Source organism: Faecalispora jeddahensis, from assembly GCF_000577335.1.
Taxonomy (GTDB): Bacteria; Bacillota; Clostridia; order Oscillospirales; family Acutalibacteraceae; genus Faecalispora; species Faecalispora jeddahensis.
The window spans coordinates 1-57,671 of sequence record NZ_CBYL010000009.1; the positions used below are offsets into that span (position 1 = coordinate 1).

Sequence of the window (57,671 nt, forward strand, 5' to 3'; positions counted from 1 at the left end):
GGGGAGTGCGATTTGTGCCGACGGATTTGCACCGGAAGGGTTCCACCGGCTGAGTTCTACTTCAAAGATTTTTCCTTTATCCAAGTGTCATTCCTCCCATCTTCACGCCTGACTCATCTGGATTGGATAATTCGGATGCGAGAGTGATTTTGTGCTCATCACAGAAGTCTGCGAGAGTCAGGGACTCACCGAGGAAATTGATGTTGTCCCGCAGCCTGCGGAAACCCTCCTTGGAGATAGTGACCGGCTCCGGTGTCAAAACGGCTCCGGCGTGGTTAACGGTAACCTTATTTTCTATGCTCACCGGCCTGCCTGGATCATAGTCGGAGCCGCGCAAATCGTAGCAGTAAAAGCCCACCGGCACCGTGGTTCGGTCGATGCGGGAATTGGTGAAAAGTGCTGGCTTTCCAAACAATTCTATGTGTTCATATTCTTCTTTTCTGGCGTTAACGCTCATTTGAATACCTCCCTGTAAATATTGGTTTGTGATTACACAAAAACAGCTCCGTCGCACCACTTTTTCATGGCGTTATACAGCAGCAGTACCTTGATTTGATCGGATACCTCTTTGTTAAATCAGTTTCCATGTTTCATCTTGCACCTTCCTTGCGTTTTGCAGTTTTTTGCATATCCGTTCTAAGGCAATCTCCCTCAGCGCTGTAGCAGATGAAGCCGTGGGACGGGTATGGGCAGCCGCCACAGCTTTGAAATGGACCGCATGGCCGTTCAGCCGGGGGTATTCTACCTACAGTGGAGAGATTGTTTGAATCGTAGCAGGCGGTTTGTTTATTTCTTTTATAGTGTACCAGCATGACCTTTCCTTTCCAGAAAACAAAAAAGCCGGAGAATAAAAGTGCATTCCTGCACTCCGATTCTCCGGCCTTCTAATGCTTTCAAATTTAATGTGATTTTGGTGTATATATAAAAAAAGGGCGCTAACTTTATCGGCTTTCATTCAGCCTTAAAAATCGGAGCCCTTTTTGATTTCAGCTTGTTCATCTGATTGTATTTTGAGTGGCGCCCTTTTTCATTTCGCTCTGTACTAAAAAGGGCGCTGCTCATGAATGTTTTTACTTGTAGGTTTGAGTCCTGTCAGAGTGAAGCTTTTACCCCAATAAATCTACGAAAAAAGAGCTTCCACTTTTCATCGTGGAAGCTCTTGAAAGGCTTGGATTTACTGGCTTTGTAAGCAATAAATCTTTTTTACCTTTTGTTTTTGGTGCGGGCGAAGGGACTTGAACCCTTACACCAAAGGTACTGGCTCCTAAGACCAGCGCGTCTGCCATTCCGCCACGCCCGCATATCTCATTGAAATTGATTTGACTGTAATTTGTCACTCCGTATTCGAATGAACTTATATATTATAACGAAAGCGTGAATTCTTTGCAAGAGAAACTTTCATACGCGCCTGAAAATATTCCAAACGCGTATAAAATTTGCTTTCTCTCTCAAATCACAGGGGCAGAATCCCCTGTTCCAGCATAGACTGCGCTGCCAGCATGGCGCCCAGCTTGCCGCTGTGGAAGTTCAGACCACCCTGCATCCAGACTGCAAACGGCTCGCGCAGGGGCGCATCCGCTGAAAGCTCGATGGAAGCGCCGAGCGTAAACGCGCCGGCCGCCATAATAACCTCACAGTCATAGCCGGGCATATCCCAGGGTTCGGGCGTCACAAAGGAATCGACAGGGGCGCCCTTCTGAATCCCGCGGCAGAACGCGATGAGCGCTTCCTTCTCCCGTAGCAGCACCGCCTGAATAATATCCGCTCTCGGCTCGTCCCATCTCGGCGTCACATCATACCCCAGGCTGGAAAAAAGCGCCGACGCGAAAGCCGCAGTTTTCAGCGCCTCCCCCGTTACATTCGGCGCGTGGAACGCGCCGAGGAACAGCTCGCGGTTACTGCCGAGGGTACAGCCAATCTCACGCCCGGTGCCGGGGGTGGTTAAACGGTAGGAGCAGCTTTCCACCAAATCTCGCCGGCCCGCGATATAACCGCCGGTGGGCGCGATACCGCCGCCGGGGTTTTTGATCAGGGAACCTGCCATCAGATCCGCGCCGTGCTGGGTGGGCTCTTCGGTCTGGACAAACTCACCGTAGCAGTTGTCCACCATCACGATGCAGCCGGGTGCGCGGCGCCTGGCGATTTCCGCAATGCGCTCAATATCCTCCACAAACAGCGACGGGCGCAGGTTATACCCGCGCGAACGCTGAATGTACACCATCTTGAGACCGGGATGAATCCGGTGCTCCATTTCTTCATAGTCCGGCGTGCCGTCCTCTTTCAGGTCAAGCTGCTCGTACTTCACGCCGAATTCCTTTAGCGAACCGTTGCCGTTCCCGGTGATTCCCAGCACGCCGCGCAGAGTATCATAGGGAATTCCCGTCACGCTCAGCATCGTGTCGCCGGGGCGCAGAACGCCGAACAGCGCAACCGTAAGCGCATGCGTACCGCTGACGAAGTTGGCGCGCACCAGAGCATCCTCTGCCCCGAGTGCATAGGCGTATACCTCATCGAGCGCGTCGCGACCGCGGTCACCGTAGCCGTAGCCGGTCGTGCCGACAAAATGGCTTTCACTCACCCGCGCGCGGTTAAACGCCGCCAGCATTTTCTGCTGGTTGTAGCCGGTGACTTGATCGATCTGACGAAATACCGGCTCAAGCCGCTGCATTGCCTGCTCGGACGCGGAAAGGATTCTATCATCCAACTGAAAAAACGGATAGTTCATCATACTGTTTGCTCCCTTATGTTTCTGATCTGATGGGATACCCCGTGGACGATCCCACGATTGGCCGGTTCTCTCATCCGGCCCGGTATCCGCTTGCCCCAATCGACAGCGGTTACCAAAAATCCAGCTCGGCCCACCGGCCCGCCGAAGAAAAGGCCAGCGACCGATAAAACAGGCCGGCCTGCTCATTTTCACACAGTACATACACTGCTCTGGGCAACAGGCGCAAAAGCAGGGCACGGACGACTACACCGCCAAGACCCCTGCGGCGAAAATCGGGATGTGCTGCCACCGCCGACAAAACGGCATCTGTTCCTGTGATGCTGCCGGCCATGGCACAGGCAGCCAGCCTGTCCGAAAAAATCACGCTCTGCGTCAGGCATGCTCCATGGCGCACGCGATGGGAAACATCGAGATAAAACGGTTCAAACTGCTCGGCTTTTTGTTCCCCGCACTCGCACAGCAGGGAAAACAGCTCGCGAACCGGTACTTCATCCAGCAGCTTTACACCGTTCTTTGTTACGGATTGCTCTATGGCCGGGGAGCAGACAAACATTTCTCCCGCTCTGTTTGACGCTCCATACAGAGCATGTGCCGCGCTCTCCTCACAGAGAAGAGTGCGGCACCCGGCAGCGGACAGGAATTCTTTCAGCTCGTCCCTGTCCGCCGTGCTTTTCAAATGCAGAACCACGGCGCCATCCAGCGAGGATACGGCGGCGGTTATTTCTCTCCGCTCGTTCGTCTGCAACCAGAAGCAGGCAAACGGCAGCGAAAGGCCGTAAGCCCGCTGCAAGCCAGCAATTTTGCACCCGAACGGACTGCCCTCACAAAAACGCTCCAGCGAGGGAATCTCTTCTTCCGTGACCAGACGAATCACTGCGCGTTCTCTCCTGCCGCGATGCGCACAGCCAGTTCACGCACCAGACGCTCGGTGTCGTGGTAATCCTGCTCTGCGATCAGGCTCGCAGGGCCGTGCAGATAGCGGCACGCGATGGAAACCGCGATGGTTCTCACGCCGCTACGCGTCGTGTGAATCGCACCCGCGTCGTTGCCGCCCGCTACCGCCTGCTTTGTCTGGCAGGGAATCTTTTGTTCTTCGGCAAGCTTCATAGCCAGGTCGAAATAAGGCTTGTCATAAATCGTACGGCGGTCCATAAAGGAGAGGACCGGCCCCTGCCCCACATGGCACACCTGCCGCTCCGGCTCCACGCCGGCAATATCTCCCGCGGTGGTGGTCTCCACCACAATTGCCGCCTGCGGATCGACCGTATAGGCCGCGACCGCCGAGCCGCGCAGGCCGACCTCTTCCTGCACGCAGAACACGAAGGTCATATCATACGGCAGCTCTTCCTTGATCATGTCGATCAAAATGGCACAGCCCGCGCGGTCATCCAGCGCGCGGGAAATGATCGTGCCGCGCTCGCGATGGAATCCCGCGTCGAAAGCAATGAAATCCCCGGGCGAGACATAGCATTCCGCGTCGGCCTTGTCCTTGGCGCCGATATCGATGTACAGATCTGAAACAGGCACCGATTTGCCTTTCTCTTCCCCTTCGAGCAGATGAATGGGCTTTGCGCCGATGACACCCGAAACCGTTCCGCCCACCAGAACCGGCTTTGCGCACAGAACCCGGCGGTCGATCCCGCCGACCTCTGCAAATTTGAGCAGGCCGTTTTCGCCGATGTGCGTCACGATCAGGCCTACCTCATCCATATGGGCACTGAGCATCAGCCGAACGGACGGCTCCTTTGCACCCTTTTTAAATGCGATGATATTTCCCAGGGCATCCTTCTGCACTGTAGTCGCAAATGGGGAGATCTCTTCTAAAATAACGTCAGCTACCTGCCGTTCACGACCCGATATGCCATGAAGCTCGCAAAGCCGCTGCAAAAGCGTTATATCTGCCATACTTTCCCCTCCCTGATATACGCGGCCAAAAGCTTCGCCGTATTTTCAATGTCCACGATATCGATCACCTCTACCGGCGTGTGCATATAGCGCAGCGGAACCGAGGCCAGCGCGCACCGCACGCCGGAACGCGCCGTTCCGATGGAATCCGCGTTCGTGCCGGTCGTACCACCCATGACTTCGTACTGGAACGGTATTTCACGCTCCTTTGCCAGACGAACCAGCTCATCGGTCATTTCCTGATCGAGCGTGGGGGCAATGCCGACCATCGGCCCCGCGGACATTTTTCCGCTTTTCTGCTCCGGCACGCCGGGCTGCCCGGCGAAGCTGACATCCACGGTGATCGCCTCGGTGGGGTCGTGCGCAAACGCGCCCGTTTTGGCCCCCTGACCGCCCACTTCCTCGCGTGTACTGAGCAGGGTGGTCACGGAGCAGCTCAGCTCTTCTTTTGCCAGCAGCTCTGCACAGCGGATCATCGTGCAGACGCCTGCGCGGTTGTCGAGCCCGGCGGCGGTAAACCTGCCGTTCAGAAGAGTGCGGGGCGTGATCTCCCACAAAATCCGGTCGCCCGGAGTGACCAAACGTTCCGCTTCTTCTCTGCTCAGGCCGACGTCGACATACATTTTGTCAACCGGCTCTACCTTTTCCTCGCTGCCCTCCACCAGATGCGGCGGCAGGCAGCACACCACACCGCGCAGAAGCTCGCGGCCAAACACCGTTACCGTGGTGCCGGGCAGAGCGCGGCGGTCCACACCGCCGCAGGCGGCCAGGCGCAGAAAGCCCCTCTCTGTAATGCCGGCCACCAGAAGGCCGATCTGATCGATGTGCGCGTCCAGCAGAATCCGCCGCTTTGCCCCCGAATCGCCCATCTGGCAGACGAGATTCCCCAGCGGATCGTAAGAAATTGCCCCGTATTGTTTCAGCTCCTGTTCCGCCGCTTTGACCGCGGCCTCCTCCGCACCGGACATCCCGGGCGCGGAGCAAAGGCGAAACAGGAGCTCCTGCAAATGTTCCATGCTTATTCCTCTTTCTTTTTTGTTCCCGGCAGCGCGTTCACCAGCTGCTTAAAGTGGTAGCCGCGCACCTCAAAGCTTGTATATTGATCAAAGCTCGCGCAGGCCGGTGAGAGCGACACGATATCGCCGCTCTTTGCCGCCTCATAGGCGGCCAGCACAGCCTCCTCCATCCCGCTGACCCGCAGGATCTCCGGGTGGCCAGGCTGGTACTCAGGCGCCGCTTTGACGCTTTCTTCAATCTTATCCGCCGTCTGACCCATCAGGATCAGCAGCTTCACTTTTTCCACGATCGCTTTGCCCAGCTCTTCAAACGGAAGATGCTTGTCGTAACCGCCCGCGAGCAGGATGATCTTATCTGGATAGACGGACAAGGTTCCGCTGATGGTGCGGGTAGGGCTGGTGCCGATGGAATCGTTGTAATATTTGACTTCGCCGAGCTCGCGCACCAGCTCCATGCGGTGCTGAACGCCGGAAAATTCCTTCGCAACCTTGCGGATGGACTCGGCGTCGACCTCTCCCCACACGGCGGAAATCGCCGCTAAGTAATTTTCTACATTGTGCATCCCGGGGAGCCGGATGTCGGAGGCGGGCATGATTTCGGTATCGCCCACTAAAATCATCCCATCCTCGCGCAGCCATGCGCCATAGGTACTGGCCCGGCGGCGGCTGAACAGGCGAACCTGCCCGCGCACGGATTCCGCAAAGCTGGCGGCAGTGGCGTTATCCGCATTGATGACCGCGCGGCTGAACGCATTCTGGTGCCGCACGATATTCTTTTTGGCCTCTACGTATTCCGTCATGTCCTTATGGATGTCCAGATGGTTTGGCGAAACGTTCGTCACCACCGCCACATCGGGGCTTTTGCGCATCGAAATCAGCTGAAAGCTGGAAAGCTCGACCACCGCCACGTCGCCCGGCCCGATGGACGCGATTTCGGGCAGCAGAGGCTTGCCGATGTTCCCGCCAAGATGTACTGTTTTCCCCGTAGACTCAAGCAGCTTTGAAATAATGGTGGTTGTGGTTGTTTTGCCGTCGCTGCCGGTCACCGCATAGATTTTGCAGGGGCAAAGATCGAAGAACACTTCCATCTCCGACGTGACGGCACGCCCCTCTTTTCTGGCCTGATCCAGTTCCGGCAGAAAAAACTTCATCCCCGGCGTGCGGAAAATCATGTCCGCATCCAGGTTCTTTAAATAATCCTCGCCCAGGCAAAGCTCTGCGCCCAGCTCCTCGAGCTGTCTTGCTGTATCGCCCAGCTGTTCTCTTTGGCGGCGGTCGCGCGCCTGCACCTTTGCGCCATGCTCCAAGAAAATCCGGATCAGCGGCAGATTGCTCCCGCCGATCCCGCAGAAGGCCACTTTTTTTCCCTGTAATCCCTCAAAAAAGGTCTGTACCCTGCTGTCCATACCCATCGCCCCCGCTTCTCTCACTCGGTTTCTTCTTCTGCCACACTTTTATTTGAAACGATATTTCTGTTTCTTTTCTCACCTTCGACGGGGAAAGAAACAACACTTTTTATTTTAGGAAACTGCTTCTACCTTATTATACTTACCAGATTTTTAAATATCAACCGAAATCCAATCTTTCAGCATGTCCGCGTAAGATTTAAAGGCGGAAGGCAGCGTGTATTGCTCCAAAAGCTCCCGATACGTCGCCCAGACAAACTCCCCGAACGGGCGCGGGACCCGGGCGGCATACGCCGTCATATGCCATTCTCGGTGCGTAAAGATGTGCTTTGCCTTTGGCAGAGGCTGCACAGCGAACTCCGAAAAGCCCCATTCGCGCAGTTGATCTTCAGCCCCCTCAGGGGTAAACACCTCGGGCACACCGGGTAGCTCCCACAGCCCGGCCAAAAGCCCTTTCGCTGGCCGACGGCGCAGCGCCACCCGATCCTCTGTACACAGGAGGAATACCGTGCGCTCTTCTATCACCCGGGGGCGCTTCGCCGTCTTTACCGGCAGCTCGGCGGCAATCCCTTCCCGGTAAGCGATGCACAGGCTGTTTAAGGGACACAGCAGGCACAGCGGCGCGCCATTCGGCAGGCAGACGGTAGCCCCCAGCTCCATCAGCGACTGATTGAAATCCCCCGCCCGTTCCGGCAGGATTTCGCGCACCGTTTCGGTGATCTGCCGTTTTACCGCGGCGTCCTTCATGTCTCGGCGGTCTGCCGTCAGGCGCGAGATCACGCGAAGCACATTGCCGTCCACCGCGGGGACACGAATCCCGAACGCGATGGAGGCCACCGCACCCGCCGTATACTCGCCGAAGCCCGGCAGGGCCAGAAGCGCGTCGAACGATGCGGGAACCTGCCCGCCGTACTGCTCTTTCATTACGAGCGCGGCGCGCTGCAGATTGCGGACGCGGTTGTAATACCCAAGGCCCTCCCAGAGCTTGAGCAGCAGCTCCTCCGGCGCGTCGGCCAGTGTTTCCACCGTGGGCAGGGCCGATAAAAAGCGCTCGTAATAGGGCTTTACCGCTTCCACCCGCGTTTGCTGCAGCATGATTTCAGACACCCACACGCGGTATGGCTGCGGATTTTCCCGCCACGGCAGCACGCGGGCCGCCTGATCGTACCAGGAAAGAAGCGGCTGAACAATTTTGTTTAAATCGAGCGATGCACTCAAAGAGGTTCCCCTTTCTGCCAAAACAGCCGGCAGAAACTGTGTTCCGCCGGCTGATGATCTCCGTTTTATGTTTTCCGCAGAAAAACAACTTATCCCTTGCGGAAATACGGTTTGTCGGACAAAAATTGGTCCGCAGGCTTTTTCGATGTGTGTTCTCTGGTCAGCAGGGGACGCGGCGGCTCACCCTTTTTGCGCGGGCCGAGAGAAGTGAGGTAATCCTCTTTCTTCTCAGCAGCCGGTGCGCTTCGGCGCTCCGGCTCCGGCTGACGCTCCAAACGTTCTCTGGGGGTACGGCGGGCCGCGTCTTTTCCTGCGGCTTCGCGCGTTTCAGCGGGTTTGGCGGCATTTTGCTCTCTGGCCGCGTGTGTTTCCGTTTTTACAACAGTTGGCTCCTGCTGCACGCGTCTGTCCGCGGGTTTGGGAGTATGCGGCCCTTTGACCGCCTGTCTTTTCGGCTCGGCGGCTTTCTTTTCCGCAGGTTTTGCGGAAGTGGATTCTGCTCGTCCCGCCTGCGACGGACGGACCGCGGTATCCTTACGCCCCTTTCGCTGCTTTGTTTTTGCCGAGGATTTCGGCTGTGCCTGCTTCTTCTGCGCATCGGGCGAAGATGCTTTCTCCGCCTGGCGCGGATGCTCCTGCCGCTGCGCGCCTTCGCCCCGCTGTTTCTCGCGGTGCTGCGGCTGCTGCGCACGCTGCGGGCGCGGCGTCGGCTGCTTGGGCGGCGTCAGCGTGAACACCTGCATCGGGTAGGGATGATCCTCCACAACCGGAACCGGCTTGCCGATCAGCGCTTCAATGTCTTTCAGATACGGCTTTTCATCGATATTGCAGAACGAGATCGCCGTCCCGTCGAGCCCCGCACGGCCGGTACGGCCAATGCGGTGCACATATGTTTCGGGCACGTTCGGCAGATCGTAGTTGATGACATGGGAAAGCTCGTCGATGTCGATGCCGCGGGCAGCGATATCGGTCGCCACCAGAACGCGGATCTGACGGGCTTTAAAACTGGAAAGCGCCTGCTGGCGCGCCGTCTGCGATTTGTTGCCGTGAATGGCCTGCGCCTGAATCTTCGCACGGGCAAGCTCGCGGGCCACACGGTCTGCTCCGTGCTTGGTGCGCGTAAACACCAGGGCAGACTCGATTTCGGAGTGTTTGAGCAGATCGATGAGGAGCTTCGGCTTATTGCCCTTGTCCACAAAATACACGGACTGCTCGATCGCATCCGCCGTGGAGGAAACCGGCGCGACCGCCACCTTAATGGGGTCGACAAGCAGGGAATCCACCAGCTCCGTAATTTCGGGCGGCATCGTCGCTGAGAAAAACAGCGTCTGCTTTTGTTTCGGCAGACGGGTGATCACACGCTTTACGTCGTGAATAAAGCCCATGTCGAGCATTCTGTCGGCTTCGTCCAGAACAAAAATCTGAACCGCGCCTAAATCGATAAAGCCCTGCTGAATCAAATCATTCAGGCGGCCGGGCGTCGCGACAAGGATGTCTACTCCCCTGTTCAGACTGTTTACCTGCGGCACCTGCGAAACGCCGCCGAAAATCACCTCGCTGCGCAAAGGCAGGTACCGCCCGTAGGCGCGCAGGCTTTCGCCGATTTGAATGGCGAGCTCACGCGTCGGGGTGAGAATCAACGACCGAATGGCACGCTTCTGCCCCTTCGGCACAGGCGGCTGCGCGTTCAGCGTTTGCAGAATCGGCACGGCAAACGCAGCCGTTTTACCGGTTCCCGTTTGCGCACAGCCCAATACATCACGGCCCAAAAGGGCAGGCGGAATCGCTTTTTCCTGAATGGGAGACGGCGCCTCGTACTGCTCCTCCTGCAGCGCTTTCAAAATAGGCGCAATCAAATTGAGTTCCTGAAAATTCATATACTGTTTAATTCCTTCCTAAAAAGCCGCCGGCCCGCCCAAGAGGCGCTGGCCCGGCCCTTAATCTTCTGAAATCTATCACGGGAATCAGATGTTCCATCTTTTACGGTCGGTGGAAACCAACTGATTCATCCTCAAGCGGCAGGCATATTCCTCCACTTCAAGTTTCAAGGCTCTCTCAGCCAGCGGCAGCTTGCTGCCGCTCACGACATGAAGTTCTAACAGACAGAGAAAGCGGCCGCCACCGCCTACAGCGTGTGGTTCGCCGCTTCAAAACGCCGGCTCTCACCGGCTATTGTTTTGCCGGATAATAGATAATTATACCGCTCTTTGGGGCGGAAAGCAAGAACAACCGGCTTAAGGGTCTCTTTGTCCCGTGCTTTTTGCCTTTTTCTGCTCGAGTCAAACACGGAAAAAAACGCCGGAAACACGCGATTCTCTGCGCAAAAACAGCCGGCATTTGGCCGGCTGCTGCCCTGTGACGCTGATCCGATTATAAAAACGGAATCTGCAGATTGGGGTTTGTGATCTCCTGAATCGGCACGCCGTAATACTCCTTGCGGTACTGCGCGATGGAATAGGAAAGATTCGCGGCAATTCGCTGTGTGTTGTGCATGATCCAGTCCGCGTCGCGCGGGTAATCGTGGAACGCTGTCTGCACCAGCAGCGCGGGCATTTCAGGGTACGCCATCTCCGTTAAGGTCTGGTTATTTGCCAGCTTGATCTTGTCTGCCTCGGGGTAAATAAAATTATTTTTTACGATCTGGGCCCAGAGCCCGCTCATGGGATGATCGGTCTGGTAATAAATGAAGCAGCCGTTATACTGCCCGGAGAGCGCCTCCGGCGCGGCGTTGGAGTGAATGGAAAGATACAGGGTACAGTTGTTCTGCACGGCCTGCTTCGCGCGCTCCTGCAGCATCGTGCCCCACTCGCTCGCGGGAACCTGTGCGCTCGACGGCGCAATAATGGTCTCTATGCCGTATTCATGCAGATACTGGGCCATCCAGTTCGCGATCTGCCGCATATAATCCTCTTCGGTTTTTCCATCGGGATACAGATTATAGTACTGCGGCGACGGACTGAGATATACCCGGAACGCAGACTGCTCCGTCTTGATACTCGCACTCGACCTCATAAGCGCTTCACTGCCGGCTACCTGTGATGCTTCGGCGGCAGCCACATGCGTGCTCCCCATACAGAACAGCATTCCCGCAGTGAGCAGAAGGCTCATCATTCGTTTCAGCATTGTCACTTCCCCCTGTAAAGACGACACGATATACTTCATTTTATTATATCGGCTTGTCCGCGAAATATAATTCTTTAAAAGGATTATATCTCCTGACTTCTCAGGATTTTACAGAAAATCCTGAGAGCGCCCGCGGCAGCCGTTGCTTTTCAGGAACAAATCTTTTATAATCAAAAGAAAACGACGGATTCTCATCCGGTGAAGGAGAACGCAAATGATCGGAATTATCGGCGCGATGCCCATTGAAGTTGAGGGACTAAAAAGCAGACTGCAAAATCCGCAGACAGAAATACTGGCGGGTCTGGAATTCTGCAAGGGGACGCTGTCCGGTGTGGAATGCGTCATCGCGCACTGCAACCCCGGCAAGGTGAACGCCGCGCTGTGCACGCAGCTGATGATTACCCACTACCGGCCCCGCCTGGTGATTAACAGCGGAGTGGCGGGCGGAATCGGCGAGAGCATTCACATCGGCGATCTGGTGATTTCTACCGCCGTGGTACAGCACGATATGGACACCTCCCCGCTGGGAGACAAGCGCGGCTATTTGTCCGGTATCGGGCTGATCGATATCCCCGCTTCGGAGAAGCTGGTTCAGCTGCTCGGGCGAACGGCTCCGGAGGTTTATAAGGGCGCGGTACATACGGGCGTGATCGCCACGGGCGATCAGTTCATCTGCGATTCGGCAAAGCTGCATGAGCTTGGCCGTGATTTTGGCGCGATGGCCTGCGAAATGGAGGGCGGCGCTGTCGGGCAGGTATGCCATGTGAACAGCGTGGATTTTGTTGTGCTGCGCACGATTTCAGACAACGCCGACGACGACGCGAAAATGGATTACGCCACGTTCGCCCCGATCGCGGCCCAGCGCGGGATCGACCTGTTGTGCCGTATTCTTCCCGAGCTGTCCTGATTCTTTTGCAGCGGATACAAATCTGCGATTTAAAATGAGAAATCTCGTGTTTCCTCCGCTTTCGACGGGGAAAACACGAACTGCGATTTCCTGTTTTTACGAAAGATTCTGCATGGTCTCTCCTGTTCCCGGTTCGAAACCGCCAAACAGAAACGGAGGGTGCGTATGAAGTTCTATGACATCTCCCGCGAATTGTTTTCTGCCGATGTATACCCGGGCGACCCCGTTCCCTGGTCGGAGCGGATCCGCCGTATCGACACCGGCGACGATTATAATCTGTCCGCCTTTTTCACCGGCTCTCACAGCGGCACCCATCTGGATGCGCCGCGGCACTTTCTGGAGGATGGGGACACGATCGACCGGATTCCGCCGGAATTCCTGATCGGACCATGCACGGTGGTTACGGTGGAGGGGATTGTGACCGGCGCACAGATCGAGGAGCTTTTGCCCCGCTGCCAGAAGCGGATTCTGTTCCACGGCGACGGCCAGGCGTTTTTAGACCGCAGCGCCGCGTTTGTTCTGGCGGACAGCGGTGCCCTGCTAGTGGGGACGGACGCGATCTCGATCGGCAGCGAGGCCGAGGAGCGATCGGTCCATCTGGAGCTTTTGGGCGCGGATATTCCGATTCTGGAGGGCGCCGTTCTCGACGGCGTTCCGGACGGGGACTATCTGCTGATTGCGCTGCCCTTAAAGCTCCGCGGTCTGGAGGCTTCCCCCTGCCGCGCAGTGCTGTTGCAGGGTACCCTGCCAAGGGACGAACGCTTTTCGTAATATGGCAGGCCAACAATCATCCAAAGCGAAACGGCCGCGTGATTTTCCAACGGCCAGAAGGGCTTCCGCGCTCATTGTGCGGAAGCCCTTCTTAAATTTATATTGAGAAAAGGCAGAGATCAAAATCATCCCTGCTGTGCATGCCGGAGGGCCGTTTCGTATGCGGCTTTCGTTCTCTCGTCAAAGCAGACCATCGTAACCGACTGCACGGTTTTGGCCGTTTGGGAAAACGCGAGGATCTCCCGCACGGCAATGTAAGCGGCGCATTCCAACGGAAAACGGTATACACCCGTACTGATGGAGGGAAACGCCACGGTATGACAGCCGTTTTCTTCTGCCAGTCGGAGACAGTTTTGATAGCAGGAAGCGAGGAGGCCCTCCTCCCCGGCTCCGCCGCCGTGCCAGACGGGGCCGGGCGTGTGGATCACATAGTTTGCGGGCAATCGATAGCCCGACGTGATTTTGGCCTGACCGGTTTCACACCCGTGCAGACGCCTGCATTCCTCCAGCAGCTCGGGGCCCGCCGCCCGATGAATGGCTCCGTCCACTCCGCCTCCGCCAAGCAGAGAGGTGTTGGCGGCATTGACAATCGCATCCACCGCAAAAGTCGTAATATCTCCCTGAAGAATGGAAAACTCCATAACGTTCCTCCTTTGAGCTGTTCCCCTTGAACAAGCCGATTCAGTTCCGTCTATTATCACTTTCTAAAGTAATGATTTTTCTCCCGCCTATAGTGGAGGGCAAAATCACTCTATTGGGCACAAGACGATTTAAAATGAATTGACTATAAGAACAGGATACTCCGTACCGGGCCAAAATACAATTAAATCAAGATAAAAAAACAGCTCCTCATCCGGCGGTTTTCAGAACACCGGGCGAGAAGCTGTCATTTCACTTCTGCTTGATCAAAATTATTCAGAAATCTGGTCGGCGATGCTGCGCGCGTAGCTCTTCATCTTGGCCAGATCATCCGCCGTTGGGGTGAAATTCGAACGGATTCCCTCTCCCTCAAAGCGATACTTCAAATGCTCCAAACGGGAGCGCATCATACCGACAGCCTCACCGCTCCAGCCAAACGCGCCGAAAGCACCGGCCGGCTTGGAACGAACGTTGATCGCGTCAATACTCGACAGCACATCCCAAACAATTTTGGGCGCATCGCGGTTAATGGTGCAGGAACCCATGAGCAGAGCATCCGCTTCGTTTGCGGCGGTCACAGACTCTTCAAACGGAGTAAATACCACGTCGATCAGGCGCACATCCAGCTCGGAATCGGCAGAAAGCTCTTCATAGGCCGCTTCCGCCAGCTGCTTGGTGCAGCCGTATGCAGATGCGTACAAAATTGCGATCTTTCTGCGGTCGCGCTCCGCGGGCAGACTCCATTTGCGGTAAAGCCCCGTGATCTCTTTGATCCCCTGAACCAGGCAGGGGCCATGACTCGTGCAGACCATACGAACCGGCAGGTCCTTGATTTTATCCAGACCGCTGATGACATAAGGCTTGAACGGGCCGAAAATACATTCATAATAGTGGCGCGCCTGCTCCAGGTATTTTTCCCGGTAGTGCATGTTGGTGTCCACCAGAGTGGGCTCGCAGAAATGCGTTCCCAGAAAATCGCAGGTAAACAGCAGACCGCTCGTCTCATCCCATGTAAACATGGAATCAGGCCAGTGCAGAAGAGGCGCCACGATGAACTGCAGCGACCGGTCACCCAAATCCAGAATCTCTCCCGATTTTACCACATGAAACCGGAATTCCTGATTCGCAATGGCTGTGATATATTTCTTCGCCGCCATTGTGCAGTAAATCTCAATATTGGGATTCAGTGCCAGCAGCTTTGCCACACTGCCGGAATGATCCGGTTCCGTATGGTTCATAATCAGGTAATCAATTTCAGAAACGTCGATTAGACTCTGAATGTTCTCGAGATATTCCTCAAAGAAATCTGCATGAACCGTATCGATCAGCACATTTTTCTGGCCGGTAATCAGGTACGCGTTGTAGCTGCTCCCATAAGGGGACTCCATAATAATGTCAAATACACGCAAACCGGGATTTAGTACTCCGACCGAATAAATGTGGTCTGCCAATTTCTTTGTTGCCATGACTGAAACATCCTTCCCGCTGACTGGGCGTAAATTTGCCCTTTACTGGGGGCTGAACATATCCTTAGAAGCCCCGCATTCCGGACAGGTCCAATCTTCGGGAAGAGCTGCAAAACTGGTTCCGGGAGCGATTCCGTTATCGGGATCCCCTACCGCCGGATCGTATACATAGCCGCAAGCATCACATACATATTTTGCCATAACTTTTAACACTCCTTTTTAATTGACAATCTTTTATCACTTAAGAATTGATGTCTTTAGTATACTCTATCCTTTTTGAGATTGTCAATCAAAAGAGGTGTCTTTCAGGTGTGTTTCCGCATTAAAAACCGCCATCGTCCAGGATGTTACACAAATGACCCGGACATACCGTACCCGTAGCCAGGGTACGGGCCAAAGCCATTGCGCGAGCTTCGCTGCTGCTGACGTTCTCATATTCGGCTTCGGCATTCACTGTACCTCGTTGTATAATACGAATCCCAAAGCCGGTCTTTTCATTGCCAAACACATAATACTCCAAGACTCTGTTTTGCCGCGAAATGATGATCTTTCCTACATTTTTGACCATGAACGGCCTCTCCCCCTTCTTGAATTTGAATCTCCGTAAACTATTTCCATAAACCATATTTCCGTGAATTTAATTCACATGCTTTTTCATTCATCATACGAGATTTCCCATTTGTTTTCAATATGGTATCCCATTGTCACATTTACTTTTTAGTTTTTCCTCAATATCTTTCGCTTTTCATTTTCTTTCTTACCAGATGTAGCCCCAAGCAGTGCTTTCTCCGCCTCCACCACGACAAATGGAACAAGCGAAATCAGTGCAACTGCCACCCACTGGGCGCCGCTGAGGACCGCTGTTTTGAAAATCTGTGCCACCGGAGCCACCGCGATCACCGAAACCTGCATGATTGTGCAGATGACGGAAGCCACTAAGAGCTGCGGATTGCTGAGAAATCCGATGCGGAACAGAGAATGGGACGAACGCATGTTATAACTATGTACGATCTGAGAAAGACTCAGTGTTGCGAACGCCATTGTTCGGCCGATGATCGGATAAGAGGGGTCCATGTCGAAAAACGCGCGGCCCACACTATAGGCCAGCAGGGCCAGAGCGCCGATCAAACATCCCTCTACTAAAATATTGTATCCCATCCCGCCCGCGAAAATGCTCTCATTTTGCCGATGTGGGGGTTGTTCCATCACATCATTTTCAATCGGTTCCACCCCCAGCGCCAGGGCAGGCAGAGAATCGGTCACCAGGTTGATCCACAGCAGCTGAATGGCCAGAAGCGGCAGGGGCAGCTGCAGCAGAAACGCCATAAACACGGTGAGGATCTCACCGATATTGCAGGAAATCAGGAAATGGATCGTTTTGCGGATATTCGCATAGATGCCGCGGCCCTCGCGCACTGCCTCGACGATCGTTGCAAAGTTGTCGTCGGTCAGCACCATATCCGCCGCGCCCTTCGCCACATCGGTGCCGGAAATACCCATGGCGCAGCCGATGTCGGCCGCCTTGAGCGCCGGAGCGTCGTTGACGCCGTCGCCCGTCATCGCCACGATCTCGCCGCGCTTCTGAAAGGCCTTGACGATACGAACCTTATGCTCCGGCGACACCCGGGCAAACACCGAATACTGGTAGATATTCCGCTCCAGGTCGCGCTGGTCCATCTGATCCAGCTGCTGGCCGGTGAGCGCTTTGTCCTCGGGGCCCATCATACCCAGCTTCCCGGCAATCGCAATCGCCGTCGCCACATGGTCCCCGGTAATCATCACAGCGCGGATTCCCGCTTTCTTGCACAGGCGCACCGCACGCTCCGCTTCCGGACGCGGTGGATCGATCATGCCGATAAAGCCGCAGAATACCAGATCCTTCTCCCACTCATCTTCCGGCGGAAGCTGCTTCACATCGCGGTAGGCCACGCCGAGCACGCGCAGCGCGCGCGACGCCATCTGCTCGTTTCTGCGCTGCAGCTCGCGCCGCACCTGCTGATCCATCGGGGCGGTAAAGCTGCCGCCCTGGCAGGTGGTGCAGCGCTCCATCAACAGATCCGGCGCACCCTTTGTGATGATGCGGTACTGCTGATTGTCGAGCCGGTGTACCGTCGTCATCATCTTGCGGGAAGACTGGAAGGGGATTTCGCGGACTCTGGGCATGCGGCGCTCCAGCTGATCTTTCGGCACGGGGGAAGCTGCCAGAAGCGCGGCCTCGGTTGGGTCGCCCTGTATTTTATCGCCCGAAACGGTGCAGTTGTTGCACAGCGCCGCCAGCTCCAAAATGCGTCTGGCCTGGGTATCCTGCTTCGTCAGCACGCCGTCGTAGCCGGCTACCTCTACCACCGTCATCTTGTTCTGCGTGAGCGTTCCGGTTTTATCCGAGCAGATGACACTGGCGCTGCCGAGCGTTTCCACGGCCGGCATGCGGCGCACAATGGCCCGGCAGTTTGCCATGCGGCGCACGCCCATGGCCAAAACGATCGTAACAACCGCCGGCAGCCCTTCGGGAATCGCGGCTACCGCCAGGCTAATGGAAATCATGAACATATCCAGCGGCTCCACGCTCTGGATCAGCCCCATAATAAAGATCACCGCGCAGATTGCCAGCGCGCCGATGCCAAGCACCTTGCCCGTATGGGCCAGCCGCTTTTGCAGCGGGGTCTGGGGAGCTTCCTCCGAATGGATCATGTGGGCGATTTTGCCTACCTGTGTTTCCATTCCGGTGGCAACCGCCACGCCTACGCCGCGCCCGGCCGCAACGCTGCTGCTGGAATACAGCATATTCTTGCGGTCGCCGAGCGGCGTTTTATCCCCGCAGACAAGCTCCGCCGATTTTTCCACCGGCAGGGATTCGCCGGTCAGTGCGGATTCCTCCGCACGCAGGTTGTGCGCTTCCAGAATGCGCAGATCGGCCGGTACGAAATCACCCTCCGTCAAAAACACGATATCGCCGGGAACGATCTCTTTCGAGGCGATTTTGACCCGCTTGCCGTCGCGCATCACAACAGATTCGGGCGAAGTAAGCTTCTTCAGCGCATCGATTGCCTTTTCGGCGCGGCTCTCCTGTGCCACACCGATCACCGCGTTGACGATGACGATGAGCAGAATGATGATGGGGTCTATATAATCACTGTCATGCCGGAACAGGGAGGTAAAAAACGAAACTGCCGCGGCAATCAGCAGGATAATGACCATAAAGTCTTTGAACTGCTCCAAAAACTTTGCGATGAGGCCAGGCCGTTTGCCCTCCCGCAGTTCGTTCTGTCCGTATTCCCTACTCCGTTGTTCCACCTGCGGTACCGTAAGCCCCCGCTTGGGATCTGTTTTTAACTGCCGGATACATTCCTCTCTGGACAAACTTTGCCACTCCAAAACAAATCAACTCCCGCTCTGATTTTCAGGCTTTCGCCCGCACCTGCCTTTGCATTGGTTATATATATTAACCCGGGTGGACGAAATAGAACTCTGCGCGGAGATTTGTCGGAATTCACCGGAAAACAGGATAAAACCTTGCAGATCACCGCAAAAACGCTTTTGGACGTGTCCGGCAAAAGCGGGATTTCCCTTGACAAACAGCAGAAAAGCCCGATATGATTAACGTGAGTGAAAACAAATTGAACGAAGAGGGAATACCCCTTCAGAAAAGGTGGGTACAGCATGAACAAAAAACAGATTACGGGATTGATTGCAGCCGCGCTCGTATTTGTATTTGTCTGCGGCTCCAGCATGGTGATTCGCAGCTTTGCGGGGCAGCAGGAAAACAACTATTTCGACAAACTGCTGAAAGCGTCCGAGGACGTTTCCAAAGATTTTCCAACCAGCCCGTTCGTAGGCGTTGTTTCGGTGGAGGGCACCATTCAGGCTTCTTCCTCCACATCCTCCCTGTTCCCGACGGAGGGCTACGACCATAACAGAACCCTGAAGCTGATCGACAGCCTGGAGGCCGACCCAAACAACAAGGGAATCCTTCTGTACGTCAACTCGCCGGGCGGAAGCGTATACGAGAGCGACGAGCTGTACCAGCGTCTGCTCAAATACAAAGAAAACACCGAGCGCCCGGTTTGGACCTATATGGCGAACATGGCGGCCTCCGGCGGATATTACATCTCTATGGCATCTGACAAGATCATCGCCAACAGCCAGACCTGGACCGGCTCGATCGGCGTCATTATCTCTTTGACGAATTACAAAGAGCTCATGGATAAAATAGGCGTAAAGAGCGTTCTGTTCACCAGCGGAAGAAATAAGGCCATGGGCAGCTCCACAGACATCATGACCGAAGAGCAGGAACAGATCTTCCAGTCCCTTGTGGATGAGCCTTACAACACCTTTGTCAGCATTGTGGCAAAGGGCCGCCATATGGACGAGGCCAAGGTGCGCGAGCTGGCGGACGGCAGAATCTACACCGCCAGGCAGGCCCGGGAAAACAAGCTGATCGACCAGGTCGCCGGTTACGAGGACGCCCAGGCGGAATTTGAGGAAGCGCTGGGCGATTCCGTGGAGTTTTATACTCCCACTTATTCCGCTTCGCCGTTTGCCTCTCTTTTTGCCATGGCGAAGGACTACACCCGCAGCGACGCGGATAAGCTGGCCGACCTGATGGAAATCAAAGAGAGCGGGGTGCCGATGTACTATGCAGCCATTGGAGAATAACACAGCCACCCCCGGCGGATTTTTCGTCCGCCTGACGGCCTACCTGATCGATCTTTTGCTGATCGGCACAATCCTTACGCTGACAGTCCGCCTGCCGCTGATGATGGTGCAGATGCTAAACCCCGCCTCGTGGTTCTTAAGCCCCATCCTCTTCCGCTTCAGCCCGTACGATATTTTTCTGTACCTGGCTGGATCGGCCTATTTTATCGTGATGACCTACCTAACCGGCGCAACCGTGGGCAAACGCCTGATGAACCTGCGCGTCGTCGCCTGCGATGACAGCAAGCTGACATTTGTCAACGTCCTTTACCGTGAAACCATCGGGCGCTATCTTTCGTCTCTTCTGTTCATCGGGTACCTGATGATCGGAGCCAGCGAAACGAAGCAGGGGCTCCACGACCGCCTGTGCGACACCCAAGTGATTTACACCTGCAAGTGCCGGCCCGTTGTCTATGGGAAAGCGTCCCCGGTCTATGGATACGGCACAGCCCCGGCCTCTGCCGCCGCCGTTCCCTCCGCTCCGGTTTCGTACCGCCCCTACGGGCAGGCAGAGCCCGAGACCGCTCCCGAGCTGCCGGAACAGACGCCGCCCGATGAAACGGAAGCCCCGGCAGCACCGCAGGAGCAGGAGCCGAAATAACACGGAATAACACGCCGCAATTGACAACGCACCCCATTCGTCAGAGACAGGGAATCTCTGTCTGACGAATGGGGTGCGTTTTTCTGTTTGCCGGATCATTTTTTAAAGAGCTTTTTCCGATAGCTGTTTTTCCTTTTTATCAAAGGATGGATTGGACGCATCAAAGTTTTTGCTGCCGGAATAAATCGGCGGTTCTTCGCAGACCTCCCTCAAACGTGCGAAATGCAGCAAAATCACCCTACTGCGCAGGGAGCTCCTTATTCATTCGCCAGTATGTCTGCCGCGTGTCTTTTCCGGTATTCATGGGCGGTGACATTTTCGTACCTTTTAAAAACCTTGCTGAAATAATTGCTCTCACTGTACCCCAGCCGGAACGCCACATCCGCGGTGCTCATGTTGGTAAAGATCAGGTACATTTTGGCGAGAGCGAGCTTTCGGATATGCAGATATTCCATCACGCTCATACTCAGATACTGCTGAAACAGCCGGCTTAAATACCCCTGGCTGATGTTGCAGGCCCGCGTGATGACAGCCAGACTCAGGTCTCCCTTGATCCGCAGATTGATAAAGCGGAAGACGTCCTCTAAAATTTCGCACCGGCTGACAGCCGCCTGCTGAAACACATAGTTCATCACATCGAACAGCCACATCTCCCAGCTTTTCGAATTCCGCGCAAAAATCTCGTTGATGGGGAAAAGCCTTTCGCACGCCGCTCCGTCAGGGTTCAATCCCGGCACCAGACCGAGCAGGCTTTCCCCCATCTGAAAAAAGCATTCCGTCAGCCGCCGCTGATCCTTATCGACACATATTTGCCGCACAAGCTCCGGTACGGCATAATACATCCCTCGAAAATCGTGCTGATTCAAACACCGTGACAGAAGGTTGATCTGCTGCGCGGTTCCCTGGTGATATTTCGCAAACTCCTCCAGCAGCGCGCGCAGAGTGCTGAACGCGATCGGTTTTGACAGATATTCCTGAGCGGCGGACCGAAGCACTCCCCGGGCAAACTCAAAATCGCGGCAGACAGAAACCATGTAAATCGATATGTCCGGATGATATTTATGAATTCTTTTACATGCCTCGATCCCCGACATGCCGACCATCTCCATATCCAGAAACACAATATCAATCGGGTCCCGCCGGCAGCATTCAACGGCCTCCTCGCCGCTCCCCACACTGTGCACCACTTGGAAATTCGGGATTCTGGAGATCATCAGGCGCATCGCATCCCGCATCATCTGTTCATCATCTGCTACCAATACGCGATACATTTACAATATCCTTTCATCAATCTCTTTGGGATATCTGATAATCGATGCCGTTCCCTTTCCCGGATAATTCTGGATGGAAACGTCATATTGCTCGCCAAACGCGGCAATCAGGCGCATACGCGCATTGTTGATTCCGATTTCCGCCAATTCTTTCTGCCGTTTCCCCTGATACTGCCCTGCCAGCTTTGAAACAGTTTTGGCATCGATTCCGGGCCCGTTGTCCTTCACCCGAATCAGCACATCTTCATTCTGATAGCGTATGGAAATAGAGATATGGCCGGGTTCGCGTTTCTGCGCGATGCCGTAGTCCAAAGCGCGTTCCACGAACGGGAGGAGGATGGTCCGGGGAATGAGCTGCATCGAAAGTTCGTCCTCCATTTGAACGGACCACGAAAGCCGTTCGCCCAAACGCACCTTTTGAATCTGTAAATAACGCTCCAGTGTTTCACATTCTTCCGCCACGGTTGAAACCGGACTGTTATCGATCAGCGTTGCATAAAGAAAATCGGAGAACAGGGTAATGATCTCATTCGTTCGGGGCGCCTCCTCCAAAACGGAAAGGCTCGAGATCGTACTCAGGCAGCGAAAAACAAAGACAGGATTCGTCTGGGCGCGCAGCGCGCTGAGTTCCATGCTTTTCAGCCGGCTTTCCTTTTCCATCCGCTTCTGCTGCTCGCTGAGGCTTTGAATCTCTTGATTGAGAAGATCCGTCTGCTGCAGGCGCGCGATCTCTTTTTCCGCGAACTGGTTAATGATGAGGGAAACCAGATCCGCCAGATTGGTAAACTGTTCGTAGCTGATTTCGGGAACCTGCTCGAACAGCACCTGAAGCTCCTTGTCCTGCTCCCAATCATCCCTTTGGCCGGACAAAATCGTCGCAAGCCGGGGAAGCTCCGGCGGAGCATCGCTGCAGCGAAACTGCCCGCCCAGCACGCCGCCCAGATATTGCCCCTGAATGATGACGGGAACCGCAACCTCCAGCAGCCCGCACGGGCAGAAGAAAACGTTCCGCTTTCGGGTGACCACGGCCTGAATAGAGCCGAACGCATCCGACTGCTTGCATCTTTGCCCGGAGCCTTGTCCGTTGCGCACACGCTGGCAAAACGGCGTAAAAGCCGTCATCTGCGTGATCGGTTCCCCGCGATAATCCACGGTGACAAAGGCCAGCCCCGTGGCGCGCGCGATCTGATTCTGAATTTCCTCCAGCATCTCTTTTCCCAGCAGATTCTGAATGTTCATCTCATCTTTTGGTATCCTGCTTTTTACCGGCATGCTCTGTGTGGAAATGGACTGGTATTCGATTTTTTCCATATGGCATATCTCCCCTATATCAAGAACAATGCGGTTGTTGTTGTAATCATTCTATCATATAGAAAGAAATTTTAAATTAAAAAATGTGGATTGCAGAAATTAAGTTACAGGCCCCCATAACAAGACTGTAACGCCATATAAGCCCTTGCGTGATTTTGGAATTTCACCCGCAAAGGCTTTCTCTTCTATGCCGGGCCGCCGGAGCCGGACCCTGCGTCTGGCTCCGGCACAGCCGGTGCATAGCAAGAATTTATTTAGAGGTTTCGTTTACTCTGGGAATCAGCTTTTCCGTGTCTGTATGCGGCCTGGGAATGACATGAGTGGAGATGACCTCCCCCACCGCTCTTGCCGCGGTGGCCCCGGCATCAACAGACGCCTTGACCGCCCCCACGTCGCCGCGCACCATGACGGTGACAAGGCCGGAACCGATTTTTTCAAAGCCCGCAAAATCCACATTCGCGGCCTTCACCATCGCGTCTACGGCTTCCACCGCGCCTACAAATCCTTTTGTTTCAATCATACCCAATGCATCAAAAGTCATCGCAATTCCTCCTTTGTTTCCTCAAAAGTACGAGTGATTAAGAAAAAGAATGAGCGGTACGGTTGATGATGTCGTCCTGAACCTCTTTCGCCAGCACGACAAACTGCGCGCTGTACCCGGCCACACGCACGATAAGGTCCTTGTAATTTTCCGGATGCTTCTGCGCATCCAGCAGCGTTTCGCGGTCTATTACGTTGAACTGTACGTGCATTCCCTTATGATCGAAATAGCTGCGGATTACCGCCGCAAAGTTTTTCAGCCCTGTATCGCCTGCCACTGCGGACGGCAGAAATTTCTGATTATAGAGGGTGCCGTTGGACGCAATATGGTGGTCGAGCTTCGCAACCGAATTCGCCGCGGCTGTGGGGCCGGAATGATCTCTGCCCGCACGGGGCGATACACCGTCCGCAAGAGGAGTCTTCGCAAGTCTTCCGTCGGGCAGTGCCGCCACGTCTTTCCCAAAGAGCACGTTGGAGGAAACCGGATACATACCCGCGTGGAAAATTCCGCCGCGCGGATTGGTGTATTTCTGAACCTCCATGCAGTAAATCTGAGCGCATCTGCGGGCAACCAGGTCCACCTCGTCAATGTCGTTGCCGAACGAAGGCGTGCGGTTCAGGATTCTGCGGATATCGTCATAGCTGCCGCTCACCTGCGAGCCGGCGCCCAGAGAGCTGCCGATCTGCGTTTTCAGCTGTGCGGGATCCAGCGACCCGTTCTGGCTGAGAATCTTCTTGACCACCTCGTAAACTCTGGCTTCAGTCACATCCGAGCACGCCGCCCCGTTCGCGCCAGCCGCGTCGGGATTCACGTTCGTGGGGTCGACCGGATAGCCAAAGTTCGCATCCAGCGCATCCTTGAGCTGTTTCATGGTGATCGCCTTGTCTTCGAACACATTTTTCTGAATCGCGTAAACAGAGTCGCCTACATCCGCCACGCCGATCGCCTGCGGGCCGGTAAAGTTGTAGGTCGCTCCGCCCTCCTGCGCACATTTTCCTCTGCCGATGCAGTCCGCGATCATACCCGAAAGGAACGGCAGCTTGCCGCGCTCCATATGCGCGTAATCCATCGAGTTGCACGCCTCTGCGAGCAGGTTGACAAAGTAACTCATCTGCGCCGTATACGCCTGATACAGCTGATCCATGCTGCTGAACGTGGTAACGTCGCCCGTAACCGGCCCGAACTGTCTGCCGTTGAGCTTTCCGTTGTTCAGCGTGATTTCCAGCACCTTCGCAATATTAAAGAACGCGGCGTCATGCCAGCCGTCCGTTTTGCCTGGAATGGTGGGCTCTACGCAGCCGATCAGCGAATAGGTGCGCGCATCCCGCAGAGTTACGCCGCGGTTCACCAGAGCGGGGATGATCACCTCGTCGTTGTACATGGCGGGAACGCCAAGACCGAGACGGGCTACCTCGCAGGCGCGCAGCAAAAATTCATCGGGAGTTCCCTGCCAGACACGCATGGAGAAGGACGGGCTGGTCAGGCGCACATGAGCGGTGGCCTCCATGCACATATAGGAAATCTCATTGGTGGCGTCAAAGCCTTCTTCATCCTGTCCGCCCACGCAAAGATTCTGGAAGCACTGATACCCGGCAAACGCCTGAGCGGAAATCTGGTCGCGCGTTTTATTGAGGTCGTTGAACTTGACCCACAGGCTGTCGAGCAGCTCCTGCGCAAACTCTTTGCTGATCGTATCCTTTTTCAGGAACGGATACATGTACTGGTCGAATCGCCCGGGAGAAACCGAATGGCCGTTGGATTCCGTCTGAATCGCGAGCTGCACAAACCAGAATGATTGAAGAGCCTCATAAAAATTCGTGGCGCCGTTTTTCGGCACACGCAAGCAGTTTTCCGCAATGGCCAGCAACTCTGCCTTGCGGACGGGATTTGCTTCTGACGCGGCCATTTCCCGCGCTTTCTGCTCATAGCGTTCCGCAAAATGGATCAGCGCGCTGTAAACCGTGATGATCGCCTGATAAAACTGCTGCTTTTTTATGTATTCGGGGTCCGATCTCTCCATTGCGGTCATCGCCGCCACCGTTTCGGCGATGACGCCCGTGCAACCCTGATTCAAAATCTTCCCGTAATTTACGGTTACATGACCGATTCCGCCATTCAGATAATTGCCTATGGCGAAGACGCCGTTTGAAAGGCAGGCCTTTGTTTCATCCGACATATAGGAAAGGGCCAGCTCACTGATGGTTTTCCCCTTCCAATAGAGAAAAGCTTCCTCCAGCTCGCGGGCTGTTTCTTCGGGAATCTGGAACGGATCCGCCATTCTGCTTCCCATGGTTTTAAATTCATCCTGTACCCATGAATAAGAAAACTCCGGGTAAATCTGCACCGATCTGGTGCGCTTCGTCAGCGAACCGACAATCAGCTCGTCTTCCCGAATGGTAACCGGCAGATTGGCCAGAAGCTTCTCGAGCGCCTTGGCCCGCCGCATCACCATCGGCAGATCTTCCGTTTCCCTGTAGGACTGGGTCACCAGAACCGCGCGGTCTGATTCCACATAGGGTACTGCGTCCACAATCCTCTGTTTCAGGCGCAGAACGCGGTCTGTCGGTTTCGAAAACCCTTTTTCCAACATACACTTACCTCCTTCGAATTTGAATGCCTGTTTCTTCCTATCAACCGCTTCGATTGTTTTATCGTGATTATCCAACAAAATTATAATTCATTTTCCCGTGATATCCGGAACAAATTCCAAACCAATCAAAAGTAAAATTCAAACTTCATTTCCTGTGATTTGCTCACCTCTTCTTTACCTGCAAACAGGGCCGGCGGCGGTAAGCTGATCCTTTCCAGGCGGTAAAAATCAGATCGGCTCTGAAGTCATAAAACGGCAATCACTTTCGCAAAGCGTTCCGAAAGAGATTTTTCCCGAAATTCTCTGCGGCTGGCCGCAGCCAAAGCGAACCTCTTTTCGCCGTCTTCAAAATCAGGGGAATTCATTTTATTGAGGGACGAAATCCCGGCGATACCTTTGGTTCGTCCTAAATGCCTATTTGGACTTGCAAATATCCAACGAAAAACGGGGCCGAAAATTCTGTGCAAAAAAGGAGGAGGCACAAATGCCTCCTCCTTTTACAATATAAAATTTTTGCTGCCCGGTACAAAGTACCGGCCCTTTTTAAGGACTGCTTGAATCGTAATGATCGCATTTTTGCACCGTATACCGAACCCTGGATGAAATCAGCCAGAGTTCCGAAGCATCCATCCGCAATAGATGCGGCAGCTTTCAGCTGAACCTGTTTTAAAAGGTCAGTTTTCTGTTTCTGGCGGTTACTTCCCATTCTTCGATAATATTGCTGTTCTGGGCCACCAAAACAGCAGGATACAGTGCAGAAGTGGGGCAGATATGGGTCGGAATCACATAAAAGACGGTGCCGATGGCAGGGACTTCATTTTCATGCTCGGGATTCATTTCGAAAACCCAATGCTCTTCACTCTGAAACAGCACATGCGCGCGATCGAACCCTGCAATGATACCGCGTACCCCCGCCGGATCGGCGGCAATCCCTTTATACCCTAAATCCAACGTGAAAAGTCCGGGAGCCGGGTGACTGATGACCCGTGTCAGGATAGCCGCGGCAGGCTCAAAGGACAGATCGGGCAAATTCTTTTGGTATCCCGCATCGTCGATGAAGGCGGTTCCGGGCGAAAGGAACCATTCGGTAACCAGCGCATGGCACGGAAACGACGGGGTTCCGCCCATAATCATGGTGCTGCATTCGATCTTCTTTTTCATTAATTCGACCTGAATCTCTTTTACCTGCAGATCAGCTTCCCGTACCTGACCCAAACGGACCTGGAGATCGCTGTCATTGTGGTTCCCGTCATAACAGTGCATCCCTTTCAGAGAAAGACCCGGCAGCTGCGTGGCTTTTTCATAGAGCTGCTCTGCCTGCTGCAAAGGGACACCGGTTCGGTTCATTCCCATATTGACATCGAGCAATGTGTCAATTTTCATATGCCTTTGCACGGCATGCTCGCTGAGAACAGAAAGCTGCTCAAAATCATCGCCGATGGCCCAGAACCGTGTATTGGGAAAGGCCTTAATCAGCTCAAGATACCGTTTCAGATTGGGGCCGATCAGAGGATACGCCAAAAGGACATGATCCGCGCCGGCCGCGGCTGTCATCTCGGCCTCTGCAATCGTTGCGCATTTAAACCGCCGGATTCCCATCTCCAGCTGCAGCTTTACCATCTTCTCCATTTTATGGGATTTGACATGGGGCCACAGCCTTTGGGCTCCGCCGGCCATTTCAATGGCCAGTCTGGTATTTTGAATAATGGTGTCCTTATAATAAATCAAAGCCGGACTGATCATTTTGGAAGGATCGTTTAACTCAAATACTGTACTCATAAAATCAATCCTTTAAATTTCAAATATGAATTCAATCTCTACCGGAATATTTCCGGGCAGTTCATTCACCCCAATCGCGGAACGGGCGCCTATGCCGTCTTCGCCGTAAAGATCCTTCAAAAGCTGAGAAGCGCCGTTGGCTACGATGGGCTGCTGATTAAAATCGTCGGCACTGGCTACAAAGGCCAGCATTTTGACAAGACCCTTGATCCGATTCAAATCGCCCAAATAATCGTGCAGAACGCTCAGCGCGTTCAAGGCGCAAATTCTTGCGGCCTCCTGCCCCTGCTCCACGGAGCATTCTTTCCCCAGCTTGCCCTCCAGCACAGGGATTCCCCCGAGAGTGGCCCCCTGGCCTGAAATATACAGCAGATTGCCCACCTGCTTTACCGGTTGATAGATTCCGCCTTTCGGGGGCGGCGGAGGGAGCTCCAGACCAAGCTGTTTCAAAGTATTGTATACATTCATGCAAATCACTTTCCTTTCGGTTTATCGAATGATCTTTCCCCGGCACATGACATGCCGGATATTGCGAAACACAGTGATATCCGTTAAGGGATCGCTTTCCATGGCAATCAGGTCGGCGCTTAGTCCCGGGCGGATCGATCCGGTTTCTTCCGAGAGCCCCAACGCCGCGGCCCCGTTCACCGTGGCCGCCCCGATCAGCTCCGGTATGGTGATCCGGCAGCGATGATACAGAATTTCCAGCTCCAGCCACGTCTCATCAAAATATGTCAATCCGCATCCCGCATCCGTACCGATCACGGGAAGCATGCCGAGCTGAATCAGACGCTCAAAAATACGGCATTCGCGCTCCTCCTGCTCCAGCAGAAAGGCCTCGCGTTCGCTGCGCTCTGCCCCGTTTTCTCTGCAGTGATCAAATATATGATAATTGTTTGAAATCCCGATCATAAAATAGCGGCTCTCATTTTGAAACTGCTCCATTACCGCCGGCTCGTAAACTCTTTCGAGCAATCCGTTCCTGTGGTTGCGGACAAAGCAGGCACAGTGCTCAATACATTGCACACCGCCGCGCATCGCGTTCACAAAGCCCTCCGTAGTAAGGCAATGGGCAAAGGTCGGCAGGCTCCAGTGATGCGCTTCATCGGTCATCGCCCGAATCTGCTCGGCGGTATAGCTGGTCTGCTCCGGTGTTGAGCCGGGGGTCATCTGGCCGCCGCTTACAATGATCTTGATCGCGGTACATCCGGCTTTCTTTCTGCTGCGCACCGCCAGAATGGTGTCATCGATCGAATCGGCTTCTGAACCCGGGATAAAATGCAGGTGCCCGCCCGTGATCGTAATGGGAGGACCGGCCAGCTGCAAACGGGGCAAATCCGCCAACTGGCGGGCCCTTTCCTGATACAGTTCCAGCGTGCGGTAGCTTCCGCCTGCATCGCGTGCTGTGGTTACGCCGGAATAAAGCAGCGTTTCGGCATTTTTGGCCGCACGCAGAAAGCTGATTTGCGGACTTTCGCTCAAATACCGCTCACGGGTATTTTCGATCGGCTCAAACTCCAGGTGTACGTGGGTATTGATCAGCCCGGGAAGCAGATAGCATTCGCCGTAATCCAGCATTTCCGCCTGCGGATATGTTTCCTGCAGATGAAGCCAGTCCCCCGTTTCCAGGATTCTTCCATCCCGGATTAAAATACCGTTTCCCTCATAATCCTGTTTGTCCGTACTGTATACGGCCTTCGCCTTTACCAGCAGAAGGCCGCCTTTCGTTTTTTTCATCATTACACCGTCCTTTGTGGCGTTCATCCCTTGACTGCTCCTGCGGTCATTCCTTTGATGATATATTTCTGCAGCGCCATTGTCAGAATGATTGCGGGGACAATCACGACGATCGTCGCAGCCAGCATTCTGCCCCAGCGAATATCCGCCCCCGAAACAAAGTACTGCAGTGAAACCGGCAGCGTTCTCGTCTTTTCCCCGCTCAATATCAAAGCGAACTGGAAATTGTTCCATGAGCCCAGAAAGGAAAGCGTTGCGCATGTGACAAGCCCCGGCAGGCTGACCGGTAAAATCACATTCCAAAAGCATCTCTGCCGGGTGCAGCCGTCTACGATGGCGGCTTCGTCCAGCTCTTTGGGGATGTCGGCAATAAAGCTCGACATAATCCACACGATCAGGGGCAGAGAAAGCACAATATGGCTTAAAATCAGCACAGAGTAGGTATCGATCATTTTGAGTTTTGAAAAAAGAAAATAATAGGGCAATAAAAACGAGATGCTGGGCAAAAGCCTGGCCACGAGAATAGAGGTAGAGGTTTTGCGCATGTGAAACCGCGCGATGGAGTATGAGGCCGGTACCCCGAGAATCAGAGAAATGGCCGTGGAAGCAAATGCAACAATGGCGCTGTTTATCATGTAAGTATCATAATGCTGCGTTTCAAAAATGTATTTGTAATGATCCCAGATCGGAGTGAAGCCAAACAGCTGCGGCGGCATGATATATACCTGCGACATATTTTTCAGGGAAGAAATAAAAACGAAATACAGCGGAAATAAAATCGGCAGTACAACAATGAGCACCAGAGCATATAATCCGATTTTACCGGCTGCTTTTTTTGCCTTGTACACCGTCACACTTTCTCCTCCCATCTTTTTTTCATATTGATAATCACAATACTGATCACCAGTACGATCAGGAACACCAAAGTCAGTATTGCGGAGGATTCTCCAAATTTATAATAAGAGAACGCCGTTTCGTAAGCATAAAGATTTAATGTGCGCGAAGCATTGGCCGGCCCGCCCTTTGTCATGGCGTAAATCAAATCAAAGGATTTGAAAATATCGATAAAACGCAGAAGGCCGATGGAAAAAAGCGTCGGCATCATCATAGGCAGGATCACCCGGAAAAAGACCTGAATCGAATTGGCGCCGTCTACGTGAGCGGCTTCGATCGGGTCATTTGGCAAGGAGCTGAGCCCGGCCAGACACACAATCACCACCATAGGGGTCATCTGCCAGACTTCTACCGTTGCAATCGCCGGAATCACCGTATCCTGCGCGGAGGTAAAGGTTGAGGGAGGAAGCCCCACGGATTTGAATATAAAATTCATGATACCGCTGGAAGGCTCATAAAAAAGCATCCACATCAGGCCAACCGCCACGGGAGCCATCATATAGGGCAGCAAAATGGCTGTTTTGGCAAGCTGCTTGCCGCGGAATTCACAGTTTAAAATCAGCGCGATGGCAAGGCCCAGAACGGTTTCCAGAATGGTCGCCAAAAAAGTGTACCAGAAAGTGATTCCGCACGATGCCCAGAATTCGGGGCTGGACAGGATCTTTGCGTAATTCTGCCCGAAGTTAAAACGAGGGGCTGCTCCGCTGAGCAGGTTCCATTCGGTCAGACTGAACGCAAAGGTTGCTCCGATAGGCAGTACGATCATCGCCATCATAAAGACGAGTGCGGGTGCGGCAAAAACCCATTTGATGTGCCTGTCGATAAATTTGCTCATGATTCCACCTCAAATAGTATTCGGGATGGGAAAGGCTCTCGCCTTTCCCTCCCGGGTTCAGCCGTCAATAAGAATATTTGTCGCCGTATTCATTCGAGTTTTTCAGCAGTTGATCCACTTTGTCGGCAGCCGTTTTGGCTTTCGCCTCGATTTCTTTTCCTTCTCCCTTGGTTTCAATGGAATACACCACGGCTTCGCCGATGGCATCCCTGGCCTCTGTTACAGAGGTCAAACGCGGAAGTCCGTAAGGATTGGTGGTATCGCTTTCGTTAATTACCGAATAGGCCTTTACCATATCGGCAGACATAGCGTCTTTTACTCTGGAATCATTCCAGATCGAGGAACGGAAGCTGGGCATGCCCTTAGGGGTGATATATGCCGCCACATCCGATCCGGCGACAAACTTCATGAACTCCCAGGCGGCATCCTTGTTTTTGGAGCCGGAATAGATCGACGAGCCCCAGACAACCTGCTTATAAGACTGGCGCCCGGTGGGGCCCTCAGGGATCGGCGCAACGCCGACTTTATCATAATAGGCTGATTCCGCTTTGTCTGTCAGGGTTGCATACAGTGCGTTGGCGTCGATGGCCATAGCGACTGTGCCGGAATTAAACAGCTGAGTCATCTGAGAATAGCCGGTGGTCAAAATACCGGGAGGGCCGTATTTCCCCAGCAGCCTGCCATAGAATTTGATCGCATCGACAGATTCGGCGCTGGCGATATTGGATTTGCCGTCTTTGATATAGCTCCCGCCGTAGCCGAACAGGAAGGGGGAAAATTGAGAGGTCAGCGCAATTTTTTCACCGCGGCAGGCGATGGCATAGAGGTTGTTGGAGGGATCATTCAGCTTTTCGCAAACCTGCAGAAGCTCCTCGTAATTGGTAGGCGGGGTCAGCCCCTTTTGCTCAAACAGGTCGGTACGGTAATACATGAGCTGAACAGAGGAATACAGCGGCAGGCAGCCGATGGAATCTGTACCGGACAGGGTGATTTGCTCTTTTGGTGCGGTAAAGTCGGACCAGTTCAATTCCGGATCATCCAGATACGTGTCCAGTGGCTCGATCCATCCGTTTTTGCTGTAGGGAGCCATATCCTGCAGGGGGCTCAGCAGAAACACGTCGATGGTGGAAGAGCCGGACAAAAACTCCGTGGTCGTCTTTTGGCGGAGTTCCGATTCTCCGTAAAGCTCAAGGTTGACTTTGATTCCCGTTTTGTCTTCAAAATCGGAAAGGTACTCCTGAATACCGTCGGAAACCTGCGCGGTCATACTCACCACGCGGAGCGTTGTGCCTGCATACGGCTTTTCCGCCTGACTGCCGGCAGCGGATGACGCCCCGCCCGACGGGGTAGTCTGTCCACAGGCGGCCAGTCCCAGCATCATAGAGCCGGCACACAGCAGAGAAATCACTTTTTTCATAACAATCCTCCTTTAAATTCGGCGAACCCACTTTTTCGCTTCTATTTAGATTATACCTATAAAAAAATAGAATAAAATGAAATGTATTTTGTTGTTTTGTTCAAATATTCAGAACTCATCATAAAAAATCGCACAGATTATCCTTCAAAAAATAATCTGTGCGATAAAATCAGCAAACCCTTTTCATATCTTTGGAAAAGCAGCACAATATTCAGGTTCTCAGTTCCCTGTTCTGGCGCATCTGCCCCGGGCTGATCCCAAAATATTTTTTAAATCTGCGGCTGAAGTAGGACTCGTTCGGAATCCCCACCTTCAGCCCGATTTCGTATACCTTTAAGTGATTGGATAAAAGCAAAACTCTGGCCCGCTCCATCTTGATTCGTTCACAGTATTCATTATAAGTCTCTCCCACCTCTTTTTTGAATAACGAACAGAAATACGTTTTGTTGAGGCAGCAGCGGTTTGCCGCTTCTGCCAAAGAGATTTCTTCTTCCACATGTTCTGCAATATATTTTTTCAGCACCATGATTTCCGGGTGGACCGTTTGGCCGGACGCCGCTATTTCAATCAGCGAATCGACGGCCTGTAAAAGAATCTGAGCCAGCTGTTCCAGGCTTTCCGCATGAAAAAAGCTGAAGAAATAATCGTTTTCACCGAGCTGCTCGGGCTTCGATTCTTCCTCGCTGAGAGGGCCGTAGCCCGAAACAAACGCCCATACTCCCGACACGGCCGCTTTGATCGAATACTGCGAATACAGCTGCGATTCCTCTTTGGCTTTATCAAACCATTCACGGACCACAGCCTCCGCCCCTTCCCGATTGCGGTTGTCGATCATGGACTGTAAAGAAAGCGCCAGAGAAGAAACCATCACCTTTTTCTTCGGCGCAGATTCGGCAGGACAAAGCAAAATACTTTCCTTCCCCGTGAAAAAACAGTCCGACAGACGTTCCCTGGCCAACGAGTAGGCTTTGGGCAGTTGTTTAAAATGCTCGAAGGGCTGCGACACTGCGCAGGAACATGTGATATTCAGGTGCGTTTTCAGCACGGAATTGATTTTATTCCAATAGTGCAGAATTGTTTCGATATTTGCAGAGCGGCGGTTCGGGAATCCCAGCAGGATCATCCGCTCGGGCGGATGATCCTGCTGGTTCTCGTAAAACGGCAGTTCCTGAAAAAACTCATCCAGAATATTGTCAATGGCACAGGGTGTGACATCTTCGCCCTCCGTCTCCGGCGTTACGGCGGCATCCATCACACAGCAGCAGACGATAAACTGGCTGCAGCTTCGCGCCTCCGGGCTGTACTGCAGGAACAGCTCCTCTTCCTGCTGAGATCGGACTCCATTTTTCAGTATCTGAGAATAGAACTGCCGTTTTTTCTCCGGGGATTTCTCACTTGATTCTGCCCCGCCGCCGGTTCGGCTTTTATCCTGAATAATTGTCTCCTTCCATTGGCCCAGCAGCTTCTTGAGGCCGTCGGCCGAAAGCGAAAGCTTCAAAATATAATCGTCCGCTCCCATTTTGATGGCGTTTTTTACTGCTTCCACTTCATCCAGACAGCTTAACACAATGATTTTTGTGTTAAAATGATTCTCCCGGATATAACGGATCAGCTCAAAGCCATCCATGACCGGCATTTTCAGGTCGGTAAAGACCACATCCGGCAAGCATCGATTGATTTCAGAGATCGCCTGCCTGCCGTTTTCGCAGGCGCCGATGACCTGAAACCCGTATTGCTCCCATTGAATGGTTGCGCTCAATCCAACCCGCACCATCAGTTCATCGTCAACGATCAGAACCTTCAGAAGCTCCCTCATCCGTATCCTCCCCTTTCCTCATCACCGGATATGGCAGGCAAATGGACACTGTCGTTCCCTGCCCCGGGGCGGAAACCATCGAAATTCCATATTTTTTGCCATACCTTAACTTCACCATTCCATCGATACTGCTCAGCCCCACACCGGTTAATGTCTTCCGGGAATCGATCGAGCTCCGCACATGCTCCAAAACACTTTTGATCTGCTCCGGCGTCATTTCCGTACCGTTATTGTGGACATTTAAAAACAGGCAGTCCATCTCCTGTCTGGCCCGGATGGTGATTACCCCGTTCTGCATCCCCTCCATCCCGTGAATCACCGCATTTTCCACGATGGGCTGCAGGCAGTACTTAAAAACAGGATATTGATAAAATTGCTCCGGAACCTCTATTCTCAGCTCGTATCGATGTTTTAAGGTCCAGTTTTTGATTTGAATATAAGACTTTACCAGCTCCAGTTCTTTGGAAAGCGGAATCTCCTCTTCCCCGCGGTGGATCGCGTTTTCCAGCACGCCGCCCAGACAAGCGATCATATCGGCGATGTTTCCGGCGTTCGAGGCCATTGCCGACCATTTGATGGTGTTCAATGTATTAAAGAGAAAATGCGGGTCAAGCTGAGCGCGCAACGTTTCATACCGCATTTTTTCTTCCAGAGCCTGTTTTTCCAACGCGGCGGCAGTCATTTCTTCGATTCGCACCGTCATCTGGTCAAACTTTCGCTCGGCGTCCGGGATGCTGATCACTTTTTCAGCCTGCTGCCCTACCGGAACATTTCCTATTTGCATGAGCGTCATTTTTTTCAGAATTCTGTTATAGGGCCGCATGACATAAATCAGCATCAACGCACAAACGACCACGGCCGCCAGCAAAACCAGTACGCTGATGGTGTATGTATTATTGCGCATCAGTTCGATTTCCTGCGTAACGCTGGATCGGGGAATCAGATTCAATAAAAGCCAGTTGTCAAATGGAAGAGGGGTGGAAGTCAACACATAGCTTTCTCCGCTTTCGGAATGCACTACCGTGTATTCCGAGCGGTTTGCCGAAAGCGAGCGAATGTTCCAGGAGGAAGTCAGGTGATAATATGCCGTATCGAAATCAGACCTGCTGCTGTAAATAATATTGCCGTCCGAATTGACCAGGCCGGTAGAGGTCGCCTCATTTCCGACCCAATTTTGTCTTAGATTGTCACTCAGCAGCGATACCACCGCGACTCCCAGCTCCTGCTGCGAGTAATAATCGTATATTTTACGGCAGAACAGGATGTGGCTGTTGCTGTTCCCGGATCTCGCTATCAGCGCACCGGTGGAATCGTCGTAAAAATAGGGCGCTCTCCACAAAGCCTTCTGATCCGAGGATAAAAAATCGGTAAACCAGGGTTGGCGGCGCAGACTATCAATAAAAGCTGAAGAAAACTGATACCGGTTCCCCACACCGTCAAGCACACTGTACAAACTGCCGTCATTGCCCAAAATAACCATATGCATTTGGTAATCAAACAGTGTGTTGCGGTAATTGGTTATGATCGACTCCAATTGCGTAATTCGGTTCAAATCTTCAATCGAATAATCCAGAAAACTGCTTTTGGGTTTTCCCTTCGCACCAGCTGCAAGCATTTGAGTAATGCTTTTGTTCGTACTGGTGATGGCTGAAATCTTCTGCACATCATACAGCATATTGGAAATGGACGCTTTGTCCTTGGAAAGGTTGGCCGAAATCAAAGTCGTCGTCTTTTCGATCAAAAGTTTTTCACTATTTTGGAAAGTGAGCTGTATTACAGAAAAAGCAACAATGCAGATCGCCAGAGAGGAAATCAAGATAATACTCCACCAGCTATGTAATATTTTATACAACGCATACCGCTCCCCTTCCTCACGCACGACCGATAGAATCCTTTTTAAACAATATTATAAAATAAATTTCATAAAAGTTCTACAATTTCCCCGCTTTCTGTGGTAGATCCATTGTTTTTTCCTACCATACGACAGCGGCGATAACCTCTGCCCGCAGTAGGGCGGGCAGCAAATCTGAAACCCAAAGGGATCGTCAGGTAAGATTCTTTTATTTTCAAACTCCTTATAGTGACGGCAGCCCGCAGAAGTACGAATCTTCTGCGGGCTGCCGTCACTGTTTCTTTGTGCGCTGTGCTTTATCGAAGCATCCAAAAATGCAGCCGAAATTCTATGACCACACGGGGGAATAAAAGAATATTTGGTATACCAAAAACATTTTATGGATGTTTTAAGCAGATGCCCGACACTCCGGAAACAGCGAACCGTCTAGCATCAGAAAGGCATTCATCTTCTTCGCCCAGCGGACCTTTCATCTGAGCTGTCTCATGGAAAAAGTGTTTTCTAATAATCGGAATTCTTGTGGATGATGCCATACAGCATACAAGCTGCCTGAATATTGAACCAATCCTGTGTACTGTCAAAATCCTGCTGCAAAAGTCGTTCAGCTTTTCTGACCCGCCAATACGCAGTGTTATAATGGACATTCAGGTACTCAGCCACATACTTAATATTTTTATTAAAGTTAATATAGGCCTGCAAAGTATTCATCAGACCCGCATTCTTTTGCGCATCGTACTCCAACAGAGGCTGCAGCACTTTATCAATATAGCTGTTCAGCTCGTCTCCGCTGAGCTTCAAAATCAAATACAGGATTCCCAGCTGTTCATAGTTTACAATCTTGGAAGAAGTGGGATACTTCTCGACTATTTCAAAGCACTCCCACGCTTCCCGATATGATTTGGATAAATTCAAAAGATTCTCATACAGCTGTCCGACGGTGATCTGAATGTTTTTATCGAGCCTGAGAATCTCCCTGCCAACTTCCACTGTTTGCTGCTGTTTGGTAAGGGCGCTTTTTGAAAAAGAAACCATGACGTAAATCAAATTTCTTTCCGGCACTACAATTCCATTAATCCCCCGTTTCCCCAAAAGAGAAACGATGTCTTTGACCAGCTTATTCGAACGGGCGGCCTGTTCAAACAAATTTGCGCAGGAAGAAAAATCCTCCTTTACAATAATCACGCCGAAATAATCCCGATAGTCGAGTCCCAGCTTTTCCGCGTGAAGAATCAGGCTTTTATCAATCACACCAGACAAAGCACCGTGGAACACATCGCCCTTGATTTTCTGGGATACCTCAAACAGCTCGTCCTGTTTGAGCCATTCCTGTGCCACTACCAAGGATGCGTAGCTGAGTGCGAGCTTTTCCAATTCGTCCAGCTCATCCGTATTGGTAAACACGGTAAGAAAGCCCAACAGTTTGTTTTTTCCGATGACAGGCGAAATAAAATAGGTGCCATCCTCATCTTTGTAATCCATAATGCTTTGAAGTTTATTTTTTACGAACTCATTGTATCGGCTGAAATGAAAAAAGCTGGAAGGCAGCGGACAGTCCACCCCCTTGGGGGAATAGGCCACCGGCTCCAGCAGAATATTATACAGAACCACCGGAAACGAAATCACCTTTTCAAGATAATCCAGTATTTCTGAAAAACCGATTCCCCTTACAATAATATCGGTAAAATTATTCTGTATCAGCAGCATTTTCTCCAAATCCCGTTTCCGGTTTTGCAGCTCCAGAATATAATGCTTTTCCTTTTTGATCATATTGGACTGAAAGATCGCGATCGCCGCATAGTCTGCGGCGGCTTCCAGCAGTTCCAGATCCTCCGGCGAAAACTTCTGGTCCAGACTGTAATTATCGACAGTAATCACACCGATGATCTGATTATGAATAATCAGGCAGGCAGACATTACCGCTTTGGGGGATTCGGTAGAATCCCTGCTTCGTCCAAACCGAGACAGTGGAATGTCTGTTGGGCCGACATATGCCTCCAACTCTTCCACACTATTAATGATAACCGACTGGCGGCGTTCGAAGGTTTTTCCGCTGATTGCTATCCCTGGAGGAATCTGATGCAGCAGTATTTCATTTTGAAATCCCGCACAGGACTGCAGACACAGAACCTTCTTCTCCTCATCGTACAAATACAGCACCCCGGCATTTGCGGAAGGAAACACTTTGATTACCTCCCGTAAAATATAATCCAAAATGGCGTCGCTGTTGAGAGAAGACGTAATGTTCCGGCCCATTTTCACCAACAGGTTGTAAGACTTTAATTTCTGCTCGTTGTCCATAGCTCACCCTGCCCCTACACGCGCTCGCGTGTTTGTCTCTTTCTCATGGCGGAATGCCATCGGCTCATATTTACCCAGTCGTTATCAGCCTGTCCTTCCTCACCGCCTTTTAATGAAAATGACTACGTCTCCGACTCATCAAAGGGTCCTTTTTCGAAAGCCTATGAGCGGAAATCGGATCAAAAAGGATCTGCTGTCAAGAACAGAATACAACGCCTTTTTTCCACTGTCAACATCGGAAAAGTTCCCAGCCGCAGCATTGATAAAGTCAACCAAACAGAGCCGAGTTTTTATTCAGAAGTTTTTTGATTTTTCATGATCTCCTGTGTAAATTGCAATCCGTCCTCCCACGTGTAAGCGAGCTTTCCATTTACGATCACATAGCGAACCCCCTCGGGAGGAAGCGCACAAATATCCATACCATATCCGCCCTTTTCCATCAGCTCCTCCGGCTTAAATATGACAATATCCGCATCCTTATCTTCTTGCAGCCGCCCTTTTGATGCAAGCTTCAGCCGATTGGCCGGGTCAATGGTCAGCTTTGCCAAGGCTGTTTTCAGATCCAGAAGATTCTCCTCGATCGCGAACCTTCGCAGAAAGCGCGCGGTGCTGCCGGAGCTGCGAGGATGCCCTTTGATCGCCCCCAAGGCGTTGTCTCTGGTAATGATCGCGTCACTTCCCATAAATACCAAAGGATGCCGGAGCGCCTGCACAATATCTGCCCAAGGGGTGGCCCCGTGGCAGGCGACCGTGGTATCTTCCCCCGCTTTACGCAAAAGGGAAAACAGCTCGGGGGTACAGCGCTTTCCTTCCCATGGCCCAGTCAGAATCTCGATATCCTCATATGTAAATTCATGAATATGAAAAGGGTCGCCGTCAAAAACCGCAGACTGGATTCCAGTGGCCCATGTGTCGTATGGATACATATCCGCCCGCACATCAAAGCCCCGTTCATTCATTTTTTGCATGATATCCAGTGTCCTTTTCATATGGTCTTTCCCATAAATATTGGCCGCCAGGTGGGACAGCTGCATGCGCACCCCGGTCTCCTCCAGAATTTCCATCATCTCCGCAACTGCTGCTTCTGCCATCGCGGGATAATCGTAGCGCATATGAACAGCCAGAAAACCGTCATACTCACGAATGATCTCTGCGGCGTCCATCATCTCCTCTTTAGTAGTGCCCGGTGCATACTGCAGCCCGAAGGATACCCCCGGGAACCCCATCTTCAGGCCCTCGCGCACCATTTCCCGCAGGAGCTCTCTCTCTTGAAAAGAAGGCTTGTGATATCTGCCGATCCCCAACCATTCCCGCAGAGCGCTGTGCCCGATCAGGGCCAGATAATGAATCGGAAGGGTGCTTGTGGATATTTTTTGATAATACGGCTCAAAAGGATACACTCCTATCCCACAGTTGCCCCCCAGCATTGTGGTCACTCCCGCCCGCAGCATAACGTCGGCGGTGAGCTTGGGCAGGCTTTTGTTTTCTTCTTCATTCGCAGAGGGCACCACAGCATAGTCCTCGTGGGTATGAATGTCGATAAAACCCGGGCTTACCACACAACCCGACGCATCAATCACCTGGCGGCCGGTAAGCTTTTGCAAAGTCATTGCCTGGATCCGGCCATCTGTAATTCCCATGGAAAGTACCTCATCACGATTGCTTTCCGGATCAATGATTCTCCCATTTTCTATCACCAAATCGTACAGCACGTACTCACGCCTTTCATTCGTATGATATTTGAAATCTGTCTGCGATATAACCGCAGACAGATTTCACGATTTTGCTATCTCAATGATTGGTCAGTCGTCTGTACCGTTTTACAGTAAACCGGTACAGGCCGAAAAACTGCCGCTCCAACAGGAATCATATTTCTCCCTGTACCTGGTCAATTATTGTGTTCTCCTCCTTGCTGCTGGGTTTCAAATAGGCAGCCAGAATATATGCCGCCAGAGAGAATCCCGCCCCCAAGGTGATACCGTCTGCGGGGATGATTCCGGTATAGGCAAGACCCCATCCGACCAGCCCGGCAATGATAGAAGCAAGGCCGGACAAAGCCGAGGGTCTCTTCCACGCAAAGCCCAGAAGAATCGGTACAGCCAGAGTCGCACCCATCAGATCCGCGCTCATGACCCAAAGGTCAAACATGGAGGGAGCGACAATCGCAAGGAACATTACGATCACTCCGCAAACCAGAGAACTTATTTTACTGGCCCGCAGATTTTCCTTTTCACTGGCCTGCGGCCGGATCCGATTATAAATATCCTTATGAAGGATCATAGAGCTGACCAGCAGCAGCGTATCGGCTCCGCCCATAATAACCGCCAGCAGCACCGAAAGGAACAGCGCTCCCACGATCGTATTGAACTGATCCATTACCATAAAGGGAAGAATGCTTTCCGGAGTCTCATAACCCGGATACAGAGAAAGGGCCGAGAACCCGATAATCATCATGATTCCCCCGCAGAGGACAAACAGCGCGATCAAAAACAGGATCATGGACTTGCGCAGGGTTTTCTGATCCTTTGCGGCATAACACTGCTGCCACATATCCGGCCAGGAGATAATTCCCAGCAAAAATACCAGCGCGGAAGAAATCGCAACGCCAGGAGTAAAATAACCGAAAAGCTGAAAATGCTCGGCAGGCGCCGAAGCAAAAACAGCGCTCAACCCACCCGCGTTGTTTACCAAGCAGAACGCCAGAATCACCAACCCGACCAATGTAATAGAGCCCTGTAACACATTGTTGCTGGCAACTGCCCATAATCCGCCGTAAGCAGTATGTAAAATGACAATGACCGCTGTAATCAGCAGGCTGGTTGCATAAGACAGATTCGTCAGCTTGACAAAGATGGAAGCCATCGCCATATATTGAAATGCAGTAATTGCCAGATAGCCGATCATGATAATCATCGAACAGAGGAACTGAGACCCTTTTCCGTAGCGATAACAGAACCAGTCCCCTACTGTTTCGCCGCCGTGCCGAAACCCGAACTCACTGATTTTGGGCGCCAGATACAGAATGTAGATCAAATAGCTCAGGGCAACACCGATCACAAACCAAAGCTGTGATAATCCCCTCTGGTAATACCAGCCCGTATATCCCACTACAGACGCCGCCCCTACCGCAGTGGATAACAAGGTGAAGAATACAAATAAAGTCCCGAATTGACGGCCGCCAACGGTATAATCCGTGTTGGTGACCGTATTTTTCTTTGCAGTATACAGCGGCAGCAGCAAAGTTACCAGCAAGTATACCACGACAATTGCGATTGCACCCCAATTCATTGTGATACCTCCTTAATCATTTACAGCGCTAAATCGGCTTATGACTCAATTATAATCACGCCTTTATTGTTTAGCGATATAAATGAAAACAATAAAAACCCCATTTCCCTGTAATCTGTCCACAATGGAATAACCCCCGCATCCGTATAGAAGTGCTGATAAAGCGGAAAGTGAAACCGCGCTTGACACGAAACACAACAACACCGGCCATGCCGCAGTGGATTCCCTTGCCTGCCCTGTTTATTTCAGGAAAATCTGGAAAAAATAACAACCGGTGATTGGAAATGAATTTATGGAAAAAACGAAAAGGGCAGGAAGAAGATTGCCCACCCAACGAGCAAAAACGACCGGGCGGCACAGAGCTGGCTTTCTCTTTGGAAGAAAATCTGGCGACCCTCCGCTCCATTTTCGAATCGGACGATATGATACAGTTCCGAATTCTGGAAAACAAATCGCAGAAAGCCATCCAGGGCTGCGTGATTTATGTGGAGGGAATGACCGACCATCAGATTCTGGATGAATATGTCATCGAACAGGTAATCAGCAGCGATGTTCCCCGTTACACACGCACCGACTATTTGGAAGAACTGCAAAAAAAGGCGCTCCTCGCCAGCAATCTGTGTCTTACCCAGGATCTTCAGAAAATCACAGACGCAGTGCTGGTGGGAAACGCTGTTTTGCTGTTGGACGGCTCCCCAAAGGCAATTATTATTTACTGCAAAAACCTGGAGAGCCGCGCCGTAGAAGAGGCCAGCTCCGAACAGGCGGTGCGGGGACCGCGGGACGGCTTTACCGAGCAGCTTTTGGTCAACCTGTCCCTGATCCGCAGAAGAGTTACCTCCGCCGATTTAAAATGCCAATACAAATATATTGGCAGGGTAACGAAAACAAAGGTCTGCATCTGCTACCTGAAAAACATTGCCTCCGATCAAATCGTAAAAGAACTGGAGCACCGTCTGAACGAACTGGATATCGACGGAATTGTAGATTCCGGATATATTCAGGAGATCATCAAGGATTCCCCCTTCTCTCCCTTTGACACAATCGGACATTCCGAACGCCCGGATTCCATTGTAGGCAAGCTGCTGGAGGGCCGGGTCGCGCTGGTCGTAGACGGGAGCCCCTTTGTCCTGACGGTCCCCTTTATCTTTCCGGAACTATTCCAGACGCCCGAGGACTACTATAACAATTTTATTTTTGCTTCCTTCAATCGGATGCTGCGTATTTTCGGCGCGGTTCTGGCACTGTTTGTCCCGGCTATTTATGTAAGTCTGACGAATTTTCATCAGGAATTGCTCCCGACGCCTTTGCTGCTCAGTATTGCGGCGGGACGCTACGACGTCCCCTTCCCCACTGTGATCGAGGCCTTTCTGATGCTGATCGTTTTCGAAATCCTGCGTGAGGCGGGCGCCAGAATGCCCACTGCAATCGGGCAGACCGTCAGCATCGTCGGAGCTCTTGTGCTGGGAGAGGCCGCAGTGGACGCGAAGTTTATCGCCCCTTCTATGATCATTATTGTGGCCCTGACGGGGATCTCTGCTTTGATGAACACAAAGGTGCAGGGCGCTATTTTGGTACTGCGTTTTGTCTTTTTGATCCTGGCGGCCTTTATGGGGATCTATGGTGTTATTTTCGGTGCACTGTGTCTTATCACACACCTGATGAGCATCCGTTCCTTTGGCATTCCTTATATGTTGAAGGAAGGCTCCATCCGATACACCGACATCAAAGATACCCTCATCCGTGCGCCGTGGTGGTATATGCGCCTGCGGCCCCAGTTGATCGCTTCCAAAAACAGAGTGCGTATGAGTCGGCACGCAAAGAAAGGAACGTAAGATGACCTCCATACGAAAAATCATTGCTTTGCTGCTCATTGTTCCGCTGCTCTCCAGCCTGTGCGGGTGTTGGAACTACCGGCTGCTGGAGGATCTGGGGATCGTGGCAGGGGTAGCGATCGACAAGGGCACCGATGATAAATTTGAACTCACGATGGAGATCGCAGACGCCAAAAGCGGCAAAGAACGAATGGTGGATTCCCACATTATCCACTCCTCCGGAAACACGATTTTCGACGCTGTTCGGGACGGCATCTCCATTATCGGGAAAAAATTATACTGGAGCCATACGCAAGTCATTGTCGTCAGCGAAGAGATTGCCCGGGACGAAATGATCAACGTAATGGATTGGCTGAACCGGGATTCAGAAACCCGCACCGATATTGAACTGTTTGTGGCAAAAGGAATGCCTGCAAAGGATATTTTCACAATAGATAATCCCAGCGGCAATATTATCTCTTTTACGTTGGAGTCAATGATCGAAAACGAGACGAGCTTGTCAAAGGCCAGAAAAACACAGACCTGGAAATTTGCCAATGACCTGATCTCTCCCGGCATTTCCCCGCAAACCCCCGCTGTGATGCTCTGGGACGACAGCAAAGAACAGACACCCATGGTAGAAGGGGCCGCGCTGTTTCATGATTCTGTTTTTGTCGGCTTTCTGGATGGAGCCGACACCAAGAATCTTCTTTTTGTGCAGGACCGAATCGAAGGGGGGCTTTTGACTTTTCCGCTCAACTATCAGGGGAAAAAGCTGTCCGTTTCCCTGGAAATCTTTGAGAACCAGACAAGATTTGAAACCAGCTGGACGAATTCGGTTCCGGAAATAAAGATCACGATGAAAACAATCGTAGCCCTTGACGAGCTGCAGGGCACGCCCGGTGAGATTGACGAGAAGCTGATTGCCGCCCTGGAAGAGGCCGCACAGGTGTATCTGAAAAATAATATCGAGGCTACGATTCGTCTGGTTCAAAACCAATACGACTGCGATACTTTCGGATTTGGAAATTATATTTATCGTACCGAATCTCAGAAATGGAAAAAAATAGAGGCTGACTGGGATACGATTTTTCCGAAGCTGAAAGTGACCGTAGTTCCAAAGGTCATGATTAAAAACAGCGCGACCCAGGAAAAAACGATTTTCGGGGGTGTCGGTTAGTGTTTGCTCTGGTTTTACTCGGGTATGCTTTCATTGTCCTGATCGACACCATTCCTGTTTATAAAGACGGGACTCGCAGAGAATTCTGGGTCTCCACCAGTCTTTTAGCTGTCTCTTTGATTGTGGCGGTTTTGTTCTCTCTGGGAGTCGATCTGCCCAGCCCGGCAGATCCCCTGAGACAGCTCATTACAAAAATCTATGGCTTGTAGCGCGAGGATGATATATGAATCAAGAACGCATCACAAACCATCAGCTGTTCAGTATGGTTGTACTGTTTGTTATCGGCAGCTCATTGATCGTCGGAGTGGCGGCGCAGGTTGAAATCGATAAATGGATTGCCATCCTGATTGCTTTGGCTGCTGCCGTGCCTACGCTAATGGTATATATCAAGCTGCTTTCCCTGTTCCCCGGAAAGAATCTGTTCGATATTTTATTCCTTGTTTTCGGAAAATGGGTAGGCCGGCTTTTCGTTTTGCTGTACACGTGGTACGCCTTCCACCTGGGCGCTATGGTGCTGCGCAATTTCGGTGAATTTGTCAATATGATGGCCATGCCGGAAACCCCTATGATCATGCCGATTCTGCTGATGGGGGTTTCCTGTATTTGGATCGTCAAGGAAGGAATCGAGGTTTTGGGCCGCAGCGCCTTCTTCCTGCTTCCCATTATCGTCGCCATCATTTTCATTGTGCAGCTGCTGTGCATTCCCCAGCTGAACCTGCAGTTTTTAACGCCGATTCTGGCGGACGGCTGGGAACCTGTATTGGAAGGCGCTTTCTCAACCTTTTCGTTCCCCTTTGCTGAAACTGTTCTATTTACCGCCGTCTTATGCTGTCCGGCAAATAAAAAAGCTCCCTACAAACCCTTTTTAGGCGGACTGATTGCAGGCGCATTCATTATTCTGACCGTCACCTTCCGAAATCTTATGGTTATGGGGGCCACCTTAAAGCAGAGCCCTTATTTTCCTTCCTATATTGCAGTGGGAAGAATCCGCATCGGCGATTTTTTACAGCGTATGGAAATCACGGTATCGATCGTCTTCGTGGTTGGGGCTTTTATTAAAATCAGCATTTGTCTGCTTGCCGCCAGTACCGGAGTCAAAAAGCTGGCCGGCCTGAATCATTTTCGCTCTGTCGTTATGCCGATCGGCATACTGATGATTCTGCTGGCGAACGGAATTTATAAAAACACCATAGAAATGGTAAAATGGGCCTTTGATATTTATTCTTACTATGCGCTGCCGTTTCAGCTGTTTATCCCTTTTGTATTGTTAGGAATCGCCCTGATTAGTAAGCATAAGGAAAAAAAGGCCAATGAGCAGCCTTCTTCTTAATGACAGAAAACAGCAGAAAGGCCACACAATCTGAATTTTTCCACAGACGAACCAACGCCTTAAAAGATTGATGCTTTTGCGGGGTGTCCGTCTTCTATATAATAAAAAGGATAGAAAGGGAGAAGGCTCTGCTTTTCTCCCTTAGCAGGCAATTATTCGTTTTCTGTCGCCCTTTCCCATGCAATGATTGTTCATAATTTTATTTTATAATGACCTTGTCCCTATTTGAATGGGAGATAGCACACTTTCATAAAATATAAAAGTAAATTATTCCGTAAATTATATAATTTGTTTGAGTTTTTTTGAGTTTATTTGTAGCTCTTATTTTATCATAAGAACTATATAGCGGCTAGCGGCACAACTTTTACACCGGCAGTATGATTCGGCCCAATTTTTGTCAAGCTATATAAAATTCAATAACATGCCATAGAAAAAGCCATATGCAAAGATCAAGTTTTTTGTATTAGACAAACATATCTCTTCCTGCTACAATAAGTAAGATTGTTTAAATTGTAATTTTGTTTCTTTGCCAGCTTTTGGTCTGAACGTTTGAAAGCATGGGATTCCAGCTTCCAGGAACTCTTCCAAAGTCATGGGACCGCGTTTTTCCCAAAGCTGAATCCAATGATAAAGTAGCAGAGTCAGTTATTCCTCATCGTGCCAGTTCTTTTGGCACTGTTCTCATGCCGATTGATTGAATTACTCATAAAAAGCGGCGTTGTTTCGTGAATAAACAACGGAACGCGCTGTGAAAATTGTGATACAAATGAAAGGAAGATTCTCATGAAATGTCTCATTATTGACGCTGTCCATAGCTCTATTTCGGAAGAGCTCGGCAAGTACATGCAGGTTGATACCCACATGCTCCCCTCCCAGCAGGAGCTGGCCAAACTGATTCCCGATTACGATGTGCTGGTCATGCGTGTTGACCCCGCCATCAACAAGGAAATTCTGGATGCAGCCAAGAACCTGAAGGTGATCGGCGTTTGCTCCGTCGGTCTGAACCACGTTGACCTGGAGACCGCCAAGGCAAAGGGCATTCAGGTGTTCAACGCACCCGGCCTGAACGCCAACGCCGTAGCAGAGCTGACCCTCTCTAAGATGCTGGATATCGCCCGCCACACCATTCCCGCCGACGCCGACGTTAAGGTAAATAAAAACTGGGACAAATATAAGTTTGTCGGCAGCGAGCTGAGAGGCAAGACACTGGGTATTCTGGGCTTTGGCCGCATCGGCCGCCGCGTAGGCGAGCTGGGCCGCGCTTTCCTGATGAACGTAGTGGCTTACGATCCCTTCCTGAAGCCCGAGGACTTTGAGAAAGAGAACGCCAAGGGCATGGATATTGATGAACTGCTGAAGGTTTCCGACTATATTTCCATTCACATCCCGCTGACCCCCGACACCAAGAATCTGTTCAACGCTGAGTCGATTGCCAAGATGAAGTCTGACGCTGTCGTGCTGAACATGAGCCGTGGCGGCATTGTCAACGAGCAGGATATGTATGAGGCTCTGAAGGCCAACAAAATCGGCGGCTATGCCACCGACGTAATGGAAAATGAGCTGGCAGCCGGCGGTCTGGGCGAGGGTGCTTCCTTTGATTCCCCCCTGTTCGAGTGCGATAACTTTATCGTTACTCCTCATCTGGGCGCTCAGAGCTTGGATGCTTCCCGCGACATCGGTGTATTCATTACCGCGAAGCTGAAAGAAGCTTTGAACCTGAACTAATCAGTGTAATCACTGAATTTATAGTATTTCAAAAAAGGCCGCCCATAAAAGGGCGGCCTTTTTTCCTGATTATGATTCGCTTTAGCCGTCAGCCCACAGAAACACTGGATTTCTGCGGACTGACGGCTATCGCTTTTCTTACTGAAAACAGAAAAGGACAGCAAACGATCTACCTGAGCAGCGGGCCTGCTTCTACCAAGCCGATTCCCGCAGCGCCGGGGCCGGAATGCGCCCCTACGACAACCCCCAGATCGCTCCTGTAGATTTGTCCGGAAAAGGACGCCGCTTTTCTCAGATAATCGATGGCGTAATCGGCATCCTCGGAAAATTCCGCGTTCTGAACGGTGACAATCAATTGGCTCCAATCGGAAATACGCGAAATCGCAATATCCATCATCGTTTTCAGGGAATTTTTTCTGCCGATCACGGCCTTCACCGGGCGGACGGCGCCATTGATAAATTCACACACCGGCTTGATCTGGGCCAGCTTCCCCAAAAAGGCGGTCGCTCCCCCGATCCTTCCTCCGGCTTCCATATATTTCAGATTGTTCACGACAAACAGCGTGGTAATGCTGCCCACCGCCTGATTCACCCTGCTGACAATCTCCCGAAAATCTTTACCGCTTTCTATCATTTTGGCAATTGCGATTTCCAAGGAGGCCTGTCCGCAGGCACAGGTGTTCGAATCGATCACCTCAACCTGCACGTCTTCATGCTGTTCGATGAAAACATTCTTCGCCAGAGAAGCCGTTTGAAAGCTGGAGGAAAGCTTGGAGGATATGGTTGTCACAATAAAATCTTTGGCACCCCGGATATACCGTTCCTCCAGCGCGGCCAGCCAATCATTCACATTGGGCGCAGCGGTCTGGGGAACATCCTCAGGGTTCTTTTCCATATGCTCATAAAACTCGCGCGCACTGTAATCGACATTCTCGCAGTAGTAATCTGTATTTTGAAATTTAAAGTAAAACGGCACCTCTTTCATCTGATGCTGCTCTACAACCTCCCTCGGCAGCCCGCCAGAGGAATCCGCAATAAAACATATTTCTTTACTCATGTTATCCTTCCCATCCATTCATCCGGTTTTGATTTGCCGGGCCGCACCCGCTCAGCATAATACCACATCTCTTTCAGCTGATTGGCTGAAAAAGCATCAGGTAATATGTACCGGAACACCGTTGACCTCAACGCCGTCTTCCGCACGAATCATAATATATTTTACACCGTTGATGACACGCGTTTCCACCAGATGATCCGTGCTTCCGTTCACCTGAATCTTTATGTTCGGCGCAGTTACCACCAGCTGGTTTGTTTCTACCAGATTCTTTGGGCTCAGATTGGTTTCGGGGCCAAACTGCTCGTCAAACTGCTTTTCAAAGCTTTCAATATGCTCTTTAGAGACTCCATGAGTCTCAAGAATCCGCGCGACGTGGCCTTTAGAGACAGTCAGCGGGATTTCTTCCTTATTGGCCTTGTGCTCCTCAATCAGATTTTTCAGCTGTTCCTGCACGGCGCATACGGTGTCAAAGTCGCATTCGCGCTCAAGCGATTCGCATAAAATGCTCTGAAATGTCTCTTTCTGTTCCGCGGCAGGCATGGGAACATTGCAGTGAAACATGGTGTCGACAAATTGAGCATAGGTTTCGGAGCTGTCCTGAACATAATAAAGCGTACTGTAAATATTGGCGCTCCGGTCGTCGAATGCCGGGAATAAAAATCCGAGCTTTGGCGGGGAAACAGCCCAATCCGTTTTGCAGTTGCGGAACGTGTTTTCATTTACATAATATCCAAGCACCGGTTTGGTCAGCTTCACGGGACAAATACTGCACAAAATATAAGAATATACCTCGGTGGAATTGTCGTCCTGTGTTTGTCCATCTTTGGAGCGAAACGGAACGTCATAAGTATCATGGGTCAAAAGAATGAGATAATTCTCATCCAGTGCAATAGAAGCAATCACATTTTGAAAAAAGCGGTGTATGACGTCCTCATCTTTCAGAGAAGAGTCTTTCAGCGCCATCAACAAGCGGTGTTCTTCACTGTCGACCACCTGCTGCGTGGAAAACTCCATATTGATCAGGTTCTTGTTCAGAGTACCCGAAAGTGTTTTTTTCAGGATAGAGATAAAATTTTCCGCCTCCTCCTGAGGCATCAATGCGACGGACTGATTAAATTCAGAGATAATTTCGCCCTTGGTGTTCACGTAGCATCCGCGTATGCTCCGAATATTATTTTTTTCTGTCCGAAAGCGGCGGCGGATTTCTGAAACTTCTTTTTCATTCATGATAAACCCTCACAAATTCTTTTGCTGTAATTCATTTTGCAATCGAATCCTGCGAAACCTTTGCGGCTTTCCGTTAACAGAAAGCCTCTTGGTTATAACAGTTTTTACTTTTTCTCGTAATCAATACCATACCATATTTTTTTCCAGTTTTGCAACCTTTTTACCAGATTAACAAGCCATTTTTTGCCAGGGTCTATTTCGGAAGAAGAAAAGTTGTATTTCTACGGGCAATTACTACTGTTCTTTCGTATATTTTACTTCGCCTAACCACCAGTGATGAATGACTCTGACGAAGAACGCGGACGAGTGCAGTGACAGAGACATTAAAACAGCGCTTCCGATTCGCCGGCAAAGCGGCAGATCGGAAGCGCCTGATTTGTTATGGATCGATCGGATTTGCTGTGCTCGCCGGCGTTTATCCCCAGAAAGCGCGGAGATCGTGATCGTACGGATAATGCCCGTGCGGGCCTTTTCGGGACATGAAATGCTCATGCAGCTTGCGCATGCGGTTAAACCCATCATGGTCGCACATGCCCCGGAGCCTTGCGACCCATTCTTCGTTTCGATCGAAGTCGGAATCCTCTTCTGAGCCGGCCTTTTTCTGAAGCTCGTCGATCATACGGGCCAGAAAGCCGCTCAGAACAGTTTTTTCATCGTCGCTCAGAACGCCCCACACATCGCTTAAGCTCTGGCATTCAGCCACTTCTTTCAAACCGGGTTCCGTCAGTTCCACGGCCTTGTCATCAGAGCCATCAATGGACTTTAGAGCGATATACCCCTTTTGCTCGAGTCCCAGCAGTAGTTCTTCCCCCGCGGGCATACGGCGGCTCAGCATTTCGATCAGCTCTTTCATTGTCATTTCCGGGTGCGCCTTGATCAGCGCCAGCAGTCTTTTGCGCCAGCCATCCGGTCCGCTCGCCTGAAAGCTGCGGAGCCGTTCTTTGAGAAGCAGGCGGGTAACGCGGGAAAATTGTTCATTCAAAGCAAAATCCTTGTCATTCATGGTATCAATCCTCCTGATATATTTTTGGCTTGGTTTGATTGGAATCCTGATGATGGATTGGGTCAGCTCTGCTCACTTGTTCTTTTCGCTTCTGGCGAAGAAAAGGGTACCGATCATCAGGCATACCACCGTAATCGCAATAATGGCGACGAGCGTGACAGCGGGGTTGAACAGCACCACGCTGTCATATTCCGGCGTTCCGGCATAAACCACGGCGCGCACAAGATCCAGACAGTAGGTCATCGGCATCAGACGGCTGATGACAAACAGCACGCCGCTGGAATTGTTGATGGGGATAATCGCGCCGGACAGGAACATCTGCGGCATGGTGATCAGCATGACCGCCAGATTGGCCATCTTGTTGCTCTTGATCAGCCCAATCACAATCATGGCGAGCGCGCCCGCCGACAGACACATGAGCGGCGACAGTGCGAGAACGGCCAGAATCTGTGAGACGGGCAGCGTGATGCCCATGACAAGCCCCACCACCAGAGTACCGATCAGGCTGACAATCGCCCCAAAACTCGAACCGATAATTTTCCCAATCACGATGGAATATCGGGAAACGGGCGAAATCATCATCTCCTGGGTAAAGTCGGTGAAGTGGTCCTCCACCAGCGAAGAAATGCCGGACGTTGTCGACATAAACAGCATGTTGACGAGCATGCCCACCAGCATGAATTTGCCATAATTAAAGCCAAGCCCGGCCGCCATGTTCTGCGCAAGGCTGCCGCCCAGCATCCCCATCATCAGAAGCGGCATGGCCAAACTCATAATGATCATGCCCGGCGACTTAAAGAACAACGTGATGTCCCTTGCCGCGATGGTAGCCACGGCGTTGAGTTCCTTCATGGCCCTCGATTTGATTTTCGGCTGCTGCAATACCAGCTCGCTCATGCCGCCCCACCTCCCGTTCTCATCAGATATTCCACATAGGCGTCCTCGAGCGACGGCTCCTGAATCTTCAGCACCGTAAGCTTTGTCTCAAGCCGCGCAATGATATCCTGCGCAGTTCTGTCCTGATAAGGAACGATGATGTGGCCGTCAACGTGATAGCTCAGGCCCATATTCGTAATTTCACGGATCAACCCATCCTTATCCTGCGCGTCCACGACGAGTTCCTGTTTGAGAAGGCTCGACTTCATTTCGTCCGGCGAACCGGTGATCGCGATTTCCCCGTGGTTGATGATGCAGACCTTATCGACATTCTCCGCCTCGTCGATGTAATGGGTCGTCAGAAAAACCGTCGTGCCGTTCTGCTTGCGCACGTTGTCGATGTACTCCCAGAGGCTGCGCCGGCTCACTGCGTCAAGCCCCTGCGTCGGCTCGTCAAGAAACAGGATTTTCGGCGTGTGGATCAGGCTGCGGATAATTTCCAGCTTGCGCTGCATTCCGCCCGAAAGCTTCTTAATCGGCTGAAACAGCGCGTGCTCGATGCCGACGATCTCGGCAAGCTCCATGACGCGATTCCGGTATTCGGCAGGCATCATTTTGAAAGTGGGCCGATAGCCGTACATGCCGTAAAGACAGGCGTGAAAGCGGATGTTTTCCTCCGCAGAGAGCTGAGGATCAAGACTGGGCTGCTGAAAGATGATTCCCACTTTGTCCCTTACATGCTGCGCATCCTTTTCCACATCGTACCCCGCGATCGTCACGCTGCCGGATGTTTTGGACAGCGTGGTCGTCAGGATGGAGATCGTCGTCGTTTTGCCCGCACCGTTGGGGCCGAGAAACGCGAAAAATTCTCCCTCGTTCACATGAAAGCTCACGCCTTTTACCGAAGGCTCTTTTGCTTTTTCATATTGTTTCACAAGCTCGTTTACCGTGATGATAGAACTCATACCATTCCCTCCATTGAACACGCGAGAGATGATATGTTGGATCTATCGGCTTCTTTTGCCGAGAACTCCCGAATCATGCGGCCGATCGCACGGCACACCAATACGATGATCGAGAACATAAAAAACACCTCCGTTTGATTTATGACCTCATTCTACAGTCATAAATTAAACGGAGGATAAATCGAACTTAAACGCAATGTAAACGAGACAATTTTATTTTTTCAAAGGCAGCGTTACAGTAAAGGTGCTCCCCTCGCCTGCCTGACTTTCCACTGTCACTGTGCCGCCGTGAAGCTCCACGATTTTTTTCACGAGCGATAATCCAAGCCCGCTGCCGCCCTGGGCGCGGTCACGAGCTTTATCGGCTTTGTAGAAGCGCTCAAAAATGTGCATTCTATCTTCTTCGGAAATGCCGGAGCCGGTGTCGGAGATTTGGCAAACCACGCTCTCCCCGCCGTCTGTCAGCACGATATTGATTTCGCCCTGCTCGGGTGTAAATTTGATCGCGTTATGGATCAGGTTGATCCACACCTGTGTGAGCAGGCCCTCATCGCCGCTGTAAGTGATTTTTCCGAGGGACAGAGAAAGATCGATGTTCTTTTCCGCCCACTGAGGTTCGAGCATCAGGACAGCGTTTTGAATCTGCTTATCGAGCGAAAACGATGTGATGGTAAGAGGCTGATCGTTGCTCTCGAGCGACGACAGCTTGAGGAGGTTGTCGCTGAGTTTGGAAAGACGCCCGGCTTCGGTTTCGATCACATCAATATAGTGTGCGCGCTGATCGGCAGTCAGTCTGTCGTTTTTCAGAAGCGCCGCAAACCCGCGGATTGAAGTCAGCGGAGACTGTATTTCGTGAGATACGTTCGAAATAAAATCCTGCCGCAGCTTTTCCATTGAACCGAGTTCCCGCGCCATTTTATTGACGCTTTTGGCAATCTCAGCGAGAGGATTGTGCTCATCCACCGGGATCAGCACGTTAAAATCCCCGTGCGCGATGCGGTTCAGGGCTTCAATGGTACTGTCCAAATATCTGTTCCGTTTATCCCAATGGCGGTCTTTGTGGTGCCGCCTTGTATGCACTGCCGCCAAAATTCTTGCTCCAAGCGAGAAAACGCACAGACCGAGCAGCCCCGTGATGACGTGCGTCCAAACTGCAGCGGGGCGGCCGGTAAAGCGATAAATCAATTCCGACAGCCCAAATCCCGCGGCAAAACAGACCGCCAATAGAAGGAACCCCAGCAGCGTGCCCCGAATCCATCTTGATCTGTACCTTCGATTGTCTTCCCGTCTCATTTTTACACCTCTAACCGATAGCCAAGTCCGCGGACAGTTGTGATTTTAAACTGGTACCTCTCTGCGGGAAAACGCTCGCGCAGGCGATTGATATGCACGTCCAGGGTCCGCTCGTTTCCCTCGAAATCGTAGCCCCACACATCCTCGATGAGCTGCTCGCGCGTAAAGGTTTTTCCGGGGGAAGAACCCAGCTTGAAAAGCAGCTCAAATTCCTTCATGGGGATGTCGCTTTGCTCTCCGCCACAGAACACGGAGTAACTGTTTTTATCCAGCGTCAGCGCACCGATCTGGACAGTCTGCGAAGCGGCGATTTTATAGCGTCTGAGCAGCGCCTTAACGCGCAGGACAAGCTCTGCGCCTTCAAACGGTTTTGTCAGGTAATCGTCTGTTCCAAGCTCGAACCCTTTCACCTTCTGGCTGATCTCGCCCTTCGCCGTCAGCATCAGGATCGGCAAATCCTCATAGTACCGGCGCGCATAACCGCAAAACTCGAAACCGTCTATTTCGGGCATCATCAAATCCAGCACACAGAGGTCGATTTTCGTTTCACTCAGCTTTTGCAGCGCTTCCCGCCCATTCCGGGCTTCCTGTACCGAGAAGCCTTCATTATGCAGTAAGGTGCTCACGAGCTCCCGTATATATGGATCATCATCAATGACTAAAATGGCGGCCATGAATGCGCCTCCTCTCCGGCTTTCTATTGTTTATAGTATACCAACAATGTAAACGCAGAGTAAACCCGGGCGTTCCATCGACTTTAAAAATATTTACTTGAATCGGCCAGAGGAAGCACAGTGTAAAACTCGACATGCAGGCGGGAAAAGATACAAAGTACCATTTGTCAGACTGGTCAAATTTTAATCTACGCCCCTCATACGAGGGGCGGCCAACAACGCCCGCAACGTCAACTCCGATGGCACGCTATTTCAATCCACGTCCCTCGCATGAGGGACGACCCCCGCGCTGCGGGGCCTTGACAAGACGGCAGTTATTTCAATCCACGTCCCTCGCATGAGGGACGACGGAGATTGCCCCGGTGCTTCTCCATATCCGGTTTATTTCAATCCACGTCCCTCGCATGAGGGACGACATTACGCAATTAAATTCAAGCTTGCCGCCACTCGATTTCAATCCACGTCCCTCGCATGAGGGACGACTTTTTCAGCTTTTCTGCCTGCCACGCGGGCCAGCTATTTCAATCCACGTCCCTCGCATGAGGGACGACAGTGCCTGGCACTCAATGTCAGGAGCCTCGCTCATTTCAATCCACGTCCCTCGCATGAGGGACGACATACTTTAGTCGGGCAATCAAGACAAATGCAACACATTTCAATCCACGTCCCTCGCATGAGGGACGACTTTGATGGAGCATTATAGGTTTTTCCGGAAAATATTTCAATCCACGTCCCTCGCATGAGGGACGACTTTGATGGAGCATTATAGGTTTTTCCGGAAAATATTTCAATCCACGTCCCTCGCATGAGGGACGACGCGCTCAAGGGTTTCGGCGCTCACGATTTCCTGCATTTCAATCCACGTCCCTCGCATGAGGGACGACAATGATACTGTTTTGACCGGGTTTGACGTCCTGATTTCAATCCACGTCCCTCGCATGAGGGACGACAATGATACTGTTTTGACCGGGTTTGACGTCCTGATTTCAATCCACGTCCCTCGCATGAGGGACGACTCAGCAGCGTAAAGGATCTGTTCCTCAATATCTGATTTCAATCCACGTCCCTCGCATGAGGGACGACTTGGACGCTCACGCTTCGCGAGGGTGCAACCACGATTTCAATCCACGTCCCTCGCATGAGGGACGACCATACACAGCGGCCTTACGTTTATGGTAACGGTAATTTCAATCCACGTCCCTCGCATGAGGGACGACGGAGCAGTTGCACCCGTGGTGGAAGTGCTTGCTTGTATTTCAATCCACGTCCCTCGCATGAGGGACGACGCGGGGCCCCGCGCCGTAAACGGCGCACCCCATCCATTTCAATCCACGTCCCTCGCATGAGGGACGACAAGACTATTCCCACCGCCGACGGTATGGGTGTAATTTCAATCCACGTCCCTCGCATGAGGGACGACTGGAGTACGGTATTCACTGGTTGCAGGGGCTTGACATTTCAATCCACGTCCCTCGCATGAGGGACGACTGTAAAAAACACGCCAACCGGTGACTACCCCAGTATTTCAATCCACGTCCCTCGCATGAGGGACGACGACCGCGTGGAGCAAAGCGATTTTCTAACAGGCAGATTTCAATCCACGTCCCTCGCATGAGGGACGACCGCGTCAGGTTGGAAAGCGGGATCACGCGTACCGATTTCAATCCACGTCCCTCGCATGAGGGACGACACATCATTAGGTACTCGCACCTGCCGACAATGCGATTTCAATCCACGTCCCTCGCATGAGGGACGACCGGTATCATCGGTACGGCTGGCACAGACCAGTGAATTTCAATCCACGTCCCTCGCATGAGGGACGACGGGAGGTGATAAAATGCCGCAAATGTCGAAACGAATTTCAATCCACGTCCCTCGCATGAGGGACGACTCTCTAAAGATGTATTATATAACCACAGGGTAAAATTTCAATCCACGTCCCTCGCATGAGGGACGACGGTACAGGGGCCGACACGCAAGATAAAGGCGTTGGATTTCAATCCACGTCCCTCGCATGAGGGACGACGGCTTAAATAAAACACCTGCAACAAAAATCAGAAATTTCAATCCACGTCCCTCGCATGAGGGACGACTAATAGGTGCAATAGCAATCTCCTTTTTTCGTGATTTCAATCCACGTCCCTCGCATGAGGGACGACAAGAATGTTCCCCAATCCCAATCTGTGTCTGATCATTTCAATCCACGTCCCTCGCATGAGGGACGACCCGCTGGTTTGGATATTCCTCCGGCATTAAACGATTTCAATCCACGTCCCTCGCATGAGGGACGACCTGGTTTCGGGGTCAAACAGGGCCTTAGTAACCAATTTCAATCCACGTCCCTCGCATGAGGGACGACTGCGTTTTCCGGCAAAGCAGCTACGTCTAATGTAATTTCAATCCACGTCCCTCGCATGAGGGAC

General features: G+C 51.9%; 45 protein-coding genes, 1 tRNA gene and 1 CRISPR repeat array (1 of these 47 running past the window's edge). Of the genes, 8 read left to right on the forward strand and 38 right to left on the reverse strand.

Features of this window, described 5'->3' with window-relative positions; genetic code table 11:
- Positions 1-76: 76 nt before the first annotated feature.
- The 10 genes from TY09_RS05170 to TY09_RS05220 all read right to left on the reverse strand — a co-directional run bounded on the left by TY09_RS05170 (position 77) and on the right by TY09_RS05220 (position 11,396).
- On the reverse strand, positions 77-457 hold the full coding sequence (locus tag TY09_RS05170) for an LPD28 domain-containing protein (RefSeq protein ID WP_018214032.1): 381 nt from the start codon (positions 455-457) through the stop codon (positions 77-79).
- 760 nt (positions 458-1,217) lie between these two features.
- Positions 1,218-1,300, reverse strand: a tRNA-Leu gene (locus tag TY09_RS05175).
- A gap of 153 nt (positions 1,301-1,453) precedes the next feature.
- A complete protein-coding gene (locus tag TY09_RS05180; protein WP_411918301.1) occupies positions 1,454-2,728 on the reverse strand; it encodes a methionine gamma-lyase family protein in 1,275 nt (424 codons plus the stop codon).
- A gap of 109 nt (positions 2,729-2,837) precedes the next feature.
- Positions 2,838-3,602, reverse strand: a complete 765-nt coding sequence (locus TY09_RS05185) for a GNAT family N-acetyltransferase (protein WP_042431698.1) — start codon at positions 3,600-3,602, stop codon at positions 2,838-2,840.
- Complete coding sequence (locus TY09_RS05190) at positions 3,599-4,633, reverse strand: M42 family metallopeptidase (protein WP_042431700.1); 1,035 nt, start codon at positions 4,631-4,633, stop codon at positions 3,599-3,601. Before TY09_RS05190 ends, TY09_RS05185 begins: the two co-directional genes overlap by 4 nt.
- Complete coding sequence (locus tag TY09_RS05195; protein WP_042431702.1) at positions 4,621-5,649, reverse strand: M20/M25/M40 family metallo-hydrolase; 1,029 nt, start codon at positions 5,647-5,649, stop codon at positions 4,621-4,623. The genes TY09_RS05190 and TY09_RS05195 overlap by 13 nt, the downstream gene beginning before the upstream one ends.
- Before the next feature lie 2 nt (positions 5,650-5,651).
- On the reverse strand, positions 5,652-7,055 hold the full coding sequence (gene murD / locus TY09_RS05200; RefSeq protein ID WP_035316542.1) for a UDP-N-acetylmuramoyl-L-alanine--D-glutamate ligase: 1,404 nt from the start codon (positions 7,053-7,055) through the stop codon (positions 5,652-5,654).
- A gap of 153 nt (positions 7,056-7,208) precedes the next feature.
- Positions 7,209-8,273: an A/G-specific adenine glycosylase gene (gene mutY, locus TY09_RS05205; RefSeq protein ID WP_242841440.1), complete on the reverse strand. Its 1,065-nt coding sequence runs from the start codon at positions 8,271-8,273 to the stop codon at positions 7,209-7,211.
- Positions 8,274-8,362: 89 nt separating this feature from the next.
- Positions 8,363-10,150: a DEAD/DEAH box helicase gene (locus tag TY09_RS05210; RefSeq protein WP_042431706.1), complete on the reverse strand. Its 1,788-nt coding sequence runs from the start codon at positions 10,148-10,150 to the stop codon at positions 8,363-8,365.
- A gap of 493 nt (positions 10,151-10,643) precedes the next feature.
- Positions 10,644-11,396: an N-acetylmuramoyl-L-alanine amidase family protein gene (locus tag TY09_RS05220; RefSeq protein WP_042431710.1), complete on the reverse strand. Its 753-nt coding sequence runs from the start codon at positions 11,394-11,396 to the stop codon at positions 10,644-10,646.
- 214 nt (positions 11,397-11,610) lie between these two features.
- Here TY09_RS05220 and TY09_RS05225 point away from each other — a divergent pair, with 214 nt between their 5' ends.
- Both TY09_RS05225 and TY09_RS05230 read left to right on the forward strand, forming a co-directional pair.
- Positions 11,611-12,303 carry a 5'-methylthioadenosine/adenosylhomocysteine nucleosidase gene (locus TY09_RS05225; protein ID WP_042431713.1) on the forward strand — a complete coding sequence of 231 codons (693 nt, stop codon included), beginning with the start codon at positions 11,611-11,613 and terminating at the stop codon, positions 12,301-12,303.
- A gap of 165 nt (positions 12,304-12,468) precedes the next feature.
- Entirely contained in the window at positions 12,469-13,074 is a 606-nt protein-coding gene (locus TY09_RS05230; RefSeq protein ID WP_042431715.1) for a cyclase family protein, read from the forward strand.
- 125 nt (positions 13,075-13,199) lie between these two features.
- Here TY09_RS05230 and TY09_RS05235 read toward each other — a convergent pair whose 3' ends face one another.
- The 5 genes from TY09_RS05235 to TY09_RS05255 all read right to left on the reverse strand — a co-directional run bounded on the left by TY09_RS05235 (position 13,200) and on the right by TY09_RS05255 (position 18,539).
- On the reverse strand, positions 13,200-13,715 hold the full coding sequence (locus tag TY09_RS05235; RefSeq protein ID WP_042431717.1) for an O-acetyl-ADP-ribose deacetylase: 516 nt from the start codon (positions 13,713-13,715) through the stop codon (positions 13,200-13,202).
- A 270-nt stretch (positions 13,716-13,985) separates the two neighbouring features.
- Entirely contained in the window at positions 13,986-15,179 is a 1,194-nt protein-coding gene (locus TY09_RS05240; protein ID WP_042431719.1) for an FprA family A-type flavoprotein, read from the reverse strand.
- A 42-nt stretch (positions 15,180-15,221) separates the two neighbouring features.
- Positions 15,222-15,380, reverse strand: a complete 159-nt coding sequence (gene rd, locus TY09_RS05245) for a rubredoxin (RefSeq protein ID WP_009065771.1) — start codon at positions 15,378-15,380, stop codon at positions 15,222-15,224.
- Positions 15,381-15,501: 121 nt separating this feature from the next.
- Positions 15,502-15,747 (reverse strand): DUF6514 family protein, encoded by a 246-nt coding sequence (locus TY09_RS05250; protein WP_009065800.1) that lies wholly within the window; start codon positions 15,745-15,747, stop codon positions 15,502-15,504.
- 149 nt (positions 15,748-15,896) lie between these two features.
- Entirely contained in the window at positions 15,897-18,539 is a 2,643-nt protein-coding gene (locus tag TY09_RS05255; RefSeq protein ID WP_042431721.1) for a calcium-translocating P-type ATPase, PMCA-type, read from the reverse strand.
- 300 nt (positions 18,540-18,839) lie between these two features.
- Between TY09_RS05255 and sppA the strand changes: the two genes are divergently transcribed.
- Both sppA and TY09_RS05265 read left to right on the forward strand, forming a co-directional pair.
- Entirely contained in the window at positions 18,840-19,835 is a 996-nt protein-coding gene (gene sppA / locus TY09_RS05260; RefSeq protein ID WP_042431723.1) for a signal peptide peptidase SppA, read from the forward strand.
- Entirely contained in the window at positions 19,816-20,475 is a 660-nt protein-coding gene (locus TY09_RS05265) for an RDD family protein (protein WP_042431725.1), read from the forward strand. The genes sppA and TY09_RS05265 overlap by 20 nt, the downstream gene beginning before the upstream one ends.
- Before the next feature lie 257 nt (positions 20,476-20,732).
- On the opposite strand, the gene TY09_RS05270 is transcribed toward TY09_RS05265, so the two are convergent.
- The 16 genes from TY09_RS05270 to TY09_RS05345 all read right to left on the reverse strand — a co-directional run bounded on the left by TY09_RS05270 (position 20,733) and on the right by TY09_RS05345 (position 42,104).
- On the reverse strand, positions 20,733-21,746 hold the full coding sequence (locus TY09_RS05270) for a response regulator (RefSeq protein WP_042431727.1): 1,014 nt from the start codon (positions 21,744-21,746) through the stop codon (positions 20,733-20,735).
- The gene (locus TY09_RS05275) at positions 21,747-23,057 is read right to left on the reverse strand and encodes a sensor histidine kinase (RefSeq protein ID WP_052335559.1); all 1,311 of its coding nucleotides are present in this window, start codon (positions 23,055-23,057) and stop codon (positions 21,747-21,749) included. It lies immediately after the preceding gene.
- 250 nt (positions 23,058-23,307) lie between these two features.
- On the reverse strand, positions 23,308-23,598 hold the full coding sequence (locus tag TY09_RS05280; protein WP_042431729.1) for a BMC domain-containing protein: 291 nt from the start codon (positions 23,596-23,598) through the stop codon (positions 23,308-23,310).
- A gap of 37 nt (positions 23,599-23,635) precedes the next feature.
- On the reverse strand, positions 23,636-26,188 hold the full coding sequence (locus TY09_RS05285; protein WP_042431731.1) for a glycyl radical protein: 2,553 nt from the start codon (positions 26,186-26,188) through the stop codon (positions 23,636-23,638).
- 245 nt (positions 26,189-26,433) lie between these two features.
- Positions 26,434-26,670 (reverse strand): hypothetical protein, encoded by a 237-nt coding sequence (locus TY09_RS05290; RefSeq protein WP_042431733.1) that lies wholly within the window; start codon positions 26,668-26,670, stop codon positions 26,434-26,436.
- A 184-nt stretch (positions 26,671-26,854) separates the two neighbouring features.
- On the reverse strand, positions 26,855-27,967 hold the full coding sequence (locus tag TY09_RS05295; protein ID WP_042431735.1) for a D-TA family PLP-dependent enzyme: 1,113 nt from the start codon (positions 27,965-27,967) through the stop codon (positions 26,855-26,857).
- 12 nt (positions 27,968-27,979) lie between these two features.
- Positions 27,980-28,435 carry a RidA family protein gene (locus TY09_RS05300; RefSeq protein ID WP_042431736.1) on the reverse strand — a complete coding sequence of 152 codons (456 nt, stop codon included), beginning with the start codon at positions 28,433-28,435 and terminating at the stop codon, positions 27,980-27,982.
- A 21-nt stretch (positions 28,436-28,456) separates the two neighbouring features.
- A complete protein-coding gene (locus TY09_RS05305) occupies positions 28,457-29,731 on the reverse strand; it encodes an amidohydrolase family protein (protein ID WP_081759607.1) in 1,275 nt (424 codons plus the stop codon).
- Positions 29,728-30,558, reverse strand: coding sequence for a carbohydrate ABC transporter permease (locus TY09_RS05310; RefSeq protein ID WP_042431738.1), 831 nt, complete (start codon positions 30,556-30,558; stop codon positions 29,728-29,730). The genes TY09_RS05305 and TY09_RS05310 overlap by 4 nt, the downstream gene beginning before the upstream one ends.
- A complete protein-coding gene (locus TY09_RS05315) occupies positions 30,555-31,433 on the reverse strand; it encodes a carbohydrate ABC transporter permease (protein WP_042431740.1) in 879 nt (292 codons plus the stop codon). Before TY09_RS05315 ends, TY09_RS05310 begins: the two co-directional genes overlap by 4 nt.
- A gap of 64 nt (positions 31,434-31,497) precedes the next feature.
- Entirely contained in the window at positions 31,498-32,850 is a 1,353-nt protein-coding gene (locus TY09_RS05320; protein WP_042431742.1) for an ABC transporter substrate-binding protein, read from the reverse strand.
- 211 nt (positions 32,851-33,061) lie between these two features.
- Positions 33,062-34,666, reverse strand: a complete 1,605-nt coding sequence (locus tag TY09_RS05325) for a response regulator transcription factor (RefSeq protein ID WP_042431744.1) — start codon at positions 34,664-34,666, stop codon at positions 33,062-33,064.
- Positions 34,635-36,518, reverse strand: coding sequence for a cache domain-containing sensor histidine kinase (locus TY09_RS05330; RefSeq protein WP_042431745.1), 1,884 nt, complete (start codon positions 36,516-36,518; stop codon positions 34,635-34,637). The genes TY09_RS05325 and TY09_RS05330 overlap by 32 nt, the downstream gene beginning before the upstream one ends.
- Positions 36,519-37,019: 501 nt before the next feature.
- Complete coding sequence (locus tag TY09_RS05335) at positions 37,020-38,816, reverse strand: GAF domain-containing protein (protein ID WP_042431746.1); 1,797 nt, start codon at positions 38,814-38,816, stop codon at positions 37,020-37,022.
- A gap of 290 nt (positions 38,817-39,106) precedes the next feature.
- Positions 39,107-40,456 (reverse strand): amidohydrolase family protein, encoded by a 1,350-nt coding sequence (locus TY09_RS05340; RefSeq protein WP_147584615.1) that lies wholly within the window; start codon positions 40,454-40,456, stop codon positions 39,107-39,109.
- 226 nt (positions 40,457-40,682) lie between these two features.
- Entirely contained in the window at positions 40,683-42,104 is a 1,422-nt protein-coding gene (locus tag TY09_RS05345) for a sodium:solute symporter family protein (protein WP_009062336.1), read from the reverse strand.
- Positions 42,105-42,388: 284 nt separating this feature from the next.
- Here TY09_RS05345 and TY09_RS05350 point away from each other — a divergent pair, with 284 nt between their 5' ends.
- The 4 genes from TY09_RS05350 (at position 42,389) to TY09_RS05370 (ending at position 48,153) form a co-directional block, all read left to right on the forward strand.
- A complete protein-coding gene (locus tag TY09_RS05350; protein ID WP_042431749.1) occupies positions 42,389-43,939 on the forward strand; it encodes a spore germination protein in 1,551 nt (516 codons plus the stop codon).
- Position 43,940: 1 nt separating this feature from the next.
- Positions 43,941-45,098, forward strand: coding sequence for a Ger(x)C family spore germination protein (locus tag TY09_RS05355; RefSeq protein WP_009062373.1), 1,158 nt, complete (start codon positions 43,941-43,943; stop codon positions 45,096-45,098).
- A 223-nt stretch (positions 45,099-45,321) separates the two neighbouring features.
- Positions 45,322-46,428: a GerAB/ArcD/ProY family transporter gene (locus tag TY09_RS05365; protein ID WP_042431751.1), complete on the forward strand. Its 1,107-nt coding sequence runs from the start codon at positions 45,322-45,324 to the stop codon at positions 46,426-46,428.
- Between the two features lie 783 nt (positions 46,429-47,211).
- Positions 47,212-48,153 carry a D-2-hydroxyacid dehydrogenase gene (locus TY09_RS05370; RefSeq protein ID WP_009062290.1) on the forward strand — a complete coding sequence of 314 codons (942 nt, stop codon included), beginning with the start codon at positions 47,212-47,214 and terminating at the stop codon, positions 48,151-48,153.
- Between the two features lie 169 nt (positions 48,154-48,322).
- On the opposite strand, the gene TY09_RS05375 is transcribed toward TY09_RS05370, so the two are convergent.
- From TY09_RS05375 to TY09_RS05405, 7 genes are all read right to left on the reverse strand, one after another.
- Positions 48,323-49,210, reverse strand: coding sequence for a DegV family protein (locus TY09_RS05375; RefSeq protein ID WP_009062315.1), 888 nt, complete (start codon positions 49,208-49,210; stop codon positions 48,323-48,325).
- A gap of 96 nt (positions 49,211-49,306) precedes the next feature.
- Entirely contained in the window at positions 49,307-50,437 is a 1,131-nt protein-coding gene (locus tag TY09_RS05380) for a DUF4317 domain-containing protein (RefSeq protein ID WP_009062298.1), read from the reverse strand.
- A gap of 415 nt (positions 50,438-50,852) precedes the next feature.
- Positions 50,853-51,440, reverse strand: a complete 588-nt coding sequence (locus TY09_RS05385; RefSeq protein WP_042431753.1) for a MarR family winged helix-turn-helix transcriptional regulator — start codon at positions 51,438-51,440, stop codon at positions 50,853-50,855.
- Between the two features lie 72 nt (positions 51,441-51,512).
- The gene (locus tag TY09_RS05390) at positions 51,513-52,337 is read right to left on the reverse strand and encodes an ABC transporter permease (RefSeq protein WP_042431755.1); all 825 of its coding nucleotides are present in this window, start codon (positions 52,335-52,337) and stop codon (positions 51,513-51,515) included.
- Positions 52,334-53,281, reverse strand: a complete 948-nt coding sequence (locus tag TY09_RS05395; protein ID WP_042431757.1) for an ABC transporter ATP-binding protein — start codon at positions 53,279-53,281, stop codon at positions 52,334-52,336. Before TY09_RS05395 ends, TY09_RS05390 begins: the two co-directional genes overlap by 4 nt.
- 213 nt (positions 53,282-53,494) lie before the next feature.
- Positions 53,495-54,574 carry a sensor histidine kinase gene (locus TY09_RS05400; RefSeq protein WP_042431759.1) on the reverse strand — a complete coding sequence of 360 codons (1,080 nt, stop codon included), beginning with the start codon at positions 54,572-54,574 and terminating at the stop codon, positions 53,495-53,497.
- A gap of 2 nt (positions 54,575-54,576) precedes the next feature.
- A complete protein-coding gene (locus tag TY09_RS05405) occupies positions 54,577-55,248 on the reverse strand; it encodes a response regulator transcription factor (RefSeq protein ID WP_042431762.1) in 672 nt (223 codons plus the stop codon).
- Positions 55,249-55,497: 249 nt separating this feature from the next.
- Positions 55,498-57,671: direct repeats of the CRISPR family, unit length 33 nt; unit sequence ATTTCAATCCACGTCCCTCGCATGAGGGACGAC; it runs 2,758 nt beyond the window's last position.

What these genes read in the sequence shown, in the direction of transcription:
- TY09_RS05170 (WP_018214032.1), bottom strand. Translation starts at nt 457, where the DNA reads ATGAGCGTTAACGCCAGAAAAGAAGAATATGAACACATAGAATTGTTT.
- TY09_RS05180 (WP_411918301.1), bottom strand. Translation starts at nt 2,728, where the DNA reads ATGATGAACTATCCGTTTTTTCAGTTGGATGATAGAATCCTTTCCGCG.
- TY09_RS05190 (WP_042431700.1), bottom strand. Translation starts at nt 4,633, where the DNA reads ATGGCAGATATAACGCTTTTGCAGCGGCTTTGCGAGCTTCATGGCATA.
- TY09_RS05195 (WP_042431702.1), bottom strand. Translation starts at nt 5,649, where the DNA reads ATGGAACATTTGCAGGAGCTCCTGTTTCGCCTTTGCTCCGCGCCCGGG.
- murD (WP_035316542.1), bottom strand. Translation starts at nt 7,055, where the DNA reads ATGGACAGCAGGGTACAGACCTTTTTTGAGGGATTACAGGGAAAAAAA.
- TY09_RS05210 (WP_042431706.1), bottom strand. Translation starts at nt 10,150, where the DNA reads ATGAATTTTCAGGAACTCAATTTGATTGCGCCTATTTTGAAAGCGCTG.
- TY09_RS05220 (WP_042431710.1), bottom strand. Translation starts at nt 11,396, where the DNA reads ATGCTGAAACGAATGATGAGCCTTCTGCTCACTGCGGGAATGCTGTTC.
- TY09_RS05225 (WP_042431713.1), top strand. Translation starts at nt 11,611, where the DNA reads ATGATCGGAATTATCGGCGCGATGCCCATTGAAGTTGAGGGACTAAAA.
- TY09_RS05230 (WP_042431715.1), top strand. Translation starts at nt 12,469, where the DNA reads ATGAAGTTCTATGACATCTCCCGCGAATTGTTTTCTGCCGATGTATAC.
- TY09_RS05235 (WP_042431717.1), bottom strand. Translation starts at nt 13,715, where the DNA reads ATGGAGTTTTCCATTCTTCAGGGAGATATTACGACTTTTGCGGTGGAT.
- TY09_RS05240 (WP_042431719.1), bottom strand. Translation starts at nt 15,179, where the DNA reads ATGGCAACAAAGAAATTGGCAGACCACATTTATTCGGTCGGAGTACTA.
- rd (WP_009065771.1), bottom strand. Translation starts at nt 15,380, where the DNA reads ATGGCAAAATATGTATGTGATGCTTGCGGCTATGTATACGATCCGGCG.
- TY09_RS05250 (WP_009065800.1), bottom strand. Translation starts at nt 15,747, where the DNA reads ATGGTCAAAAATGTAGGAAAGATCATCATTTCGCGGCAAAACAGAGTC.
- sppA (WP_042431723.1), top strand. Translation starts at nt 18,840, where the DNA reads ATGAACAAAAAACAGATTACGGGATTGATTGCAGCCGCGCTCGTATTT.
- TY09_RS05265 (WP_042431725.1), top strand. Translation starts at nt 19,816, where the DNA reads ATGCAGCCATTGGAGAATAACACAGCCACCCCCGGCGGATTTTTCGTC.
- TY09_RS05270 (WP_042431727.1), bottom strand. Translation starts at nt 21,746, where the DNA reads ATGTATCGCGTATTGGTAGCAGATGATGAACAGATGATGCGGGATGCG.
- TY09_RS05275 (WP_052335559.1), bottom strand. Translation starts at nt 23,057, where the DNA reads ATGGAAAAAATCGAATACCAGTCCATTTCCACACAGAGCATGCCGGTA.
- TY09_RS05280 (WP_042431729.1), bottom strand. Translation starts at nt 23,598, where the DNA reads ATGACTTTTGATGCATTGGGTATGATTGAAACAAAAGGATTTGTAGGC.
- TY09_RS05285 (WP_042431731.1), bottom strand. Translation starts at nt 26,188, where the DNA reads ATGTTGGAAAAAGGGTTTTCGAAACCGACAGACCGCGTTCTGCGCCTG.
- TY09_RS05295 (WP_042431735.1), bottom strand. Translation starts at nt 27,967, where the DNA reads ATGAGTACAGTATTTGAGTTAAACGATCCTTCCAAAATGATCAGTCCG.
- TY09_RS05300 (WP_042431736.1), bottom strand. Translation starts at nt 28,435, where the DNA reads ATGAATGTATACAATACTTTGAAACAGCTTGGTCTGGAGCTCCCTCCG.
- TY09_RS05305 (WP_081759607.1), bottom strand. Translation starts at nt 29,731, where the DNA reads ATGAACGCCACAAAGGACGGTGTAATGATGAAAAAAACGAAAGGCGGC.
- TY09_RS05315 (WP_042431740.1), bottom strand. Translation starts at nt 31,433, where the DNA reads ATGAGCAAATTTATCGACAGGCACATCAAATGGGTTTTTGCCGCACCC.
- TY09_RS05320 (WP_042431742.1), bottom strand. Translation starts at nt 32,850, where the DNA reads ATGAAAAAAGTGATTTCTCTGCTGTGTGCCGGCTCTATGATGCTGGGA.
- TY09_RS05325 (WP_042431744.1), bottom strand. Translation starts at nt 34,666, where the DNA reads ATGAGGGAGCTTCTGAAGGTTCTGATCGTTGACGATGAACTGATGGTG.
- TY09_RS05335 (WP_042431746.1), bottom strand. Translation starts at nt 38,816, where the DNA reads ATGGACAACGAGCAGAAATTAAAGTCTTACAACCTGTTGGTGAAAATG.
- TY09_RS05340 (WP_147584615.1), bottom strand. Translation starts at nt 40,456, where the DNA reads ATGGGAATTACAGATGGCCGGATCCAGGCAATGACTTTGCAAAAGCTT.
- TY09_RS05345 (WP_009062336.1), bottom strand. Translation starts at nt 42,104, where the DNA reads ATGAATTGGGGTGCAATCGCAATTGTCGTGGTATACTTGCTGGTAACT.
- TY09_RS05350 (WP_042431749.1), top strand. Translation starts at nt 42,389, where the DNA reads ATGAATTTATGGAAAAAACGAAAAGGGCAGGAAGAAGATTGCCCACCC.
- TY09_RS05355 (WP_009062373.1), top strand. Translation starts at nt 43,941, where the DNA reads ATGACCTCCATACGAAAAATCATTGCTTTGCTGCTCATTGTTCCGCTG.
- TY09_RS05365 (WP_042431751.1), top strand. Translation starts at nt 45,322, where the DNA reads ATGAATCAAGAACGCATCACAAACCATCAGCTGTTCAGTATGGTTGTA.
- TY09_RS05370 (WP_009062290.1), top strand. Translation starts at nt 47,212, where the DNA reads ATGAAATGTCTCATTATTGACGCTGTCCATAGCTCTATTTCGGAAGAG.
- TY09_RS05375 (WP_009062315.1), bottom strand. Translation starts at nt 49,210, where the DNA reads ATGAGTAAAGAAATATGTTTTATTGCGGATTCCTCTGGCGGGCTGCCG.
- TY09_RS05380 (WP_009062298.1), bottom strand. Translation starts at nt 50,437, where the DNA reads ATGAATGAAAAAGAAGTTTCAGAAATCCGCCGCCGCTTTCGGACAGAA.
- TY09_RS05385 (WP_042431753.1), bottom strand. Translation starts at nt 51,440, where the DNA reads ATGAATGACAAGGATTTTGCTTTGAATGAACAATTTTCCCGCGTTACC.
- TY09_RS05390 (WP_042431755.1), bottom strand. Translation starts at nt 52,337, where the DNA reads ATGAGCGAGCTGGTATTGCAGCAGCCGAAAATCAAATCGAGGGCCATG.
- TY09_RS05395 (WP_042431757.1), bottom strand. Translation starts at nt 53,281, where the DNA reads ATGAGTTCTATCATCACGGTAAACGAGCTTGTGAAACAATATGAAAAA.
- TY09_RS05400 (WP_042431759.1), bottom strand. Translation starts at nt 54,574, where the DNA reads ATGAGACGGGAAGACAATCGAAGGTACAGATCAAGATGGATTCGGGGC.
- TY09_RS05405 (WP_042431762.1), bottom strand. Translation starts at nt 55,248, where the DNA reads ATGGCCGCCATTTTAGTCATTGATGATGATCCATATATACGGGAGCTC.